The 57,671-nt window shown below is 35.4% G+C and carries 48 protein-coding genes, 1 tRNA gene and 1 pseudogene (2 of these 50 cut by a window edge); 17 read left to right on the top strand and 33 right to left on the bottom strand.

The annotated features are described in order from the left end of the window. Both MG292_RS03950 and MG292_RS03945 read left to right on the top strand, forming a co-directional pair. Positions 1-1,534 carry the 3' portion of a vanadium-dependent haloperoxidase gene (locus MG292_RS03950; RefSeq protein ID WP_264534000.1) on the top strand. The gene continues 2 nt to the left of window position 1, outside the view, so 1,534 of the gene's 1,536 nt are visible here — the last part of the coding sequence; the start codon is cut by the window's left edge — 1 of its three bases falls inside, at position 1; it ends in the stop codon at positions 1,532-1,534. 100 nt (positions 1,535-1,634) lie between these two features. After that, positions 1,635-2,015, top strand: a complete 381-nt coding sequence (locus tag MG292_RS03945) for a DUF417 family protein (protein WP_264534001.1) — start codon at positions 1,635-1,637, stop codon at positions 2,013-2,015. 62 nt (positions 2,016-2,077) lie between these two features. On the opposite strand, the gene MG292_RS03940 is transcribed toward MG292_RS03945, so the two are convergent. The 8 genes from MG292_RS03940 to MG292_RS03905 form a co-directional block, all read right to left on the bottom strand. After that, on the bottom strand, positions 2,078-2,359 hold the full coding sequence (locus MG292_RS03940) for a F0F1 ATP synthase subunit delta/epsilon (protein WP_264534002.1): 282 nt from the start codon (positions 2,357-2,359) through the stop codon (positions 2,078-2,080). Between the two features lie 78 nt (positions 2,360-2,437). Continuing rightward, complete coding sequence (gene atpD, locus MG292_RS03935; protein ID WP_264534003.1) at positions 2,438-3,949, bottom strand: F0F1 ATP synthase subunit beta; 1,512 nt, start codon at positions 3,947-3,949, stop codon at positions 2,438-2,440. 209 nt (positions 3,950-4,158) lie between these two features. Then, a complete protein-coding gene (locus tag MG292_RS03930) occupies positions 4,159-5,715 on the bottom strand; it encodes an SGNH/GDSL hydrolase family protein (protein WP_264534004.1) in 1,557 nt (518 codons plus the stop codon). 32 nt (positions 5,716-5,747) lie between these two features. Beyond that, on the bottom strand, positions 5,748-8,564 hold the full coding sequence (locus MG292_RS03925) for a TonB-dependent receptor domain-containing protein (protein ID WP_264534005.1): 2,817 nt from the start codon (positions 8,562-8,564) through the stop codon (positions 5,748-5,750). Between the two features lie 249 nt (positions 8,565-8,813). Then, positions 8,814-10,661 (bottom strand): glutamine--fructose-6-phosphate transaminase (isomerizing), encoded by a 1,848-nt coding sequence (gene glmS / locus MG292_RS03920; protein WP_264534006.1) that lies wholly within the window; start codon positions 10,659-10,661, stop codon positions 8,814-8,816. 8 nt (positions 10,662-10,669) lie between these two features. Further along, positions 10,670-12,094 carry a BamH family beta-barrel-assembly machinery protein gene (gene bamH / locus MG292_RS03915; RefSeq protein ID WP_280158207.1) on the bottom strand — a complete coding sequence of 475 codons (1,425 nt, stop codon included), beginning with the start codon at positions 12,092-12,094 and terminating at the stop codon, positions 10,670-10,672. Further along, positions 12,094-12,237, bottom strand: coding sequence for a hypothetical protein (locus tag MG292_RS03910; protein ID WP_280158206.1), 144 nt, complete (start codon positions 12,235-12,237; stop codon positions 12,094-12,096). The genes bamH and MG292_RS03910 overlap by 1 nt, the downstream gene beginning before the upstream one ends. A gap of 22 nt (positions 12,238-12,259) precedes the next feature. After that, on the bottom strand, positions 12,260-13,066 hold the full coding sequence (locus MG292_RS03905) for a glycogen/starch synthase (protein ID WP_264534008.1): 807 nt from the start codon (positions 13,064-13,066) through the stop codon (positions 12,260-12,262). Between the two features lie 107 nt (positions 13,067-13,173). On the opposite strand from MG292_RS03905, the gene panC reads away from it, so the two are divergent. Both panC and panD read left to right on the top strand, forming a co-directional pair. Then, complete coding sequence (gene panC, locus MG292_RS03900) at positions 13,174-14,022, top strand: pantoate--beta-alanine ligase (protein WP_264534009.1); 849 nt, start codon at positions 13,174-13,176, stop codon at positions 14,020-14,022. A gap of 14 nt (positions 14,023-14,036) precedes the next feature. Further along, on the top strand, positions 14,037-14,387 hold the full coding sequence (gene panD / locus MG292_RS03895; RefSeq protein WP_264534010.1) for an aspartate 1-decarboxylase: 351 nt from the start codon (positions 14,037-14,039) through the stop codon (positions 14,385-14,387). A gap of 40 nt (positions 14,388-14,427) precedes the next feature. On the opposite strand, the gene mtgA is transcribed toward panD, so the two are convergent. Next, positions 14,428-15,105: a monofunctional biosynthetic peptidoglycan transglycosylase gene (gene mtgA / locus MG292_RS03890; RefSeq protein WP_264534011.1), complete on the bottom strand. Its 678-nt coding sequence runs from the start codon at positions 15,103-15,105 to the stop codon at positions 14,428-14,430. Positions 15,106-15,341: 236 nt separating this feature from the next. Between mtgA and MG292_RS03885 the strand changes: the two genes are divergently transcribed. Then, complete coding sequence (locus tag MG292_RS03885; RefSeq protein ID WP_264534012.1) at positions 15,342-17,237, top strand: S9 family peptidase; 1,896 nt, start codon at positions 15,342-15,344, stop codon at positions 17,235-17,237. Positions 17,238-17,269: 32 nt separating this feature from the next. On the opposite strand, the gene MG292_RS03880 is transcribed toward MG292_RS03885, so the two are convergent. The 7 genes from MG292_RS03880 to pdxA form a co-directional block, all read right to left on the bottom strand. Further along, positions 17,270-17,737 (bottom strand): DUF1569 domain-containing protein, encoded by a 468-nt coding sequence (locus MG292_RS03880; protein ID WP_264534013.1) that lies wholly within the window; start codon positions 17,735-17,737, stop codon positions 17,270-17,272. A 195-nt stretch (positions 17,738-17,932) separates the two neighbouring features. After that, positions 17,933-19,279: an acetyl-CoA carboxylase biotin carboxylase subunit gene (gene accC, locus MG292_RS03875; protein WP_264534014.1), complete on the bottom strand. Its 1,347-nt coding sequence runs from the start codon at positions 19,277-19,279 to the stop codon at positions 17,933-17,935. Between the two features lie 96 nt (positions 19,280-19,375). Continuing rightward, complete coding sequence (gene accB, locus MG292_RS03870) at positions 19,376-19,864, bottom strand: acetyl-CoA carboxylase biotin carboxyl carrier protein (protein WP_264534015.1); 489 nt, start codon at positions 19,862-19,864, stop codon at positions 19,376-19,378. 23 nt (positions 19,865-19,887) lie between these two features. Beyond that, the gene (locus MG292_RS03865) at positions 19,888-20,886 is read right to left on the bottom strand and encodes a beta-ketoacyl-ACP synthase III (RefSeq protein WP_264534016.1); all 999 of its coding nucleotides are present in this window, start codon (positions 20,884-20,886) and stop codon (positions 19,888-19,890) included. Between the two features lie 169 nt (positions 20,887-21,055). Beyond that, on the bottom strand, positions 21,056-21,250 hold the full coding sequence (gene rpmF / locus MG292_RS03860) for a 50S ribosomal protein L32 (RefSeq protein WP_200105737.1): 195 nt from the start codon (positions 21,248-21,250) through the stop codon (positions 21,056-21,058). A 9-nt stretch (positions 21,251-21,259) separates the two neighbouring features. Beyond that, the gene (locus tag MG292_RS03855; RefSeq protein WP_264534017.1) at positions 21,260-21,802 is read right to left on the bottom strand and encodes a YceD family protein; all 543 of its coding nucleotides are present in this window, start codon (positions 21,800-21,802) and stop codon (positions 21,260-21,262) included. A gap of 66 nt (positions 21,803-21,868) precedes the next feature. Then, entirely contained in the window at positions 21,869-22,933 is a 1,065-nt protein-coding gene (gene pdxA, locus MG292_RS03850; protein ID WP_264534018.1) for a 4-hydroxythreonine-4-phosphate dehydrogenase PdxA, read from the bottom strand. 60 nt (positions 22,934-22,993) lie between these two features. Between pdxA and MG292_RS03845 the strand changes: the two genes are divergently transcribed. After that, positions 22,994-23,581: a riboflavin synthase gene (locus tag MG292_RS03845; protein ID WP_264534019.1), complete on the top strand. Its 588-nt coding sequence runs from the start codon at positions 22,994-22,996 to the stop codon at positions 23,579-23,581. Positions 23,582-24,067: 486 nt separating this feature from the next. Here MG292_RS03845 and MG292_RS03840 read toward each other — a convergent pair. Both MG292_RS03840 and mce read right to left on the bottom strand, forming a co-directional pair. Further along, positions 24,068-24,141: transfer RNA gene (locus MG292_RS03840), tRNA-Ile, on the bottom strand. 179 nt (positions 24,142-24,320) lie between these two features. Beyond that, positions 24,321-24,722, bottom strand: coding sequence for a methylmalonyl-CoA epimerase (gene mce / locus MG292_RS03835; RefSeq protein WP_264534563.1), 402 nt, complete (start codon positions 24,720-24,722; stop codon positions 24,321-24,323). Positions 24,723-24,860: 138 nt separating this feature from the next. Between mce and MG292_RS03830 the strand changes: the two genes are divergently transcribed. Further along, the gene (locus MG292_RS03830) at positions 24,861-26,531 is read left to right on the top strand and encodes an Ig-like domain-containing domain (RefSeq protein ID WP_264534020.1); all 1,671 of its coding nucleotides are present in this window, start codon (positions 24,861-24,863) and stop codon (positions 26,529-26,531) included. 21 nt (positions 26,532-26,552) lie between these two features. On the opposite strand, the gene MG292_RS03825 is transcribed toward MG292_RS03830, so the two are convergent. From MG292_RS03825 to MG292_RS03810, 4 genes are all read right to left on the bottom strand, one after another. Next, entirely contained in the window at positions 26,553-27,317 is a 765-nt protein-coding gene (locus MG292_RS03825; RefSeq protein ID WP_264534021.1) for an amidohydrolase, read from the bottom strand. 85 nt (positions 27,318-27,402) lie between these two features. Then, positions 27,403-28,164, bottom strand: coding sequence for a succinate dehydrogenase/fumarate reductase iron-sulfur subunit (locus tag MG292_RS03820; RefSeq protein WP_264534022.1), 762 nt, complete (start codon positions 28,162-28,164; stop codon positions 27,403-27,405). 7 nt (positions 28,165-28,171) lie between these two features. After that, positions 28,172-30,181, bottom strand: a complete 2,010-nt coding sequence (locus tag MG292_RS03815; RefSeq protein WP_264534023.1) for a fumarate reductase/succinate dehydrogenase flavoprotein subunit — start codon at positions 30,179-30,181, stop codon at positions 28,172-28,174. An 18-nt stretch (positions 30,182-30,199) separates the two neighbouring features. Then, positions 30,200-31,027, bottom strand: a complete 828-nt coding sequence (locus MG292_RS03810; protein ID WP_264534024.1) for a succinate dehydrogenase cytochrome b subunit — start codon at positions 31,025-31,027, stop codon at positions 30,200-30,202. Between the two features lie 352 nt (positions 31,028-31,379). Between MG292_RS03810 and MG292_RS03805 the strand changes: the two genes are divergently transcribed. From MG292_RS03805 to MG292_RS03795, 3 genes are all read left to right on the top strand, one after another. Further along, positions 31,380-32,741, top strand: a complete 1,362-nt coding sequence (locus tag MG292_RS03805) for a hydroxymethylglutaryl-CoA synthase family protein (RefSeq protein ID WP_264534564.1) — start codon at positions 31,380-31,382, stop codon at positions 32,739-32,741. Between the two features lie 28 nt (positions 32,742-32,769). Next, positions 32,770-34,062 (top strand): aminopeptidase P family protein, encoded by a 1,293-nt coding sequence (locus MG292_RS03800; RefSeq protein ID WP_264534025.1) that lies wholly within the window; start codon positions 32,770-32,772, stop codon positions 34,060-34,062. Positions 34,063-34,201: 139 nt separating this feature from the next. Then, a complete protein-coding gene (locus MG292_RS03795) occupies positions 34,202-34,993 on the top strand; it encodes an alpha/beta fold hydrolase (RefSeq protein WP_264534026.1) in 792 nt (263 codons plus the stop codon). On the opposite strand, the gene MG292_RS03790 is transcribed toward MG292_RS03795, so the two are convergent. The 4 genes from MG292_RS03790 to MG292_RS03775 form a co-directional block, all read right to left on the bottom strand. Beyond that, positions 34,990-37,755, bottom strand: a complete 2,766-nt coding sequence (locus tag MG292_RS03790; RefSeq protein WP_264534027.1) for a PD-(D/E)XK nuclease family protein — start codon at positions 37,753-37,755, stop codon at positions 34,990-34,992. The two genes, MG292_RS03795 and MG292_RS03790, sit on opposite strands and share 4 nt — an antisense overlap. Before the next feature lie 63 nt (positions 37,756-37,818). Beyond that, positions 37,819-39,249 (bottom strand): OmpA family protein, encoded by a 1,431-nt coding sequence (locus MG292_RS03785; RefSeq protein ID WP_264534028.1) that lies wholly within the window; start codon positions 39,247-39,249, stop codon positions 37,819-37,821. A gap of 202 nt (positions 39,250-39,451) precedes the next feature. Continuing rightward, positions 39,452-40,084 carry a hypothetical protein gene (locus MG292_RS03780; RefSeq protein ID WP_264534029.1) on the bottom strand — a complete coding sequence of 211 codons (633 nt, stop codon included), beginning with the start codon at positions 40,082-40,084 and terminating at the stop codon, positions 39,452-39,454. 196 nt (positions 40,085-40,280) lie between these two features. Next, on the bottom strand, positions 40,281-43,424 hold the full coding sequence (locus MG292_RS03775) for a UvrD-helicase domain-containing protein (RefSeq protein ID WP_264534565.1): 3,144 nt from the start codon (positions 43,422-43,424) through the stop codon (positions 40,281-40,283). Between the two features lie 158 nt (positions 43,425-43,582). On the opposite strand from MG292_RS03775, the gene rbfA reads away from it, so the two are divergent. Together rbfA and MG292_RS03765 are read left to right on the top strand one after the other, a co-directional pair. Then, complete coding sequence (gene rbfA / locus MG292_RS03770; RefSeq protein WP_264534030.1) at positions 43,583-43,975, top strand: 30S ribosome-binding factor RbfA; 393 nt, start codon at positions 43,583-43,585, stop codon at positions 43,973-43,975. A gap of 1 nt (position 43,976) precedes the next feature. Next, positions 43,977-45,176 carry an FtsX-like permease family protein gene (locus tag MG292_RS03765; RefSeq protein ID WP_264534031.1) on the top strand — a complete coding sequence of 400 codons (1,200 nt, stop codon included), beginning with the start codon at positions 43,977-43,979 and terminating at the stop codon, positions 45,174-45,176. Between the two features lie 6 nt (positions 45,177-45,182). On the opposite strand, the gene dusB is transcribed toward MG292_RS03765, so the two are convergent. Continuing rightward, positions 45,183-46,175, bottom strand: a complete 993-nt coding sequence (dusB, locus tag MG292_RS03760; protein ID WP_264534032.1) for a tRNA dihydrouridine synthase DusB — start codon at positions 46,173-46,175, stop codon at positions 45,183-45,185. 176 nt (positions 46,176-46,351) lie between these two features. Here dusB and lepA point away from each other — a divergent pair, with 176 nt between their 5' ends. The 3 genes from lepA (at position 46,352) to MG292_RS03745 (ending at position 49,908) form a co-directional block, all read left to right on the top strand. Then, the gene (lepA, locus tag MG292_RS03755) at positions 46,352-48,148 is read left to right on the top strand and encodes a translation elongation factor 4 (protein WP_264534033.1); all 1,797 of its coding nucleotides are present in this window, start codon (positions 46,352-46,354) and stop codon (positions 48,146-48,148) included. A gap of 116 nt (positions 48,149-48,264) precedes the next feature. After that, positions 48,265-49,311: a thiamine-phosphate kinase gene (gene thiL, locus MG292_RS03750; RefSeq protein WP_264534034.1), complete on the top strand. Its 1,047-nt coding sequence runs from the start codon at positions 48,265-48,267 to the stop codon at positions 49,309-49,311. Between the two features lie 63 nt (positions 49,312-49,374). Beyond that, positions 49,375-49,908, top strand: a complete 534-nt coding sequence (locus MG292_RS03745; protein ID WP_264534035.1) for a DUF3575 domain-containing protein — start codon at positions 49,375-49,377, stop codon at positions 49,906-49,908. Between the two features lie 84 nt (positions 49,909-49,992). On the opposite strand, the pseudogene MG292_RS03740 reads toward MG292_RS03745, so the two are convergent. Beyond that, positions 49,993-51,536 (bottom strand): annotated as a pseudogene (locus MG292_RS03740) (glycine--tRNA ligase). 157 nt (positions 51,537-51,693) lie between these two features. Here MG292_RS03740 and MG292_RS03735 point away from each other — a divergent pair. Then, a complete protein-coding gene (locus MG292_RS03735; RefSeq protein ID WP_425287151.1) occupies positions 51,694-52,353 on the top strand; it encodes a ComF family protein in 660 nt (219 codons plus the stop codon). A gap of 107 nt (positions 52,354-52,460) precedes the next feature. Here MG292_RS03735 and MG292_RS03730 read toward each other — a convergent pair whose 3' ends face one another. From MG292_RS03730 to MG292_RS03715, 4 genes are all read right to left on the bottom strand, one after another. Next, positions 52,461-52,898, bottom strand: coding sequence for a hypothetical protein (locus tag MG292_RS03730; protein WP_280158190.1), 438 nt, complete (start codon positions 52,896-52,898; stop codon positions 52,461-52,463). Positions 52,899-53,010: 112 nt separating this feature from the next. Then, positions 53,011-53,307: a hypothetical protein gene (locus MG292_RS03725; protein ID WP_280158188.1), complete on the bottom strand. Its 297-nt coding sequence runs from the start codon at positions 53,305-53,307 to the stop codon at positions 53,011-53,013. Positions 53,308-53,984: 677 nt separating this feature from the next. Further along, entirely contained in the window at positions 53,985-54,428 is a 444-nt protein-coding gene (locus tag MG292_RS03720) for a hypothetical protein (RefSeq protein ID WP_280158187.1), read from the bottom strand. Beyond that, the gene (locus MG292_RS03715) at positions 54,388-55,392 is read right to left on the bottom strand and encodes a hypothetical protein (protein ID WP_264534039.1); all 1,005 of its coding nucleotides are present in this window, start codon (positions 55,390-55,392) and stop codon (positions 54,388-54,390) included. The genes MG292_RS03720 and MG292_RS03715 overlap by 41 nt, the downstream gene beginning before the upstream one ends. Positions 55,393-55,570: 178 nt before the next feature. Here MG292_RS03715 and MG292_RS03710 point away from each other — a divergent pair, with 178 nt between their 5' ends. Further along, positions 55,571-56,179, top strand: coding sequence for a superoxide dismutase (locus MG292_RS03710; RefSeq protein WP_264534040.1), 609 nt, complete (start codon positions 55,571-55,573; stop codon positions 56,177-56,179). A 360-nt stretch (positions 56,180-56,539) separates the two neighbouring features. On the opposite strand, the gene MG292_RS03705 is transcribed toward MG292_RS03710, so the two are convergent. After that, positions 56,540-57,671: the 3' portion of an amidophosphoribosyltransferase gene (locus MG292_RS03705; RefSeq protein ID WP_264534041.1), read on the bottom strand. 767 nt of this gene lie beyond the right edge of the window; 1,132 of the gene's 1,899 nt are visible here — the last part of the coding sequence; its start codon lies off the right edge, out of view; the stop codon is at positions 56,540-56,542.

The raw sequence follows: 57,671 nt of genomic DNA, 5'->3' as shown, positions 1-57,671 counted from the left end.
GAAAAATATACTATTTTCCCTTATTCTATTAAGCTTACTTACCTCTTGCAGTAATGATATTTACGATCGTTCTGAAAATTATCCTATACTAAGTCCTACAAATAATGATGATTTAGCAGGTACTTGGCGACCAATATTATTAGCTGCTCCAGACGAATTTAGCTTAGACGCTCCAGTAGCCACTACTAATGCTGCCTTTACTAGAGAATTAAACGAGATTAAAAGCTATCAAGCCAATATTACCGACGAACAAAAAGCCATCATTAAATACTGGAGTGCAGGAAGCGTATTGCGCTGGAATGAAATTATGCGTACTTTGGTTGCCAAACACAATCGTCCACCGTATCAAAATGCAGATGGAACCTACCCAACTCCATCTTCTGCCAATCCATTTGCGAATACTCCTTTTCCTTTTTCAAATCCTCCTTATGCAGCACGCGCTTATGCTTACGTAAGTGCCGCTCAATATGATGCTTTAGTGGCTACTTGGTATTACAAAAGGTTGTATAACAGAGTTGCCCCTTACGTTGCTGATACTTCTTTAAATGTATTGGTTCCAAAAAATGGAATGCCTTCTTATCCATCAGAAGACGGAGTATTAGCAGGAGTTACAGTAGAATTATTGAAATTATTATTCCCTACTGAAATTGCTTATATCAATGGAAAAGCAGAAGAAGAAAAGTTATACCGAATTATTAGTGGTGCTAACGTTCGTAGTGATGTGGAAGCAGGAATTACTTTAGGCCGAAAAATAGCCACCAAATATATTACAAGAGCCGCTGGTGACGGAATGGGAGCCGCCGTTGGAAACCAAACCATTTGGACTCAATTACAAACCCAAACCACTGCTACTGGAGAAACTCCTTGGTTATCATTAGACTTACCTGTTAGACCTCCTATGTTACCTTTATTTGGAAATGTTCGTTCATTCTTAATGTCGTCATCTGATGTAGTAGCAAGCCGTCCTGTACCTCCTCCTTCAACAAGATCTGCTCAATTTGCAACTGAATTAGCAGAAGTTAAAAAATTCAGTGAAAATGCAACCAGAAAAGAAATGGAAATTGTAACTTTTTGGGCTGATGGTGTAGGAACCTATACGCCTCCTGGCCACTGGAACGCTATTGCTGCAGATGCTTTTGTAAACCAAAACTATAGCGAAGTGCGATGGGCAAGAAATATGGCGCTATTGAATCTTTCTTTAATGGATGCGGCTATTAGTTGTTGGGATGCTAAATATTTCTATTTTAATCCAAGACCAACACAAATGGATTCTTCTATCAAGACATTGACTGGTATTCCTAATTTCCCTGCTTATGTTTCGGGTCACTCTACCTTTAGTGGTGCCGCTGCGACAGTATTGTCTCATATAATTCCGGCCAAAGCAACTGAATTTAAAGCATTAGCAAAAGATGCCTCTAACTCACGCTTATTTGGTGCTATTCATTATAGAAGTGATTGTGAAAAAGGGTTGCTTTTAGGAGAAACTGTTGGCGGATTTGCAGTTAGAAGAGCACAAATTGACGGTGCTGAATAACCCCAATTTAATAACTATAATTTCATAAACCATGATACATACATTCAACAACTTTTATTTTTCATTTAGCGAAAAAATCGAAAAACATAGCATAATTTTTATGCGAATAGCATTAGCTATTGTTTACATTTGGTTTGGAAGTTTAAAAATAATTGGAATTAGCCCTGCAGGAGATTTAGTAGAACAAACTGTTTTTTGGTTCAAGCCGGAGATTTTCATTCCAGTACTTGGACTGTGTGAAGTACTCATTGGGCTAGGACTATTAATCAAACGATTAGTCCCATTAACAATTATACTATTACTATTACACATGGTTGCTACCTTATTTCCTCTTTTCATACTTACAAACGCTTGTTTTGATACATTCCCTTATCAGCCTACTTTAGTGGGCCAATACATTATCAAAAATGTAGTGTTAGTTGCAGGAGCGTTAGTAATTGCTGGAAAACACAATCGAAGATATTGTACTCAAAAATTATAGTTATCTAAAACCAAAAAACGCCTAACAATGTTAGGCGTTTTTTATGACTTAAATTCTTCTAATTAGTCTGCTAAAAGAATTACTTTATTGTCTTTCATCTCAATTGTTCCTGACTCTATTGCCAATGTGTACAATTGATCATTTACTCTCGTTAATTTAGCTTCGGCCTCCTTTGAAAGTGTAAAGCTTGGCGCGGCAATTTTTACAGTTCCTTTCTTTAATAAAGAAACAATTGGCGCGTGATTATTCAAAATTTGAAAATCTCCATCTACCCCTGGAAGATACAATGAAGTAATTTCTCCTGAAAATAACTTTGCCTCTGGTGATACTATTTCTAAAATCATATTTTTTTAGTTCATAGTTGATAGTTGATAGTCGAAGGTTGCAAATCTAGCATCCAATAACCAACAACAAACAACCAATTATGCTTCTGCCAACATTTTTTCTCCAGCCTCAATTGCTTGTTCAATAGTTCCTTTAAGGTTAAAAGCAGCTTCTGGCAAGTGATCTAATTCACCATCAATAATCATGTTAAATCCTTTGATAGTATCTTTAATGTCAACTAATACCCCTGGAATTCCTGTAAATTGCTCAGCAACATGGAAAGGTTGAGACAAGAAACGTTGTACACGGCGTGCTCTTGCTACAGCTAATTTATCTTCTTCTGACAACTCTTCCATACCAAGAATTGCAATAATATCTTGTAACTGTTTGTATTTTTGAAGAATTTCTTTCACTCTTTGTGCACAATTGTAGTGTTCATCACCTAAAATTTGTGGTGTCAAGATTCTAGAAGTAGAATCTAATGGATCAACCGCTGGATAAATACCTAACTCAGCAATTTTACGAGACAATACTGTTGTTGCATCTAAGTGAGCAAATGTTGTTGCTGGCGCCGGGTCTGTTAAGTCATCCGCAGGAACGTAAACCGCTTGTACAGATGTAATAGATCCTTTATTTGTAGAAGTGATTCGCTCTTGCATAGCCCCCATTTCAGTTGCTAATGTTGGCTGGTATCCTACCGCAGATGGCATACGCCCTAAAAGTGCCGATACCTCAGAACCTGCTTGGGTAAAACGGAAGATATTATCCACAAAGAACAATACGTCTTTACCTTGATCCGATCCAGCTCCATCACGGAAATACTCAGCAATAGATAATCCAGAAAGTGCTACACGAGCACGAGCTCCTGGTGGTTCATTCATTTGTCCGAAAACGAAAGTAGCTTTTGACTCTCTCATTCCTGGCATATCTACTTTAGATAAATCCCATCCTCCATTTTCCATAGAGTGCATGAAATCTTCACCGTATTTAATAATTCCTGACTCTAACATCTCACGAAGTAAGTCATTCCCTTCACGGGTTCTTTCTCCTACTCCTGCGAATACTGAAAGTCCACCATGACCTTTTGCAATATTGTTAATCAACTCTTGAATCAATACTGTTTTACCTACTCCAGCACCACCAAACAATCCAATTTTACCTCCTTTTGCATACGGCTCAATCAAATCAATTACTTTAATTCCTGTAAATAAAACTTCAGAAGAAGTTGATAAATCTTCAAATTTTGGAGCAGCTCTATGAATTGACAATCCATTGTCTCCTGTTTTAGGTAAGTTCCCTAAACCATCAATAGCATCTCCAATTACATTAAATAAACGTCCATAAACATCTGGACCAATAGGCATTTGAATAGGATTCCCTGTACCTACCACTTCATACCCTCTACTCAAACCATCTGTTGAGTCCATCGAAATGGTACGAACAGTATTTTCTCCAATATGGGATTGTACTTCTAGAACTAATACAGTTCCATCTTTTCTAGTGACTTCTAACGAATCATAAATTTTTGGAAGTTCAACATCTTTACCGTTGAAAACAACGTCAACTACTGGGCCAATGATTTGGGCAACTTTTCCTATTACTTTAGACATTACTTATGTATTTATTAAATAGCTATTTAGGTTTATGAAATGCAGTTAACAAGAAGCTCTATATTAAATGCTATTTTCAGAGTGCAAAGATAATTTTTAAAATATAAAATCAATAATTTTTTATTAAAAAAATAAGGATAATTTTAGTTTAAAAAAAACCACCACATGAAAATGTGGTGGCCCTAATTCAAACTCGAGTGTGTGTTTTATTACAAACTTGAAGGAAATAAAATTCTATATTTTCCTAAATCATGTTTTTTAAGAGTCGAAGTATATTTTGAATTAATCGCATCAATAAAAGCATTAGCAATTAAACCGTAGCCTCTTGGACTTGGATGAATTCCATCAAGAGAGAAAGCCCCTCCGGTTACATAAGTAGTGGTCATAGTAAAACTATTACTCACTATTCCTGTAGTTGATAATTGAGTCATTATTGCTTTAGCATCAACAAAAGCTAAACCTTTAGCATCTGCAATAGCTCTTATGCTTGAATTATAAGCATCTGTAGCAACTTTGATAGCGTCGATTTCAACTGGAATTAAAACGTGTGCATCTTGTAATGGAAAGGTAATACCAAACTTATTTAACGGAGACGGTGGCGCTATTCCTAAGCCTGAATTAGAAGCCGTTGGAGCAGTCCCAATTACTGATTGTGTTGGTAGCAATACTAAATCAGTAGCCGTAGCCTGACGCGCTTGCCCATAAATAGCTCCATAAAAAGCAGCAGTTTGAGCTCCTAAGGTAGGTGTAAGAACTGCTGTAAGTTGCGCAGACAAGTTTGTAATAGATTCATCTTTAATCAATAATGGATTAGAAGCTGTAGTAGAAAGCAAATTAATTCGATCTCCAGCTCCTAAATAGGTTAATGCTGATTTTAAAGGCCCATATAATTGAGTGTTCAAAGCTGAAATAGTTGCTTGACCAACTGCTGTATTTCCAGAACCCAATACCGATGTAGTTAATGGGTTGTAAGGAACCGTTGTAAAATAAGGCAAAGTAGAAACGTATGGTAAATTAGCAACCACTCCTTTAGCTCCATTTGCAGTAAGATTAGTAATCAAACTATTATACACATAAGCAAATACACCTGGATCTGTAATATCATTTGCACCGTAAGTAGCTGGATTATTATTTCCTGTTTGATTTACGCCTACTCCTCCAGAAGTAGCATACCCTAAAACATCATTCCCCCCAATCCATAAAGAGAAAAATGTAGGTGATTGAGCCAAAGCATCTGACAAAACTGTCGTTGTAGCCGAAGTAGAAAAACGAGCAAAATAAGGATTAGCTAAACCCCCAGCAACACCAGCAACATTCCCATATCCTGCTGCAACTAGGTGATAACTCTTTGCTCCTGGAACTCCTAAATTATTAAAAGGCCCTGAAACTTTAGTACTTACTTCTGTCGAGGTAGTTCCTGAAACTGTAACTGGAGCAGAACCATTAAAATACATGCGCTTTGCAGCTATTACATTACCTCCCAATAACAAACCTCCAACATTATCTGCCATTAAAGGTGTAGTAAACGTCCCTCCTCCTGCAGCAGCGAACTGTTGAGAAAGTAAATTTGGATAGGCCCCTTTTTGTCCTTCAATAAATAAAGCCCCATCGCTGTATCCTGCCGCAAAGGAATCTCCTAAAGCTACATATTTAGAAAAATTAGCAGTTCCAGCCGAAACTGGTTCTTCAACTACCGCATCATCATTGTTAGTACAAGCTACAAAGGTTAACGAAACCAAAAATAGCCATTTGAAATTTTTTATCATGATTGTTCTATTTAAAAAAATTATGAATTCAATTAAGGATTAATTGTCCAAGAAGCAAAGTATTGTTGTCCTATAGCACCAGCACCTAATACTTGGATATATTCTTTCCCCCCAATATTGGCGGCTCCAATTTTAAGTGTCGATTTTAATTGAGGAATTAAATAGTTTACCTGAGCATCGATTACAGTAGCTGATTTTATAATTCCGTCCACCATAGTAGATTGCCATAAATATTCACTATTCCATCTTCCACTTACATTAAATCCAAAATTTTTGAACAATTTCTCATTTCCAAAAGAGGCTTTAATTCGATGTTTTGGAGTATTAAATCCTGCTTCAAAACTTGCGTCTTTTGACTGATCAAAATTGAATTCTGCATAATTATAATTGATTCCTGCTTCAAAATCTTTGTATACTTTTTTAGCTATACCAAGACCAAAACCAAGTGATTTGATCTCTACATCTGTATTAGTATACAATTGAAACGCTCTGTAATTTCCGTTTTGCAATGCGTGTAATGATTGTGTTCCTAAATCAGTAGCTCCTCCTGCTGGATTTGGAGCGTCTTGAGCTCTTCCGTATAAAGGTGCAACTACATTAATGTTTCCAATAAAATTATTGTATATATTGTAATAACCATTGATATCTATTGACAAGTCCTTGATTACTGAACGATATCCTAGTTCAAATGCTTTAACTTCCTCTGGCTTAACATATGCTAAATTAGTTTTCTTAAGTAATGCTGGATTCCCAGAAGCTGTAAGAGCTGCAACTGAAGCTGCGGTATACGAATTATTATACGCATTTAATCCTGTAATATTAACCGTAGTTCCTCCTGCAAAAAGTTGTCCTACAGTTGTAGCAACTGGTAATGTTTCTTTAAATCTAGGTAAGTTATCTGGAGCAGATCCTAAAAGGATTGCGCTTCCAACGTTAAATCCTATGTACTGATCTTGTGTAGAAGGGTTTCTGAAACCTGTTTGAAAAGAAGCTCTAAAATTATGTTTTCTACTTTCACCACCAGTGTACACTAAAGATACTCTTGGCGAAATATTTCCATCAAAATTTTTCGACTTATCATAACGAATAGATCCCGTAAACTTTAATCTATCATCCATCAATTTTTTAGTCAATTGAGTATACGCTCCGTATTCATTATAATTAATAGGTCCATTAGCATCCGTGTAAATTCTACCATGAGAATTCAATTGATACGCTCTATAGGATCCCCCTACTTGAATTTCAGCAAATTTTATTACATCTTTGAAATTATAATTCGCATCTGAATGATAAATTCTAGAATTATCAACTAGTTTAGAACCTGATAATACACTCGCTTCATTGGTAACTTGATCAAATGCGCTTTTAAAAGCTGCTGTTCCAGGCAATAATCTACCTGTATCGGCCACAGCTCTAGCTGCTTTGTGAGCGTTCTCTGGAGTCATCCCTCCTAAAGTTGCTTGAACATATGCCCCTGCATATTGACCAAACCATTGACTATCTGATTTCCATTTTCTATTGATATTAATTCCTGTAAACAACATATCGTAAGAATTTCCTCCATCTTCAGTAGTTGTATATCCTCTTAAGAAGAAATTCTTACCTTTAAACTCCAATTTGTGTTGTTGCATGAAGAAATTATTCAAATAATATCTATTAGCCCCTTGGTAAACTGCATTACCAAAACCAAACTTACTTTGCCAAATCATTTCTAATTTTTCATTACCAAAAGGTCTGAAGTGCAATGAAAAATCTATCTTAGTATTTGATGCTTTATTGTCTGTTAAATCTACCTCATTATAACCTGTTCTACTAACATTATAACTAGGCAATAAATTAACTGCACTTGCAGGAATTAGGCCCATAGAAGCTAATGAATTTCCTACTCCTTTGATATTGGTCGAAACCTCATCCCCATACACATTAATTCCGTCATAATTTACATGACTTCTGTCTCTTCCTACTACTGTCTTATCATCATAATTAGTTGCAAACCAATCAGTACCTTTCATAAAAGTAAAATTAGCTTTTGCAGCAAAATATGGATTGAAAGCTTTTGCCATTCGGATTCCGTAATCTACATAATCATTAACTCCAGCCGCTTTTTGACTAGTTTGACCATATTTAGCATACGCTCTAATTCCTTGACTTGTAAAAGGGCTTTTACTATTCATAAACAAAATACCATTAAAAGCATTCGCTCCATATAAAGCAGAGGAAGCACCAGGCAGCAATTCAACACTTTGTACATCAATTTCTGAAACACCTATCATATTTCCGATCACAAAGTTTAACAACGGAGAAGAATTATCCATTCCATCAACTAATTGCATAAAACGCACATTTGCTACTGTAGCAAAACCTCTTGTGTTGATTGATTTAAAAGTCAAACTACTTGTATTCATTTGAACCTCTTTCAAATTCTCTAATCCTTCATAAAAAGTTGCCGAGGCAGTTTTCTTAATGTCGGCAATACCCATTCTTTCAATGGTTACAGGAGATTCCAAAACACGTTCTGGTGTTCTTGAAGCAGAAACTACAATCTCATTTAACTTTGTTTCTTCATCAGAAAGTTTTACCACAAGTTTTTGACTATTGGATGAAACCATCACTTTTTTAGCGCCAAAACCTAAAGCGGTAACTTCAATTTGAAATGGTAATTTTTTCTTTGAATTCAAAACGAATTTCCCTTCGTTATCTGTAATTGCTCCATTCGAATCCCCAATAACTTTAATATTAGCTCCTGGGATTGGCTGGTTGTTGTTGTCTGTAACAGAACCTGAAACCGCAGTTTGTGCGAAAGAAATGCTACAAAAAAACAATGATAAAAAAAGCACGTATACTCTCATTGGTTAAAATTTTGTTGGTTTATGCGACCAAAATACAAATATTTTTTGCTATTATTAAAATTTGGGTCATTAAATTTCATATTCAACAACTATTTAGCTCATTTTTAACTAATTCGAATAAATAAATAATAAAGATTTTGTGAACTTATTAAGTAAAATTAGCCATCAAATTACTTACTAATTGAATTATTCTAAAACAAATAAAGCGAGAATGAATCTCGCTTTATTAAAAAAAATTTATCTAAAAAATTACTCTACCGTAACCGATTTTGCTAAGTTTCTTGGTTGATCAACATTACAACCTCTAAACACTGCAATATAATAGGACAATAATTGTAGAGGAATTGTGGTAATTAACGGAGACAATGCATCGGAAGTTTCAGGAACTTCAATAACATAGTCTGCTAACTCTCTTACTTGAGTATCCCCTTTAGTTACAACGGCAATTATCCGCCCACTTCTGGATTTAATTTCTTGTATATTACTTACAATTTTATCATAATGTCCTTGCTTTGGAGCAATAACAATTACAGGCATTTGCTCGTCTATTAACGCAATTGGACCATGCTTCATCTCTGCTGCAGGATATCCTTCAGCGTGTATGTACGAAATCTCTTTTAATTTTAATGCTCCTTCGAGAGCTACTGGAAAATTATACCCCCTACCTAAGTACAAACAATTGTGGGCATCTTTGAAAGTAGTTGCAATTTTCTTAGTGGTAACTGCCGTTTCTAATGCTTCTTTTACTTTTTCAGGAATAATTTCTAACTCTTGTAGGTACATATGAAAATCCGAATTGGACAAAGTACCTTTTGCTTTTGCTAAACGTAACGCAATCATTGTTAAAACTGTGATTTGAGTTGTGAAAGCTTTTGTAGATGCTACCCCAATTTCAGGACCAGCATGAGTATAGGCCCCTGCATGACTTTCTCTAGAAATAGATGATCCCACTACATTACATACACCAAACACAAAAGCGCCATGTTCTTTTGCTAATTTTATCGCTGCCATAGTATCTGCTGTTTCTCCTGATTGAGAAATAGCAATTACTACATCTTTGCTGCTTATAATTGGATTTCTATATCTAAATTCTGAAGCATATTCTACTTCAACTGGGATTCTTGTAAACTCCTCAAAAACATATTCTGCAACCAATCCTGCATGCCACGAAGTTCCACAAGCCACAATAATAATTCGATCTGCATGTAAGAATTTTTCAAGATGATCTTCCACGCCAGCCATTTGAATTATCCCTTCATTAGAATGCAATCTACCTCTATAAGTGTCTTTAATTACATTAGGCTGTTCATAAATTTCTTTTAGCATGAAATGATCATAGCCACCCTTTTCAATTTGTTCCAAATTCATTTGAAGCTCTTGAATATAAGGATCTACCAATGTATCATCTTTAATTTTTCTTATCTTCATTGGTTTGTGTAACCTAATATTGGCTATTTCACCATCTTCTAAATAAATTGCGTTTGAAGTATACTCTATAAATGGAGAAGCATCTGAAGCAATAAAATATTCACCCTCTCCCACCCCAATAGCTAAAGGGCTTCCTAGTCTTGCTGCTACAATTTCTTCTGGATTATTTCTATCAAATACAGCGATTGCATAGGCCCCTACCACTTGGTTCAATGCCACTTGAATCGCTTTTCCTAGTTTTAACTTTTCTTTGATTTGAATATCTTCAATTAAATTAACTAAAACCTCAGAATCAGTATCTGAATGAAATACGTATCCTCTTTTGATTAACTCTTCTTTCAGAGGCGCATAATTTTCTATTATTCCATTATGAATAATTGCCAAATTTCCTGAATTAGAAAGATGAGGATGTGAATTAACATCATTTGGCACACCGTGAGTTGCCCATCTTGTATGACCAATCCCGATAGATCCGCTAGTGGTAATCTCCTTAACGGCTTTTGCCTCAAGATCAGATACTTTTCCTTTTGTTTTACAAAGTTTTAGATTTTCTCCATCATATAACATGACACCTGCACTATCATAACCCCTGTATTCTAGTCTTTTCAAACCTTTAATAACAATAGGGTAAGCCTCTCTGTAACCAATATAACCAACTATTCCACACATAACGCAATCTAATTAGGTTTTGTATAATAAATTTGAAGTTTTAATCTTTTATCTTCCGGAATGGAAGGATGAGTCCCATAAAGAATAGTTCCCAGAGGATTCATAACCGAAGCCTTAACGATTTTGGCAGAAAAAGAATTTGCATTTCTTAATTTGACAAAACTAGACTCCGAAATATTTTCTGTAACTACAAGACCTAGTTTTACGTTAGTAGAATCTGCATGCTTAACTAAATTACGTATCTGATTCGTAATCCTAATTTTATACGTTTGTCCTCTACCATTAGTAACTGCTTCTTTATTGATTAAACCACTAAAGACATATTTAGATTTTTTAGCATCTGAAGAATTTGTAGCGTCTAAATAATAATCAACTACTGGTTTATTATGTGTGAGATCATAAAGGTAGACTCGGTTTGGCTCTGTACTTGAGGCCATTTTGGTTGCATCAATATGAAAAATCAGGTTCGCTTCATTAATTAACCAACCTCTACTTCTAATCAAATCTAACTCTCCTGGTGTTTTAAATAAATCAATTACAGCCATCGATCCCTCTCCTCCTTTCAAATACAAATTAGCATCTCCTAAACTTGAATTGGGATTAGTAACTGCATTTATATACGACGCATTCAAATTACTTTGATCTAAAAGGCTTACTGAATTTCCTGTCAAATTAAGCTCAATAGTTTTAGGAACCCTAGTAGTAACATTATTACTCACTTGGTCCTCTGTGTAACTTATTATTATTTTTCCGGATTTGAAATTCATCATTGCCATACTGCCTGCACTCCCAGAAACAGTCTCAACCTTAAAATAAAGACCTCTAAAATAGTTTTTAAATGCTTCATTGCTTACCAATTTATCAGAGGATGCATTTAGAATTTTATCCCTAAAAAAACTATCGCTCAGTTTTAATCGCATTGCTGGAACAGAGCGAGTTGTAGTAACTTTACCGTCTGTAGCTGTTGTTTTCTGAACAATTTCTTTCGAATCAAAAAAGAACAAATCGTTTTGAGATGGATTTGAGGAATTATTGAGGCGCGTACCCAATTTAGCATTATCAAATACAACATTTTGATCTGTAAAGTACTTTTGACTTTCTTGAAATGAAGTTGCAGGATCTAAGTCACGCATATAATATCCCGACTCATATATGCTTAATTTGATAGGAGATTGACCACCATAAATCGAATCTAATTCATAGACATGACTCCCATCAGAATTAGTAGTTTTTAAAGTACTAAAGTAAGGCACAGATAAATATACACTATCAATCACAGCATTAGCTCCTATAGTTGGAGCTATTGAAGACAAACTCAATTGAGTAGCAAAATGAGCTGTTGTTTTACCAAATGCTGGGTCATCATAAATACCAAGGGCATTTATTGGTAAATTATTACTGTCAACAGGCCCTATCTTTTGATTATGAGCCACTACATCAGAAGTGTATTGTAAAAAGTCAAAGTGATTTTCTCTAATAAATCAGCCCCAATAGCATTATAATCTTTATCACAAGAATACAAAATGAGAGCTACTAAGATTAAAATTAATTTCTTAAAAAAAGAAGTATTGTACATGTTTTACGCTAAAGTTTAATTTTTAAAGAACCTCGTTTTTATAGAAATTAGTATACGCTTCTGCAAATACTTCTTTCGATTGGAAAGGTAAAAAAGGTTTTCCTGAAGTTTCTATAAATTTTGTTAAACTTGGTGATAGATTTTCAGAACCAATAATAACAGCGTCAGAATGTTTAATTGTGGCTTTGATAATGTTTTCATAATTAGGCACTTCAAGATCCAAAATAGACTCCAAAGGCACATTATCAAATTTCACTTTATTAATCATTTCCGAATCTAATGTCCCTTCAAATGATTCACTGTATACAGAAGTAACTATTTTAGTTTCAGAAAACAAGGCCTCATTCTTATAAAAATGCTTCATGTAAATGGGTAACATTGCTGCCATCCAACCGTGAACATGAATAATATCTGGAACCCAATTTAATTTTTTTACTGTCTCTACTACTCCTTTAGCAAAGAAAATAGCACGCTCATCATTATCTGGGTACAATTTTCCTGATTCATCAAAAAAAGTATATTTACGCTTAAAATACTCCTCGTTATCAATAAAATAAACCTGAATTCTTTCCTTAGGAATAGATGCCACTTTAATGATTAATGGCATGTCCAAATCATTTACTACCAAATTCATCCCTGAAAGCCGAATTACCTCATGTAATTGATGTCTCCTCTCATTGATATTTCCATATCTTGGCATAAAAATTCTTATCTGTCCACCTTGATCATTAATCATTTTAGGCGCATCATAGGACATCAAAGAAACCTCATTTTCAGCAAGATAAGGAACTACTTCAGATGATACATATAATATCTTCTTGTCTTTCATATTACAATTTACTTAATTTTTTGGCAATAAAAACCGAGCAAAATTACAAAAATTTATGCACTTTATAACAAATATGTTAAGTTTGCACTCCATTTAAAACATCCATTATGTACATTTTCTACGGAAAAGCTCCATTAATAGCCCATTTAAAACCTATTATATCAGCCAATTCCACTATCGGATTTGTCCCAACCATGGGTGCTTTACACGCGGGTCACCTAGCTTTAATCAAACAATCTTTAAACGAAAATAAAGTAACTGTAGTTAGTATTTTTGTAAACCCAACCCAGTTTAATAACCCTGAAGATTTAGCAAAATACCCCCGAACGCTTGATGCGGATATTAAAAAAATATCCGATTTAAGTTCTGAAATTATCCTATACGCTCCTTCTGTTGAAGATGTTTATGGTAAAAATCCTAAGTCAGAAACTTTTGATTTTGATGGATTAGAGAATGTAATGGAAGGAAAATTTAGACCCGGTCATTTCAACGGAGTAGGCACTATTGTGAAATGTTTATTCGAAATAATACAGCCAACCAATGCGTATTTTGGAGAAAAAGATTTTCAACAACTACAAATTGTGAAAAAATTGGTTGCTAAAAATCAAATCCCTGTAACTATCATTGGATGTCCTATTGCTCGCGAACATAATCAACTTGCTATGAGCTCCAGAAACGAAAGACTCTCTGTACAAGAGCGAGAAAAAGCAAGTATTATTTACCAAACATTACTTGAGGCTAAAGAAAAATTTGGAAAAGAAGACCTTGAAACCATTTATCAGTCTGTTCAACAAACCTTTGAAAACAATCCAATATTTAATTTGGAATACTTTACCATAGCCGACGAAGAAACGCTATTGCCTTGCTTAAAAAAAGAAAAAAATAAAAATTATCGGGCTTTTATTGCTGTTTTTGTAAACAATATTCGATTGATTGACACCATTTCACTAAATTAAATTACTTTTGCATCATGCAAATTCAAGTTGTAAAATCAAAAATACACCGAGTTAAGGTAACTGGAGCCGATTTAAATTACATCGGAAGCATTACTATTGACGAAGCTTTACTAGAAGCTTCCAATATCATTGAAGGTGAAAAAGTAGCCATTGTTAACGTAAACAATGGAGAACGTTTTGAAACTTATGCCATCAAAGGAGAAAAAAACTCAGGTACAATTACCCTAAATGGCCCTGCAGCTCGAAAAGTACAGAAAGATGATATTATAATCATTATATCCTATGCAACCCTAGATTTTGAAGAAGCCAAAACGTTCAAACCTTGGATCATCTTCCCGAATGAAGCAAATAATTCACTTACCTAAATTGAAAATAATTGATTAAAAAGCCTCTTAAGAGGCTTTTTTAATACTTAATCTTTCCAATATGTCGCATTACACGGACAATTCTCTCTTTTCTCCTGTTTATAAACGCAGAAGAATTAGATGCTTTATATTTTCTTGGATTAGGTAAAATAGCAGCTATTCCTGCCGCCTCCATTTTAGTTAAACTAGAAGCATCTTTACCATACCAGTAACGAGTAGCAGCATGGGCTCCATAAATACCGTCTCCCATTTCAATACTGTTCAAATACACCTCCATAATACGTTCTTTACCCCAAATCAATTCGATTAAAACCGTAAAATAGGCTTCCAAAGCTTTTCTAAAATAACTTCTGCCCTGCCATAAAAATACATTTTTGGCCGTTTGCTGCGAAATGGTACTTCCTCCTTTTATCTTTTTGCCATTCGCATTATTTTGAAACGCTTTTTGCATAGCGCTAAAATCAAACCCGTGATGTCGTAAAAAAGTCCCATCTTCACTAGCAATTACTGCTTTTTGCAAATTCATTGAGATCTTTTCAATGGGCTCCCAATCATGTTCAAAATAAATAGGCTTTTTATCCCACTTATTTTCAATAATTCGAATCCCCATTAAAGGAGTAAATGGCACAGGCACAAATTTGAAAAAGACTACTGAGAATACCGAAAGCCCCAAAAACCACACTACAACTTTATATAAAATACGTTTTAATTTAACCATAAGTAAGAATCTAAAAATGCTTCTAAAAAAGCCTGATTTGAATTGGTATAAAAATACTACTTTTTTGGAGCTATCTCCAGCTGTCCACTATATCTTTTTCTTTTTTTTATCCCAAATCCTCCCCTCATCCAAAAAAAGAAAAAGGATGCCGTTCCCATCTGGGCTAAAATTTCGCATTAAAATCGCGTTTCTCATTAGAATTAATTATTTTTATGAACCGAAAATCAATAAATGTTATGAAAAAAATAATTCTTTTCACTCTAATCAGTTTACATGCCATGGCGCAAAACACAATGACTCCTGAACTACTTTGGAAATTAGGCAGAATAAGTCCTTTAGGTATTTCTAAAGACGGCAAAAATATTGTCTACAAAGTAAGTACGCCCTCTGTAGCAGAAAACAAATCCAATTCAAAAACCTACGTTTTACCGATTACTGGAGGCGTGGCAACAGAAATTAAAGACAGTAAAATTATCTTAACAGACAAAAACGTCTCGCCTGACGGGAAATACATCGTGTACAACGAAGAGGTAAAAATTGACAAAGTACATGGAAAAGATTTTTATCCGGAACTACAAAAATCAGACGTACAAATCTACAATGGATTAGACTATCGCCATTGGGATACTTGGAACGAAGGGAAATTCAACCACGTTTTTTACAAAGAAAACAAAGAAGGAGCTATTGGGATTGACCTCTTAAAAGGAGAAAACTTTGATAGTCCTCAAAAACCTTTTGGCGGAGACGAAGATTATATTTGGTCGCCAGACAGCAAAAGTATTTTGTATGTATGCAAGAAAAAAGCAGGCACACAATATGCCATTTCGACCAATACTAATATTTATCAATATGACTTAGCTACAGGAAACACAACTAATTTAACCGAAGGTAATGACGGGTATGATATGGCACCTCAATTTTCATCGACTGGGAATTTAGCTTGGTTACAAATGAAACGCGATGGGTATGAGGCTGACAAAAACGACATTATTGTTTCTTTTAAAGGAATGAAATTGAACTTAACGGCAAATTGGGACGGAAGTGTGGATCATTTTTTATGGAGTAAAGACGGCAAAAGCATCTACTTTATTGCTGCTGTTGACGGAACCAAACAACTTTTTGAAGTGAACTTCCCAGGTACGACAAAAATAGCGGTTCAGGTGCGCCAAATTACCAATGGTGATTTTGATGTGAATGACATTATTGGTTTCTCTGGAGATACCGTTTTTTTAACTCGTGCCGACATGAATCATGCCGCTGAAATTTACTCGTTTCATCTAAAGAAAAAAAGCTGGACTCAATTGTCTAATGTGAACACAGCAACTTACAACACTTTGGCGCTAAGCAAAACAGAAAGACGTTATGTAACCACTACCGATGGAAAGAAAATGCTAGTTTGGGTCATTTTACCTCCTAATTTTGATGCTACAAAAAAATATCCAACCTTATTGTATTGCCAAGGTGGACCTCAAAGTGCTTTGACACAATTTTATTCGTACCGTTGGAATTTCCAATTAATGGCGGCTAACGGTTATATTGTAGTCGCTCCTAACCGTCGCGGAATGCAAGGTCATGGTGTAGCATGGAATGAGCAAATCAGTAAAGATTGGGGCGGACAAGTAATGGACGATTACCTGTCAGCAATTGATGACGTGGCCAAAGAATCGTATGTAGATAAAACACGTTTAGGATGTGTGGGGGCTAGTTATGGGGGCTATTCTGTATTTTATTTAGCCGGTATTCACAACAACCGTTTCAAAACGTTCATTGCTCACGATGGTGTTTTTAATACCCAAAGTATGTTTGGTACCACCGAAGAAGTCTTCTTTAATAATTGGGATTTTGGAGGTGCCTATTGGGAAAAAGACAATGCCGCCGCACAAAAAAGTTATACTACATTCAATCCAATGAATTTGGTAGACAAATGGAACAAACCTATCTTAATCATTCAAGGTGGAAAAGATTTCCGTGTGCCAATTGGACAAAGTCAAGAAGCATTCCAAGCTGCACAACTTCGTGGTATAAAAAGTAGGTTTTTGTATTTCCCAGAAGAAAATCATTGGGTATTGAAGCCTCAAAATGCGCAAGTTTGGCAAAAAGAATTTTTCAAATGGCTGAAAGAAACTTTATAATGTAAAAGAAAACCTCGTCAATGACGAGGTTTTTAGTATTTATTAGTGACAATATCTTCAATGATATTTAAATGATGATCTGTGTGAATTTCAAGGAAACGGATTGTTTCCTTTAGTTTCAATTTTCCAAAGTAAGGATGTTCAAAAAACTGATCTTTGGAAACCATCTCCAACGCTTTAATCGCGTCTCTTGTTTTAGACAAATGTTCTTGTAAATCATCATTGTTTATGAGTGCTTTTGGAACCACAACTTTGGGTGCTTTTGCTTTTCCTCTAGGTATTTTTTTCGTTGCCAAAATAATCAACTTCATCAAACTAAACTTCCAGTTATAATCTTTCGGATTGGACTTTTGTACAGCGCTAACAATCCCATTTATAGTTAAAAGCGAATGTTCAATTTGCCATCCAACAGTAGATTGAGATACTTGTGAATTAATCAATTCACTACTTGGAATATGGTGTTCTAATTGGTTTAATAAAGAATCTAATTTATTTTTCATTTTATGATTTTCGTTTTTTTGGCTCTAAGCAAATCAAAAATACATAATCTTTAATCGTGAATGAAAATTTAGTAAAAAATCTGCGAATCTGCGGTGAATAGACCCAAAAAACTAATCGTATTCCCTCTCAAAACAATACATTAAACAAAAAACCTTGCAATGATGCAAGGTTTTCTATGAAATGTGTTTCATTTTTTATTCCGGATCATTCATTTTGAATGTGTCCATGAAAGCTGTTGTATAATCTCCTGCAATATAACGAGGATCGTCCATCAACTGTCTGTGGAACGGAATCGTAGTTTTAACTCCTTCAATTACGAATTCGTCCAAAGCTCTTCTCATTTTACTGATAGCTTCTTCACGTGTTTGCGCTGTGGTAATCAACTTAGCAATCATAGAATCGTAGTTTGGCGGAATAGAATACCCTGAATATACGTGAGTATCTAAACGTACACCGTGCCCCCCTGGCATGTGCAAGGTGGTGATTTTCCCCGGTGACGGACGGAAATCATTATAAGGATCTTCGGCATTGATACGGCATTCAATTGCATGTAATTGTGGTAAATAGTTTTTACCGGAAATTGGCACACCAGCTGCCACTAAAATTTGCTCACGAATCAAGTCGTAATCAATTACTTGTTCTGTAATTGGATGTTCTACTTGAATACGCGTATTCATTTCCATAAAATAGAAATTACGGTGTTTGTCTACCAAGAATTCTACTGTTCCAGCTCCTTCATATTTAATATATTCAGCAGCTTTTACAGCAGCTTCTCCCATTTTTTGACGTAATTCATCGGTCATAAATGGCGAAGGTGTTTCTTCGGTTAATTTTTGGTGACGACGTTGTACAGAACAATCTCTTTCAGAAAGGTGACAGGCTTTACCATAAGAATCCCCCACCACTTGAATTTCAATATGACGAGGCTCTTCAATTAATTTTTCCATATACATCCCGTCATTTCCAAAAGCCGCAGCTGCTTCCTGACGTGCACTTTCCCATGCTTTATGGAGTTCTTCTTCTTTCCAAATGGCACGCATCCCTTTTCCTCCTCCACCTGCAGTAGCTTTCATCATTACAGGATACCCTATTTCTTTAGCAACTTTTTGTGCTTGTTCAAAAGATTCTAAGATCCCTTCTGATCCTGGAACACAAGGCACTCCTGCTTCAATCATGGTTGATTTAGCCGAAGCTTTATCACCCATTCTGTCAATCATTTCTGGAGCTGCACCAATAAATTTAATACCGTGTTCTTGACAGATTTTTGAAAATTTTGAATTTTCAGAAAGGAAACCGTATCCTGGGTGAATGGCATCAGCATTGGTAATTTCTGCTGCCGCAATAATATTGGACATTTTCAAATAGGACAAATTACTTGGCGCAGGACCAATACACACTGCTTCATCTGCAAACTTTACGTGTAAACTTTCCGCATCAGCAGTAGAATAAACAGCAACTGTTTTGATTCCCATCTCTTTGCAAGTACGAATTACACGAAGTGCAATTTCTCCTCTATTTGCAATTAATATTTTTTTAAACATACTTTTTAGTTTAGAAGTTTATGGGCTTAGGGGTTTAGTAGAAAGAGGTTAAAAAACACTTAAACTTCTAAACGCCTAAACTTTTAAACTATTAAATTATGATGGATCTACTAAGAATAATGGTTGGTCAAATTCTACTGGAGACATATCATCCACTAAAATTTTAACAATTTTACCTGAAACTTCTGATTCGATTTCGTTGAATAATTTCATTGCTTCAATGACACACAAAACATCTCCTTTTCCAACACTACTTCCTACCTCAACAAAAACGGGTTTGTCTGGTGATGGTTTTCTATAGAAAGTTCCAATAATTGGCGATTTAATAGTAATGTATTTAGACTCTTCTGCAGCTGGTGCGGCTGGCGTAGCCGGTGTGGCTGGTACTGGAGCTGCTATTTGAGGGGCTACTGCCTGTTGTACTATTGGCTGTGCTGGAATTTGCTGAACATAAGTGGTTTCTGTGGCAGTTCCTTCTAGAGTTGTTTTGATGGTTACTTTCACATCATCCATCTCTAATTTAACTTCTGCAACTCCTGAGTTTGCAACAAATTTGATTAGGTTTTGAATTTCTTTTAAATCCATAATGATTTGTTTTTAGTTTACATTTATTTTTTATCGTAGGCCCATTTCAAGTAAATAGAACCCCAAGTAAATCCACCACCAAAAGCAGCAAATATTATTGTATCTCCTTTTTTGAATTGTTTTTCAAAATCGTTCAAGACTAATGGTAACGTAGCCGAGGTAGTATTTCCATATCTTTGAATATTCATCAATACTTTCTCTTCTTCTAAATTCATTCGGTTAGCCGTAGCATCAATGATGCGTTTGTTTGCTTGGTGTGGCACCAACCAATCTACATCTTCATTAGTCAAATTATTTCTTTTCAAAATTTGCTCACTAGCATCTGCCATATTAGTTACCGCATATTTAAAAACGGTTTGGCCATCTTGAATAATGTTATGTTTGTTTTCTTTTACGGTATCAATTGTGGTAGGAATTAATGAACCCCCTGCTGGAATTTTTAAGAAATCACGTCCAATTCCGTCTGAACGTAAATATTCATCTAATAGTCCTAAACCTTCATAGTTAGGCTCAAACAAAGCAGCACCAGCACCATCTCCAAAAATGATACAAGTAGCGCGATCCGTATAATCTACAATAGATGACATCTTATCAGCTCCAATAAGCAATACTTTTTTATATCTTCCTGATTGAATGTAGGCTGCAGCAGTTGACATTCCGAACAAGAAACTAGAACAAGCGGCTTGTAAATCGTAGCCAAAGGCATTAGTTGCACCTATTTCTGTTGCCACGTATGCCGCAGTAGCTGCAACAGGCATATCAGCAGTAGCAGTCGCTACAATTACTAAATCAATTTCTAGGGGATTTAAATTGGCCTTAGCCATTAGATCTTTGGCTGCCATAATAGCAAGGTAAGATGTGCCTTTGCTATCGTCTTTCAGAATACGTCTTTCTTTAATTCCTGTACGAGCGGTAATCCATTCGTCATTTGTATCGACCATAGTTTCAAGGATTTCATTTGTCAAAACAAAATCTGGAACATAGGCTCCAACAGCGGTAATTGCGGCTGTAATTGTACTCATTATATTCATTTATTGTTACCAACTACTATGCAGTTGATTTTTTCTAAAAGACTTGAAAATTACAAAAAAATTTTGAATTCAAATCTTTAGCGCTTCAATTTATTAAAAATTATAGATAACAAAAAAAACTCTCACATCGTGAGAGTTCTATTTTAGCTACAAAAATGTATTAAGCAACAGCTTCTGATTTATCGATAACCACCTGTCCTCTGTAGTACATTTTACCTTCGTGCCAGTATGCTCTGTGGTATAAGTGTGCTTCCCCTGTAACAGGACATGTAGCGATTTGAGCTACAGTTGCTTTATAATGTGTTCTTCTCTTATCTCTTCTTGTTTTCGAGACTTTTCTCTTAGGATGTGCCATTTTACTATATTATTTATCCGTTAATAGTTGCTTTAATTTGTCCCATCGAGGGTCAATATCTTCTTCTTTTTTATTCTCTTTTTTGGTTTCTTTGACTGCTAATTCATTCAGTTTTTTTAAAGCTTCTGACTCTAAAGTCCCATCTTTAACTCCTGGATGAACTCGTTTTAGAGGTACTGAAAGTACAATCATTTCATAAATATACTGTGCAACATCTACTTCAAATTCGCCAAAAGGCAAAATCAATAACTCTTCGTTATCATTATTGAATTCTTCGCCGAAACGAACAATCAATTTCATTTTGCTTTTGATTGGCAAATCAAAATCTTCTCCTGTTACATCACAGGGTACATTTACTATTCCTTCATGCTTGAAACTGATTTCCAGCATATTGGACTTTTTCTCTAAAACTACATTTACTTTGATATCCGAATTTTGAAATTCGTCATAATCAAAGAGATCAAAGAACGCATTGTCTATTTGATATTCAAAATGATGTTTTCCTAGCTTTAATCCTACAAACGGAATTAAATATTCTTTCGTCTTCTTCATTTCAACAACATTTTACCCTCAACTACGGGAGCGCAAAGATATAAAATTATTATAAATCCAATAGCCTTATTCTCCTTTTTTTGAAAACTCTTGTTTTGGTCTTATTTTCAAAGGATTCTGACTGATTTCATGGTATTGATTTCTCGAATGAAAAATGTCAATTGCCAAATAAACTGCTTCTTTGAACGAATTGTAATCTGCAATTCCTTTTCCGGCAATATCATAAGCCGTTCCATGATCTGGAGACGTTCTAATTTTATTCAAGCCTGCGGTATAATTCACCCCGTTACCAAAAGACAAGGTCTTGAACGGAATCAAACCTTGATCGTGATAAGTAGCAATAACCGCATCATATTTTTCATATTGGTTGCTTCCAAAGAAACCATCAGCTGGAAAAGGCCCAAAAACCAAAGTCCCTTTTTCAAAAATCTTTTTCAAAGTAGGTTTTAAAATCGCATCATCTTCGTTGCCAATAACCCCACCATCGCCACAATGTGGATTGACTCCCAAAACTGCAATTCGCGGTTTGTTAATGCTAAAATCCTGAATCAACGATTGTTTTATCGTTTCAATTTTTTTCACAATTAACTCTTCTGTCAAATGCTTAGCCACCTCACTCACCGGAATATGATCGGTCAATAATCCTACACGCAAATTATCTTGCACCATGAACATTAACGCATCGCCTTCTAATTCTTGTGCTAAATAATCCGTATGACCTGGAAATTTAAACGTATCCGATTGTATGTTGTATTTATTGATTGGCGCTGTTACCAAAACATCTACCTTTCCTTCTTTCAACGCTTGTGTAGCCGTTACAAATGATTTGATAGCGTACTCACCTACTTTATCGTCATTGGTACCCAAATTCAAATCAAATCCTTCTCTCCAAACATTCAAGACATTCACTTTTCCCAAAACCAATTGGTCTAAACGGTCAATGCCTTGTAAATTGATTTCTAAATTTAAGTTGCGTTTGATGAAAGAAAGCTGTTTTACATTAGCAAAAATAACAGGCGTACACAATTCCAACATTCTCGTATCTTCGAATGTTTTTAGAACGACTTCGCTTCCAATACCGTTTAAATCTCCAATTGAAATTCCAACAATTATATTTTCTGCTTTTTTCATACTCCTTGAGATTATTTATTACTAATTTTGAAGTGCAAATTTAGCAAAATAAAACAAGAAATGTTTACAGGGATTATAGAAACACTCGGAAGAGTTCAAGAAATACAAAAAGACCAAGACAATGTTCATATTACCGTGGCATCAAGCATCACTGGCGAGTTGAAAATTGATCAAAGCATAGCGCATAACGGTGTGTGCTTGACGGTAGTTGCGATTAAAGACAACACCTATACCGTAACTGCCATTGTCGAAACCATCAATAAAACCAATTTATCGCACTGGAAAGTGGGCGATACTGTCAATTTAGAACGCGCCATGAAACTGGGAGATCGTTTGGACGGCCACATTGTTCAGGGTCATGTGGATCAAACGGGGACTTGTATTGCTATTGAAGAAGCAGGCGGAAGTTGGCACTACACCTTTGAATACGACTCCAACCTCAACAATATTACTATCGAGAAAGGTTCTATTACCGTAAATGGTGTTAGTTTGACCGTAGTCAATTCGAAACAAAATCAATTTAGCGTGGCGATTATTCCGTACACCTACGAACACACTAATTTCAATGCCTTTCAAATTGGCACTATTGTCAATTTAGAATTTGATGTGATTGGTAAATATGTGAGTCGATTGTATGGGAATCGATAGGATCTACTTTAAAATCCCGTTTTGTCTGTCATGCTTTCCGTTTGTCAACCTGAACTCGTTTCAGGTTCTAAATAAAAACAGTAAACGAGATTCCGAAACAAGTTCGGAATGAAAAAGTATCTAGGGCCTGTACCCACCGGACTGAAGTCCAGCCTTAAAAAATAAATCGAGCCTATAGCTCTCGTGTGTAACGTACAAGTCCCGTAGGTACGACCGATATCCTAAAAACGGATTTTAATCCGTTGGTAACCGAATGATGCAGAGATGCTGGCTCGAGCGTAGCGAAGAGGAGAAGCAAACGAGTTCAGCATGACAAAAGTTATGTGTATCGACTGGCCTGAAGTCCATCCTTTAAAAATAAATCGAGCCAATGGCTCTCGTGCGTTGCCTGAGGCTCTCGAAGGCAACGACCCATTCCTAACAACGGATTTCAATACGTTGGTGAAATAAAAAAAGCCTCTCAATTACTTGAAAGGCTTATTGTTGTGGTCCCACCTGGGCTCGAACCAGGGACCACCTGATTATGAGTCAGGTGCTCTAACCAACTGAGCTATAGGACCGGTTTGCTTCACAACATTTTTATTACTTGATGTGTTCAGCGAATAAAGCCAAGGCTTTATTTAGAGGTGCAATATTACTACTATTTTTAATTTGCCGCAACTATTTTTAGAGCAGTTTTAAAAAAACTCGTTATTTCTAAAATCCAAAAAAAAGAAACTCTTTGATTGTGAGGATCCTATTAGTGAAACTCTTGGCACAATTCAATCAAAACACCATTAGTACTTTTAGGATGCAAGAAGGCAACCAGTTTGTTGTCAGCGCCCTTTTTAGGTGTTTCGTTCAGCACTACAAACCCTTCTTGTTGAAGTCGGGCAATCTCAGACACAATATCCTCCACATCGAACGCAATATGATGAATCCCTTCGCCTTTTTTTTCGATAAACTTCGCAATCGGACTATCCGGATTAGTCGCTGCCAACAATTCAATTTTATTGGGACCGTTCATAAAAAACGAAGTGGTTACTCCTTCACTTTCCACTACTTCGGCTTTGTAAGCAGGTGCGCCAAACAATTTCTCAAAAAGCGCGTTAGAAACGTCTAAATCTTTTACTGCTATTCCAATATGTTCAATTTTTCTCATCATTTAAAGTTAAATTATGGTTTAAAAATACACTATTTTTATAGGAATTCCGAATACAAACAGCATAATATTTCAACAAAAAGTTTCCATTCCATTAAATATAGTTGTTATTTTGTGACATCAAATTTTCAATTCGTTATGGGGAAGACCTTATTAAAATACAGTGCTGCTTTATTGCTGGTTATTTTGGCTAGTTGCGCCAAAAGAGGCAACATTACAGGCGGAGCAAAAGACACCATTGCACCAGTCTTAAACGCAAGTTTTCCGAAAAACTTTAGCACTGAATTTAAAGGCAATACTATCAAATTAACTTTTGACGAGTTCATCAAGCTAAAAGATTTAAAAAAACAACTGATTATTTCTCCTCCACTTAAAAACGACCCTTTAATTAGTCCGCAAACTCCAACAAAAACAATCACTATTAAAATTAACGATACACTGCAAAACAATACAACATACAGTTTTAATTTTGGACAAAGTATTGCAGACAACAATGAGGGCAATCCCTACAATCAATTCAAATACGTTTTTTCTACAGGAAAACATATTGACTCATTAGCTATTAGTGGCAAAGTAAAAGATGCTTATTTCAAAGATGTAGAATCATTTGTCTCAGTAATGTTATACGACGTCAACAAAAACTTTAACGACTCTATTGTGTACAAGCAAATGCCTCGCTATATTACCAATACGTTAGATAGTTTGAAAACATTTCGCCTAGAAAATCTGCAAGCCGGAAAGTATCTTTTAGTAGCGATGAAAGATTACAATTCCAACAATAAGTTTGATCCTAAAAAAGATAAAATTGGCTTTTACAAACAATTCATTTCTGTTCCTAATGACACCGTGTATGAATTGGAATTATTCAAAGAAAATCTGCCTTTCAAAGCATTTAAACCCACTCAAGCTTCTGGAAACCGATTGCTTTTAGGCTACGAAGGAAATATCAAACTAAAAGAAAACAGACCTAAAATTGTATTAAAAAATAAAGAACAACTTATCCCTTCCATCCTGACTCAATTGCCTAAAAAAGATTCGCTACAGGTTTGGTACAAACCTATTAAAACCGATTCTCTATCTATAGAAGTTACACAAAACGATTACAAAAAGAGTTTCACTTTTAAAGTAAAAGATCAAAAAAAAGACACTTTAAATATCAAAATTGCGCAACAAGGAACACTTAGCGCAAAAAATCGTTTTACTCTAGAAAGTGCTACGCCACTAGTGAAATTCGATAGTACAAAGATGAGCCTAGTAGATCAAGATGTAAAGCAGGTTCCCTTTACTACTGAATACGATGAGTTTGAACAACTCCTATATCTAAATTTTCAAAAAGAAGCCGATAAAGAATACCTGTTCAAATTAGCGGCCGGTTCAGTTACAGATTTGTTTGAGAAGTCAAATACTAATCTTGAATTCAAAATAAATGCTAATGCCTTAGAGAACTTCGGAAACTTAATAGTGAACTTACAAAATGTAAAGCGGTTTCCTGTAATTGTAGAATTAACTAATAGTAAGGGAGATGCTATTGCTACAACTTACACGGACAAAAATACCAGCTTGAATTTTAACTTATTAGATCCTGCTAAATATACGTTGCGCGCAATTTATGATGATAACAAAAACACCATCTATGACCCTGGAAATTTCTTGGCAAAACAATATGCCGAAGAGGTGATTTATTTTTCGAAGGAAATCGATGTGCGTGCTAACTGGGATGTGGTTCAAGCCTTTGATTTAAGTATTCCGTACACTCCTGAGCCAAAAAAGAAAAAGGTAAAAAAGAAAGTAGAAAACAAAAGAAAATAAACCAAAACTAAATTGGTTAATCTATTTCCATTCAAAAGTATCTTGATCATTCAAAAATCCTAATTTTGTACGGGTTTGTAGCAAGGCTTCTTTATCCAATTGAGCATAAAAAACACCTTCTGTTTCTTGTGGTACAATCGCATAATTACCTAAAAAATCCACTACTTGAGAATGCCCAGAATAATCATAGTCTTTTTCGTCTTTCCCAACTCTGTTGACACCAATGGTATAACTCATATTTTCAACCGCGCGCGCTTTGAGTAACGTATCCCAAGCTTGTATTCGAATAGTAGGCCAATTCGCAACATATAAAAGCAGATCGTATTGCTCCACATTTCGGGCAAATACTGGGAAACGCAAATCATAGCAAATAAGTGGACATATTTTCCACCCTTTGTATTCAATAATTAATTTCTGAATTCCTTTAGTATAGCTTTTATCTTCTCCTGCAAGAGTGAACAAATGGTATTTGTTGTAATAGTGTATTGCTCCCGAAGGGAAAACAAATAGCAATCTATTATAATAGTTTTCTTCCTCAATGATTACCAAGCTCCCTGTGATAGCACAATTTTTGGCTTTCGCCAAAGCTTGCATCCATACAACCGTTTCGCCATGCATGGTCTCGGCAATACGTTCCGGCTGCATAGTAAACCCCGTTGTAAACATTTCGGGAAGTACAACCAAATCAGTATCGACTTCGAGTGTGTTGATTTTTTGTTCGATATAGGCCCGATTCGATTTTGGGTCTTCCCAGACTAAAGGAATTTGGATTAAAGCTGTCTTCATTGGATAAAAATACAAATTTTAATAGTGCTATATAAAAAAACGCATTCCGTAATTGGAATGCGTTTTTTAATAAGAGGATAGTAGATTACTTCACGCTTGCTACTAAATATTCTCTATTCAAACGAGCGATGTTCTCTAAAGAAATTCCTTTTGGACATTCAATTTCACAAGCCCCTGTATTGGTACAGTTACCAAATCCTTCTTCGTCCATTTGACGAACCATGTTCAATACACGGTTAGTCGCTTCAACCTTACCTTGTGGTAATAATGCATATTGAGATACTTTTGCTCCAACGAAAAGCATTGCTGAACCATTTTTACAAGTAGCTACACACGCACCACAACCAATACAAGCTGCAGCTTCAAATGCTTTGTCAGCATCATCTTTTGCAATTGGTGTAGCATTAGCATCAATCGTATTTCCTGAAGTATTTACAGATACGAAACCTCCTGCTTGTTGGATTCTATCGAAAGAACTTCTGTCTACCACTAAATCTTTGATTACAGGGAACGCTCTACTTCTCCATGGTTCTACAAAGATAGTATCGCCATCTTTGAACATACGCATGTGCAATTGACAAGTAGTCACTCCTGAATCTGGTCCGTGAGCGCGTCCGTTAATGAATAACGAACACATTCCGCAAATTCCTTCACGACAGTCGTGATCAAATGCGATAGGTTCTTTTCTTTCGTTAATTAATTGCTCGTTCAATTGGTCTAACATTTCCAAAAACGAACTCGCTGTAGAAACTTCATTCAAAGTATAAGTCTCTAATTGTCCTTTTGCTTTAGAGTCTTTTTGACGCCAAATTTTAAGGGTTATATTGATATTTTTTGCTGAAGACATAATTCTATTATTTATAATTTCTAGCTGCAATTTTGATAAACTCGTATTTCAATTCTTCTTTGTGAAGCACTGATTGGGTGATGTCATCACCTTTATATTCCCAAGCACCCACAAATGAGAAGTTTTCATCATCACGCAGTGTTTCTCCTTCTGCATCTTGATATTCTTCACGGAAGTGACCTCCACAAGATTCTTTACGTTGTAATGCATCCATTGCCATTAACTGCCCCAAGTCAATAAAGTCAGCCACACGAAGTGCTTTCTCTAATTCTGGGTTCAATTCGTCAGCGTTTCCTGGCACATATACATCTCTATAGAATTCTTCTTTCAAAGCTGCAATTTCTTCGATAGCTGCTTTTAATCCAGCCTCATTTCTACCCATTCCTACTTTATTCCACATAATCAATCCTAATCGTTTGTGGAAATGATCTACCGATTTAGAACCATTATTAGACAAGAACTTGTTGATAGATTCTTTCACTCTGTTTTCTGCTTCTTCGAATTCTGGTAAATCTGTTGAAATTTTACCCGTACGGATATCGTCTGCTAAATAGTTTGATATAGTATATGGTAATACAAAATATCCGTCTGCCAAACCTTGCATTAAAGCCGAAGCTCCTAAACGATTCGCTCCGTGATCAGAGAAGTTAGCCTCTCCCGCTACGAAACAACCAGGAATAGTCGATTGCAAGTTGTAATCTACCCAAACACCACCCATCGTATAGTGTACCGCTGGATAAATTTTCATTGGGGTTTCATACGGATTCTCATCGGTAATTTTTTGGTACATCGTAAATAAGTTTCCGTACTTTTCTTCTAACCATTGTTTTCCTAAAGCAGTAATTTCTTCTGGTGTTGGGTTGTGATTCCCTTTGGCGTAAGCCGCTTGTTTTCCTTTGGTTTGAATCTCAGTAGAGAAATCCAAATATACTCCTTCGTTGGTATCATTAGCTTCAATACCTCTACCTTCATCACACACCTCTTTTGCAGCTCTTGAAGCCACATCACGAGGTACTAAGTTACCAAATGCAGGATATTTACGCTCTAGGTAATAATCTCTATCTTCTTCGGCAATTTGTGTTGGTTTTAGTTTACCAGCACGAATCGCTTCTGCATCTTCTTTTTTCTTCGGAACCCAAATACGTCCAGAGTTTCTTAATGACTCTGACATCAATGTTAATTTTGATTGATTTGTTCCATGAACAGGAATACAGGTTGGGTGAATTTGTACATAACATGGATTAGCAAAAGCAGCTCCTTGTTTGTGTACTTTCCATCCTGCACTCACGTTACTACCCATAGCATTTGTAGAAAGGAAATACACGTTTCCATATCCTCCTGAAGCAATAACAACAGCGTGAGCTGAATGTCTTTCGATAGCTCCAGTTACTAAGTTACGTGCAATAATTCCACGCGCTTTTCCGTCTACTTTAACCAAGTCTAACATTTCGTGACGGTTGAACATTTCAACACGACCCAAACCAATTTGTCTTGACAAAGCCGAATAAGCTCCTAATAATAATTGTTGTCCTGTTTGTCCCGCAGCATAAAAAGTACGTTGTACTTGTGTTCCTCCAAAAGAACGGTTGTCTAACAAACCACCGTAGTCTCTTGCAAAAGGAACTCCTTGTGCCACACATTGGTCAATAATATTTCCAGAAACTTCAGCTAAACGGTGAACGTTAGCCTCACGAGCTCTGTAATCTCCACCTTTAATGGTATCGTAAAATAATCGGTAAATACTATCCCCATCATTCTGATAGTTTTTAGCCGCATTGATTCCCCCTTGTGCTGCAATAGAGTGCGCACGACGCGGTGAATCTTGGAAACAAAATGCTTTTACATTGTATCCCATTTCTCCAAGAGAAGCGGCTGCAGAGGCTCCTGCTAAACCAGTCCCAACAACAATAATGTCAATTTTTGGTCTATTGTTTGGAGCAACTAATTTTAAATGGTCTTTGTAATCAGTCCATTTCTGAGAAATGTGACCTTCTGGTATTTTAGAATCTAACTTCATAATATCTTCTGATGTTGATTATTTTAAGAAAAAGTGAATGTAAATTGGAATAATTGCAAACAAAATAGGCACAATAATCGCAAAGGCTGCCCCGATTTTTTTGATTGCTGGAGTGTATTTTGGATTATTCAATCCTAAGGATTGGAATGCACTTTGAAATCCGTGTAATAAGTGGAATGCCAAAGTAATCATTGCAATTACATACAAAATAGTAGCAATCAATCCTGTTTTAGGATCTTTAAAGAATGCTACGGTAATCTTGTGTAAATCTTTATATCCTTCTTTAACTTTAACATTGGCTGCGGCATCAAAGAACTCCGTTCTGTTTTCAATCTTAATCATGTTTTGATCTACTTGAGCTTTTGGAAGGTACCCTCCATCTGTAGTTAAGTAGTACTCTTGCTCTTGACCTTGCATTCCAATGGTTACTGTTTGCAACGGCATGTTTTTGTCAAAATGCATTACAGCCCAAAAATTAACCATGTGGGTAACAATAAAAACCAGAATGATAGTTCCTAAAACCGCCATATTTCTTGAAGAAAATGAGCTGGAAGAACCATCTGTTTTTGCATAACCAATTGGTCTTGCTTTTCTGTTTTGAACAGTTAATACAATTCCGTCTACCGCATGGAACAGAATAGAAATGTAAGTAAGATACGATAGGATTTTTACGGCTGGGTTAGTCGTCATAAACAACGCATACTGATTAAAATGTAAGGCATCGCTAAAAATTAATTGAAGATTCCCCGCTAAATGTCCTGCTAAGAACAAACATAAAAATAAACCTGTAAGAGCCATCCAATATTTTTTTGCAAGAGATGACTTTAAAATTGCAGATTTTGCCATAATAATTTGAATAAATTTTTATTAAATAGTGAGACAAAAATAGCAGAAATACAATTCAACTACAACCTTTTCGTTGTTATTTATAATGATTTTAAAGTGTTTTAGCAAAAGCCCTACCAAATTAACAATAATCAAGCTTTAAAACCGTATTTACTTAAACAATTCCTAAAACTATCTAAATCACAAATCTCTATTTATCAATAGTTAAAAACCCATATAATTATTGATTTCTTATTATTTATCTAGATCCATTCTAAAATTCACAAAAATCACAAGACACACTTCTTTATCTTCCTAAATTAATTGTTATTCGAAAGGCTAATTTTAATTTTGCGAATCCAAACTAAAAATGATGAAAACAGGAATTGACGCTATTGCTTTTGACGTTGCTCAACTACATTTACCAATACAAACTTTGGCAATTGCCCGAAATATCGAACCTGAAAAACTAGAAAAAGGGTTGGGTTTAATTAAAATGACCTTGCCAGATGTTCACCAAGATACGGTTGTTTTTGGCGCCAATGCCTTGACCAAATTAGTTCTAGAAAACCATATTAACCTGAACGAAATTTCTAGAATTTATGTAGGTACCGAAAGTGCTATTGACAGCTCAAAACCAATTAGCTCGTTTTTAATTGCTTTAATGGAACAAAAATTTGGAGACAATATTCTAGCCAACTGCGATGTGGTCGATTTTACTTTTGCTTGTATTGGCGGAGTAGACGCGCTACAAAACTGCTTGGATTTTGTACGACTCAATCCTACCAAAAAAGCTATTGTGGTCACTACTGATTTTGCTAAATATGATTTAAATTCAACAGGCGAATATACTCAAGGAGCAGGGGCCTTGGCGATGTTAGTTACTGCCAATCCTAAAATAATTGCATTTGAAAACGAATGGGCAACGAGTACCAAAGGAGTTTTTGACTTCTTCAAACCATACAGAACTCTTTCTAAAGAAACCATAACGGGTAATGATACCAACGATGCTTGGTTTGATAATTTAGAAGCTGAAATTGAAATTCACAAAGACCAACCTGTTTTTGACGGACAATATTCCAACCAATGCTATATGGATCGTACGCGCAACGCTTACTTTTCGTTCAAAAAAATCAAAAACACAACCGAAACTCTTTACAATACTTGGGAAAGCATCATCATGCACTTACCGTATTCGTTTCAAGGTCGCCGAATGCTTTCTGAAATTTATGCACTAGACGCCGCTACCTCTATTCTTTCTGGAAATGAATCTTCGGCTGATTACCAAAACAAATTAAAAGAAGTGAGCAAATCCGACGAATACCGTGCTTTTGTAACGCAAAAATTACAGCCTGCAGAAATCGCTTCTTCATTGATTGGGAATTTATACACGGGTTCTATTTTTATGGGATTCCTTTCTACTTTAGCACATTTTGCCAAAACTAATGCAACTATTTCAGGAAAGAAATTTGGTTTCTTAGCCTATGGAAGTGGTTCTAAATCCAAAGTTTTTGAAGGTATTATTCAGCCCGAATGGCAATTGGCTGTAGCCAAAACCAAGTTGTTTGAAACATTGGAAGAAAGCCATGAAATCGACTTTGCTACTTACGAAAAACTCCATAAAAAAGAACAAAAACAAAGTGTCAAGGCTCCCAGAAACGAATGGATTTTAGATCGCATAGAAAATGAAAATCCAAATCTAATTGGTGCGCGTTATTACAAATGGATTGATTAGATTTGTAATCTAATTAATTTCAAATAGTATGAAATACCATCCAATAGACCGCAATTTATTTATAAAAAACCGCGCTAAATTCACGGCTCAAATGAAGCCAAAAAGTGTAGCGGTTTTCAATTCGAACGATATTTACCCTATTAGCGCCGATAGTACCATGCCCTTTGCACAGCACCGCGACATATTCTATTTGAGTGGTATTGATCAAGAAGAAAGTATCTTATTACTTTTCCCAGATGCCCCTTACGAGCATCAAAGAGAAATGCTTTTTTTGAGAGAAACCAACGAACATATTGCCGTTTGGGAAGGCGAAAAGCTAACCAAAGAACGTGCTTTTGAGGTATCTGGAATTAAAACCGTGTATTGGTTAACCGAATTTGAAAAGGTGTTGTTTGAATTGATGACACATTCTGAAACCATCTACATTAATACTAATGAACACTATCGTGCCACAGTAGAAACCGAAACTCGCGAAGCCCGTTTTGTAAAATGGTGGAAAGAGAAATATCCTGCACACAACGTAGCCAAAAGCAATCCTATATTACAACGCCTTCGTTCTGTAAAAGAAAATGTAGAATTGGAGTTAATCCAAAAAGCCTGCGATATTACCGAAAAAGGATTTAGAAGAGTATTAAATTTTGTACAACCTGAGGTAACCGAATATGAAATTGAGGCCGAATTTGCTCACGAATTCCTTCGCAATCGTTCCAAAGGTTTTGCTTATACTCCCATCATTGCTTCAGGAAATAATGCCAATGTGTTGCATTATATTGAGAACAATCAAGTGTGTAAAGCTGGCGATTTAATTTTGCTAGACGTGGCAGCAGAATACGCTAATTATTCGAGTGATATGACCAGAACGATTCCGGTTTCGGGTCGTTTTACTGAAAGACAAAAAGCCGTTTACAATGCGGTTTTGCGTGTAAAAAACGAAGCTACTCAAATGCTAACGCCAGGTACTTTATGGAAACAATACCATATTGAAGTGGGCAAGGTAATGACATCTGAACTATTAGGTTTAGGTTTAATTGACAAAGCCGATGTACAAAACGAAAACCCAGATTGGCCAGCCTATAAAAAATATTTTATGCACGGTACCTCTCACCACATGGGATTAGACACTCATGATTACGGCATTTTGACCGAACCTATGCAAGCCAATATGGTCTTTACTGTTGAGCCAGGGATTTACATTCCAGCAGAAGGTTTTGGTATTCGTTTAGAAGATAATGTGGTGATCCAAGAAAAGGGTTCGCCTTTCAACTTGATGCGCAACATTCCTATCGAAGTGGAGGAAATTGAGAATTTGATGAATGCGTAATCCGTTGCTATTTATTCTCATAAACAACTAGTCTATTTATTACACAGATTAAAGAAATTTATAAAATTTTAATAATTTCTTCAATCTGTGTTGCAACAACTTTAGCGCTTAAGACTAACTTTGTACTTCTTTAAAAAGCATGACTAAAACACTTCATTTCAAAAACACCACCATTAGCTACACCGACCAAGGTAAAGGAACGGCAGTAGTTTTATTGCATGGTTTTTTGGAAAATAAAAGAATGTGGGACGCTTTTATCCCAGAGTGGAGCAAAAAATTCCGAATCATCACCATTGATTTGTTGGGTCATGGCGAAACGGAATGTATGGGCTACGTGCATTCTATGGAAAATAATGCCGATGTAGTTCACGAAGTACTTTCTGATTTACGTCTTCGAAAAGCAATTCTCGTAGGGCATTCTATGGGAGGGTATGTGGCTTTGGCTTTCGCCGAATTATACCCAGATGTAGTCAAAGGATTAGTGCTATTAAACTCAACTTCCAGAGCTGATAGTGACGAACGAAAAACCAATCGCGATCGCGCTATAAAAGCTGTAAAACAATCGTTTCAAAATTTCATTTCGTTGTCTATTTCAAATTTATTTAGCGAAGAAAACAGAGAACGTCTTTCTGATGCTATAGAAAATGTAAAAAAAGAAGCTTTAAAAACACCTCTTCAGGGCATTGTAGCCTCTTTAGAAGGAATGAAAATTCGCATGGACCGAGAAGTATTATTGCACTTAACCCCCTATCCCAAATTACTAGTTTTAGGCAAAAAAGATCCTGTTTTAAATTACGAAGAAACAAAAGAACAAATTGAAGATACCCAAGTTCAATTACTTAGTTTCCCGGACGGACACATGTCCCACATTGAAAACCAAGAAGCTGTACAATCAGCATTATTGCAATTTTTTAAATCAATAAAATCTTAATTTGTTTTTTCAATAAACGGAATCGTTTCGTCAAAAATTTCAGTAAGAAGCACCACTATTTGTTCTAAATAACTGTTCAGAATATCTTCATTGATTTGAGTAATTTCTTCTTTCCCTGATTTAAAATTGAAAGGTAAAAATCCTGCTTTTAAATTTTTAAAAGATATGATTCCAGCTTCTATTGGCAATCCTTTTGCTTCTTTTTCAAACATAAAAACATACGCTAAAACCTGAATGATTTTCTCGTTTTTAATGTCCAATGTTAAATCTTCCCAAGTCCTTAGAGTGACTGTTGCTTTTTCGACTTTTCCTGTTTTATAATCAATAATTCGGATAGTTCCGTTACGATTTTCGATTCGGTCCACATTCCCTTTGATCAAAACTGGAAAAGGCAATTTAGGATGCTCCAACAAACGCTCAAAAGTTTGCTCCAAAGCAATAATTTGGATTTCATCTCCTGCTTTAATAGTTTCCAATTCGACTTTCAGGAAGTTCAACACATTCCGTTTAGCCACTTCAAAAGCCAACAAATTGCGCCCTTTTTTTATCTCGCCTTCTTTGTACACCAATTTGAATTGTTTCAAAACTTCGGCATCAATTTGCTTGAAGCATTGTTGTATATCAAATTCAGAAATCAACCGACCAATAAATGGTTCGTAAAGCGTTTTTAAAGTTTCGTGAATAATTGTTCCTAAGGTATTCAAGGCAATACTTTCTTCTACTTCCTCCACTTCTCGTATACGGAGGATTCTTTGGAAATAAAAATCAATTGGATTTCGAATGTATTTGGTCAATGCCGAAGGAGAAAATCCTTGTTCTGCAATTTCTTTTAAGCGCGACATAACCGCTTCTGATTTTGGCACTTCCATCGGCAGATAAGCTGTTTCGGGCAAAACCGCATTATAAATTTCTTGAGTCAGAGTATGATTGGGTTGTTTTTCAACCTCTAATTGGGTAATAAAACGACTTTTTTCGCCTGCATCCAAACCTTCACTTTCGGTATTGTACAATAAATAAATGTTGGTTGCTCGTTGTAATAAATGGTAGAAATGATAGGTGTAAATCGCATCTTTTTCTTTGAAAGTAGGCAAACCTAATTCGCGTTTCACATCATACGGAATAAACGAATTCGAGGATTTTCCCGCAGGAAATTTCCCTTCGTTCATAGAAGTGACAATCACCGTGTCAAAATCCAAAACCCTACTTTCTAAAACACCCATAATTTGCAATCCGTTCAAAGGCTCCCCTTCAAACGAAACTTCGGCAACATCAATCACCTGTTTATAAATAGCATACAAGGTTTCAATTTTGTCAATGTGTTGGTGTTTGGAATAATACGTAATCAATTTATTAATCACTTTGAAAATCGCAAAAACAAAGACTTTTGTTATTTTTTCTTCTTCATTCTCATTACTCAAATTATTTTTCAAAGTCTGTAACAAACTAATAATGGTTTCCAAAACTGGCACCGCCCCTGTTTCCCATTTTTTGAATAGTAACAAAAATAATTCGCTCGGATTTGGGTTTAAATCCAATAATTTTTGGTGCGTAATGAACGTATAATTGTTCTCATTGATGAGTTTAACTAATTCACGTGTTTGTGCATGCGGTTCCACCAACGGATGTGTCAAAATATCCAAAACCTCCTTGTAATACAACACATATCCCTTGTTGTTTCTCGACAACGAATTAGTGTGCATCTTGAATAATTTGGCTACCAAAATTTGGGCAGGATTATTCTTTGCCGAATACCCCATGGTAATATTCAAAGCGCCCCCAGAAGCTGGTAACGAATATAGCAAAGGGACCAACAAACTTTCCTCTCCTAAAACTACAGCTACTTTATCTAAGGCTTTTCCGGGGTGTTCCAAAATGGTTTGTTCCAAAATACTTCCTGCAATTTTGGCTTGACCTACTGACTTTGGAGTTCCAATAACTTGAATGTTTTTGGTGGCAGAAAAATCATCTACAATCCATTCAAATGGATGTGATTTATAATGCTTCCAATTTTCTTTGAATCGGCGTAAAAACAGTCCCGCATCGTGATAGGGATCATTGAGAAATGTTTGGTCAGCATCCCAATAAATTTTGGCCTGACCTACAGCTAAGAGTTCTTGAACTATTTTTTCTTCGGCAGCATTTAAAGCATTGAAACCCGCAAAAACAAAGTGTTTGTTTTGAACGGTATTTAAAAAATGAATTAAATTTTTGACCGCCTCTCTATAAATCAATCCTTGATATCCGATGCCTTTTGCCAGCAAGTGATCGTATAGCGATTGATAATATTGGGGCAATAACTTCCAAAAATCAATATAGTTTTCGAGTAATTGTGTTTTCTCCTCCACCTCAATTCCCCACTTTTTAATGTCTTCAATATCCTTTATATAAGACAATACATGAGAGGGTTCTAACAAATAACGATCAATCTCATTAAAATCCTGCAAAAGTGTCTTGGCCCAATTGGCAAATAATTCAAAAGACTGTTGCTGAGTACTTGGCGTAATAGACAAATACACTTCGTAAAATTCAAATAGTTGTTCGATTGCGTCTATAGAGCGGATTCCTGCAATGTTTTGAACAAAATCTTCAATACTAATTATTTCAGGCGAAAGCACCGTTTGACTCACTTGATTTTTAATTGCTTCAACCAAAAAAACTTTAGCTCTTTTATTGGGCAAAACAACAACGGTATCCGATAATTTATCAGAATAGTTATTTATTAGCCCCGCAGCAATCTTATCTAAAAAAGAAGTATTTGTCATTTTATAAAAATAAAAAAACGCCCTGACAAATCAGGGCGTTTTTAAAGAAATTTTGAAAGTAAATTATTTTTGTAATACTACTTCAGTTCTTCTGTTTTTAGCTTTTCCAGCAGCTGTTTTATTAGTAGCAACTGGCTTGCTCTCTCCATAACCAACTGCAGTTAAATTAGCTGGTTTTAATCCTCTTTCGATTAAAGCATTTCTAACTACATCTGCTCTTTCTTGAGATAATTTTTGGTTGAATGCATCTGAACCATCGCTATCTGTATGTCCTTCGATGCTGAATTTAGCATTTGGATATTGTTTCAACAAAGAAGAGATTGATTCTATTTTTACTGGAACATCTTCTGATTTAAAAGTAGCTTTACCAGAGTTAAAATAAATTGATTTAGCCTCAACTTTAACACTTTCTAAAACTGCTGCGGTTACCTCAGGACATCCTTTGTTACTAGCAGGACCCGCTACTTCAGGACATTCGTCATCTTTATCAGCAACTCCGTCTTTGTCAGTATCTGCCCAAGGACAACCTGCATTTTCTTTAGGCCCTGCAACTGTTGGACATTTGTCATCTTTATCAGCAACACCATCTTTATCAGCGTCTGGACAACCTTTCAAAGAAGCTAAACCTGCTACTTGAGGACAAGCATCATTAGCGTCTGTAATTCCATCTCCATCAGCATCTGGACAACCATTTAAAGCCGCTAAACCTGCCACTTCTGGACAAGCATCGCTCCCGTCAATAATTCCGTCTCCATCTGTATCAGGGCAACCATTAAATTGTTTTAAACCAGCTACTTGTGGACAAGCATCTTCTTTGTCATAAATTCCATCTTTGTCAGTATCTGTTCCTCCAAATTTAAACACAAGACCTGCAGAATGTTGAAAAAATGAAGGCGAATCTACAGCTGTGGCTGTTCCTCTTTCTCCATACGATTTCTTATATTTAGTGGTTAATTCTAAACCTATATTTTCTGTAAACCACAATGTTAAACCTGCCCCTGTGTTGATAGTTCCATAGCTATTATCTCCTAAGAAAGAATACCCCCCTCCAAGAGAAAGAGAAGGATCAATCACTTTAGATTTAATTACAGTCATTAAACTATATTTAACAGTAGCATCAATTCCATAGTACATTAAGTCTCCTGGATTAGAAACTACATACCCGCGAGAATCGTGGCCAACTGCAGATGGATTAAAACTAACTAATTTTCCTATTTTATTTACAGAACCAGAAACTCCAAATGAGAAATTATCTCCTACATATTTAGACACTCCTAAATAAGTTATAGAAGGTACTATATTCCAATTGTCTTTAACTGCAAATGGCTGAGAAAAATGACGATCAAGCCAGTTATGACCTCCTCCTGCGCTAGTTTTTGTGTCGATAGCATTAACTCCAAAAGAGAATGCCCATGGGTTGTTGTTATCTTGTGCAAATGAGTTTAAACCCATCATCACTATTATAGCAACTAAAATTTTGTTAAGATGTTTCATACTTAAATTTTTAAATTACATTCAGTTATTTAATACAAAAGTAGTATCTAAATATCTAATAACAAAATTATTAATTCAAAAATATGTCAATATGTTTGAAAAATAGATTTTTAGACATTGTAGATTTATTAATACAATGTTAACAACAAAAAACACCCTAATTTCTTAGGGTGTTTTTTATTCTAATCGATCTTTTACAATCTTATTTTTCTCCGAATTTAAATTTAATTCCTAAAGAATGTTGCAACATTGAAGGAGCATTAACTACTTTATTGATTTCTCTATTCTCAAAAGATTTCACATATTTAGTAGCAAATTCTAAACCAACTGAATCAGAGAACCAATACACAAGGTCTGCTCCTGGACTAACAGTTTGATATGAATTTTCACCTAAAACAGAATATCCTAACCCTAAAGAAACCGAAGGTTCAAATGAGCTTGATTTCACCAAAGATTTCAAACTGTATTTAACAAATGCATCTATTCCATAATATTTTAAGTCTCCTGGATTAGAAACTGTATATTTAGAATTAGTGTAAGAAACGTATTTTTCTACTTTATTCATAGAACCTGAAACCCCTACAGAAAAATTATCTCCCACATATTTAGAAACACTTACATATGAAATTGAAGGTAATATGTTCCAATTGTCTTTAACTGAAAAAGCTTTTGAAAAGTGACCATCAAGCCAATTGTTTCCTCCTCCTGCACTTGTTTTAGTATCAAGAGCATTTACTCCAAAAGAAACTGCCCATGGGTTTTTACTGTCTTGAGCATGAGTATTTAATCCCATAATCATTACTACAGCAATAAGAATTTTGTTAAGATGTTTCATAGTTATTTTTAATTAATAATTTTTAACAAATGATTTTAAATTTCTTAACAAAAATAGAATCAAATTTTAGAAATACAAAACAAATGACAATAAATATTGTTTTTTAGAGCCTAAAAGTATGTTTTTTATATCTTTAACAAATTAAAAGGTACTCTTTTATGATTCTTATATGACCACCATCAACACCTAACTATATCTAAAAAATTACAAGATTCGGTCCAATATAAACTAACTTTTTATCAATAACAGAATACCCCATTTCTTCTATCGCTTTTTGATAACCCTCTAATTGTTGTTCATGTTTTGAATTTGGAGCACCTGTTTTATAATCTAAAAGATAAACACTATTATCTGGAGTGACCACCATTCGGTCGGGTTTAATAATTCGCCCTTCTTTTTGAATAATGGTTTGCTCGTTTAAAACCTGATTCCCTTCAGCATAATGATTCTTTAACGAGTCATGTTCTATAATTTCACGTATTGTATGACGTACGACTCCTTGTTGGGCTGGAACTATGAGTCCGTTTTCAATTGCTTTAGTAATAGCTATATCTACATCGTTTTTAGTTTTCACGAATGATAAAATTTCGTGAATCATATTCCCATACTCAATAGCTTCTTGTTGGTGCGTTCCCCACATTACTGCTTCTCGTTGCGCAATTTTGATGTTTTTTGGATTTAAACCTTCAAACACAAAAGGGATGGTTTTAGACGTATCTTCATGTTTTTCTTCCGAAGATAATTTTGCTGAATTCCCCAGCTCATATTCTAAAAGATCTTCTTTATATATTCCTTGAGCTATTAAATAATTGATAAAAAAAGCACACATGTTATTCTTTGGGACTTCGCCTTTACTCGACAGATTTTTACTGGAAATAACATACAATTGTTCTTCGGCTCGTGTTAAGGCAACATATAGCACGTTAATATTATCCAACAATTCTTCTTGTTTTTTAATCGTGTACAATTCCCGAGCATTGTCGCCAAATCCTTCTACTGCGCTACTATTGTCTATTAATACTTTTGGCAAACCAACCGATGCTTCCTCGGCATTCAACCATAATTTATCTTTGGGTTTTCGGCTATAATCTTCTTCTGCAAAAGGCATAATGACTACTGGAAATTCCAATCCTTTGGACTTGTGAATGGTCATAATTCGGACTGCATTAGTTCCTTCAGGAGATGGAATGCTGAATTTCTCGGCACTTTTGTCCCAAAAATCCAAAAAATCAGTCACTCCCGCCTGATTGCGAATGTCTCTTTCTAATACTATGTCTAGAAAATATTGCACATAACTAGAGGAACGAAGTGCTGGGTCGAGAAACTTACTCACAATAATCTCTACCACTTCATACAAGGATTTTTTTCGGAGATTTTGAAATGATAAATCCAAATTAAATTGCAACAACCAATTTTCAAATTCGGTTTCTTGAATCAATTCTTTGCCTTTGGCAATAAAATCATGCACTGGCAGTTGGTCTTGAGCGTGTAAAGCCAAATAATGTAAAAAATGCGCTTTGGCATCAATATCGGAGCTATTTTTTAGGTATTTCAACAAATGAATAATAAAACGGACTTCGGTCGCATTTTGAATCATCAAGGTTTCAGACGACAAAAGTGGAACACCTTGCCCCGTCAAATAATTGGCTACCGCAATTCCTTGTCCGCGTTTGCGAGTCAAGATGACAATATCTTTGTATTCAAAGCCTTTTTCGAGCACCGTTTTGATGGTGTCTAAAGTAGCTTGTACATACATTTCCGTTTTGTCCAAAGCTTCTTCCTCCGATTTGGCCGTTTCAGGAAGAAATGAAATATTGACATAGCCTCCCGTTTTAGAATTTACTTTTTGGTGACTGTGATTTTCATACAAGTCTTTATAATCCGGGTGTTGAAATTCGTTAGCTAATAATTTAAAAAAACTGTTGTTGAATTCAATAATTTGGGAATACGAACGGTAATTGTACTCCAGTTGGGTCAATTTCTTATCTGGATTATTGAACGGATTTTGATCTTTACTCAACTCAATAAATTGTTCGGCTTTTCCACCGCGCCAACGGTAAATAGATTGTTTGGGGTCGCCCACAATCATCAAAGTCCCTTTTACTCCGAATTCGTCTTGACCCGAGAGTGCATTATCAATAAGTGGAATCAAATTTTGCCATTGCATCTCGGAAGTATCCTGAAACTCGTCAATAAAAAAATGACGGTAGCGTTCTCCCAAACGCTCATAAATAAAAGGAGCGGGTTGATTTTGAATTTCGCGGTGAATCAATGCATTGAATTCGGTAATGGATAAGATATTTTGTTCTTGTTGGATTTTAGCCAATTCATTACTAACTGTATTCAACAACGACAAAGGCGTAATATTTTTTAAGAACGCTTTATAAAAATAAATCTTTTCAAATAAGGCGTACACTTTTGACAAAACGGCTAACAAATCAGGGATAGTGGCTTCGATAATCGCGCGGTCAGTTGCTGTTTTATTGATGGCAATATCCTCTATTTCGCGAAACATTTTGTTTTTGGGATTGAATTTCCCCGCTTGAATGCTTGCAATGTGATTTGGAAAAGTGCCTCTTGAAAAGGACTTTACGTCAATGCCGTTTTGCTCAATTAAAGCAGCCGCTTCATTTCCTAAAAGAATTGTTTCCTTTTCTAATTCGGCACAAAGAGCTACCAATTTTTTCTTGATTTCGAGAAATTCAGTAATGGATTTATCTTGAAAATGAGTGATTTCATTTCGGTTGTTTTCATTTAGAACTAATTTGCCTGTTTCTAGCATTTCGCGCGAAATGTCCCAAGATTTATCATCATCTGTTTTTTCCATGGTAAAATCGACCAATAAATTAGTCAAGATTTCATCTTCACCAGCCTGAGCAATAATCGCATCAACGGCTTCAATCAATAGATTTTCGGTATCCAAAGACACTTCAAATGTCATGGGTAAATTTAAATCATGAGCAAAAGCACGAATCACTTTGTGTGTAAATTTATCGATGGTCGAAATGTCAAAAGCCGCATAATTATGAATAATGTGCTTGATGATTTGTTGCGACTTGGTTTTAATTTGGATGATGGAAAGTCCTGTATCCACTGACAAATCTTGCATTAAATCTTGCGCTTTCGGCGACGGATTTTCTTTAGCAAATTCAGACAGGCTGCCTACAATACGGCTTTTCATTTCGTGTACCGCCTTGTTGGTAAACGTAATGGCTAAAATATTTCGATACGCATCATTTTTAGGCGAGGTCAAGATGATTTTTAAATATTCTTTGACCAAGGCGTAGGTTTTTCCAGAGCCGGCTGAGGCGTCGTAAATCGAAAAAGAGTGTCTTTGCATCATTTGGGTTTATAATTCTATCGGGTACTGAAAACGAATTCTACTAAAGCTTCCAGCCTTTTGAAGGCTGGAAGCTTTAAAAGCAGGAATAGCTTCTCGAAATTTTGGTTCAATTTAAAATTTGTTCGAATAAAGTTTAAAAGTAGTATTTTTGCAACATGGAAACAAATAGACAGAAAAAAATTGGTGGGGTAATCCAAAAAGATTTGGTAGATATCCTGCAAGGTGAAGTGAGAAAAAATGGAATAACTAATTTGATTATTTCCGTATCTAAAGTAGCGGTAACATCTGATTTATCTATTGCTACAGTGTATTTAAGCATTTTCCCTCAGGAAAAAGCGCAAGAAACCCTGGTGGCCATCAAATCCAATTCTACTTTGATTAAACATGATTTATCGCAACGCGTGCGTTTGCAATTGCGCAAAGTACCTAATTTAGTTTTCTTTATGGACGATTCTTTGGACTACATCGAAAAAATTGACAAAGCGTTGACTAACCCAGAAAACCCAATTGAAAATCGAGATCTTTTAGACAAACGAAGACAATTTTAAATTGAATTTCCCTTTTTATATAGCCAAACGATACAGCATTAGCGCTAGCAAAAACAATGCTATTAACATCATTAATCGTATTGCTAGTATGGGAATTATTATTGGCGCACTGGCACTTTTTGTGGTGTTATCCGTTTTTAGTGGATTGAAAGAATTTAGTCTTTCGTTTACCAATGCGATAGACCCCGATTTAAAACTCAACTCAACTTTAGGGAAATCGCTTGTGATTACGCCCGAACAAGAGCGCCAAATCAAACAAATTGACGGACTCGTTTCCTATTCCAAAATTATTGAAGAGCGGGTACTTTTTACCTTTGATGGCAAACAAGAAGTGACTTATTTAAAAGGAATTGACTCTTTGTTTACGAAAGTCAACCCGATTGAAAAAAATCTTTTTAACGGACAATGGCTTGCTCCAAATACTAATCAAGTGGTGGTGGGTTACGGCATTGCTCAAAAATTCTCGATGGGATTGTTGGACTTCAACAGACCGTTACAAGTTTTTGTTCCAAAACCTGGCAAAGGTGCTATAGAAAATCCCGAACAAGCCTTCAATCAATCCGATTTATTGCCCATTGGAATTTATACCATCAACGAAGATTTGGATTCCAAATATGTTTTTGCTGATTTGGGTCTTGCCCAAGAATTGTTAGAATTTCAACCCAATCAAGTGTCGGGATTGGAAATCAAAATTCAGAAAGGAGCCAACGAAAAAGCCATTATCGAACAATTGCAAACGATTTTCAAAAATACGATCACGGTAAAAAACAGAGCGCAACTGAACGAATCGCTTTATAAAATGTTGAATACCGAAAACATCGCAGTCTACTTAATTTTTACTTTGGTCATTGTGGTGGCACTTTTCAATTTAATTGGTGCACTCATCATGATGATTTTGGACAAAAAAGGCAATTTGAAAACCCTATTCAACTTGGGTGTCGAAATCAAAGATTTACGCAAAATATTCTTGCTTCAAGGTACTTTGTTAAGTGTTTTTGGTGGAGGAATTGGGTTGATTTTAGGAATTGGAATTGTGGTTTTGCAACAACAATTTCAGTTAATTATGATTACACCTACACTGGCCTATCCAGTAGTTTTTACCCTAGAAAATGTTTTGATTGTGTTGGGAACAATTATTTCGCTTGGTTTTATCGCTTCGTTAATTGCGAGTAGCCGGGTGAGTAAGAAGTTGTTGGGATAAAATTATTTACACAAACTCATAACCCGCATACACTTCTTCAATCTCTTTCATCACGCCAAACAAATCGTCTATATCATCAGTTGTAACTAATTTTTGTTTATAGTCTTTGAACGAATGAATACCTTTGAAATAATTCGTATAATGACGTCGCATTTCTACAATTCCCAAACGTTCACCTTTCCATTCCATGGACCAAATTAAGTGGTTTCGAGCCGCTTCTACTCGGTCAATAACAGTTGGTGTTGGCAAATGTTCGCCGGTTTTAAAGTAATGTTTGATTTCGTTGAAAATCCAAGGATACCCAATAGCAGCGCGACCAATCATAATACCATCAATACCGTATTCATTTTTATAATGTAAGGCTTTTTCAGGCGAATCGATATCGCCGTTTCCAAAAATCGGCATTGTAATTCGAGGATTATTTTTCACACGAGCAATGTGAGTCCAATCGGAATGACCCTTATACATTTGCGCACGGGTTCGTGCATGAATTGACAAAGCTTGCACCCCAATATCTTGCAAACGCTCTGCTACCTCATCAATATTGATCGAACTTTCGTCCCAGCCCAAACGGGTTTTTACCGTTACAGGTAAATTGGTACTATCAATAACCGCTTTGGTCAAACGCACCATTAAATCGACGTCTTTCAACACACCTGCTCCAGCACCTTTGCTCACTACTTTTTTTACAGGACAGCCAAAATTAATGTCAATCAAATCGGGATTTACGGTCGAAACAATTTTAGATGACAAAGCCATTGCTTCTTCATCGCCACCAAAAATTTGGATCCCAACAGGGCGTTCGTAATCGAAAATATCCAATTTTTGACGACTCTTGATGGCATCACGAATTAACCCTTCTGAAGAAATAAATTCCGAATACATCATATCGGCTCCGTGTGTTTTACACAGTCTACGGAACGGCGGATCGCTCACGTCTTCCATAGGAGCGAGTAGTAAAGGAAAATCAGGTAATTCTATGTTGCCAATCTTAATCAAGGTGCTATTTTTTGGCAAAGATAAAATAAGATTTTAGATTCAAGATTAACGATTTTAGATTTTTGAACTTTTCTATTCTTATCAGATCGAATCTACTAACAAGAATAAAAAACTTTAGTTTATATTTGCAAATTAAACAAGGATTTGACTCTTGTATATGAACTTTAGATTGAATAATGAAACACATTAGAAATTTTTGCATAATTGCCCATATTGACCACGGAAAAAGTACACTTGCTGACCGATTACTTGGCGCAACCCAAACCGTAACCGCTCGTGAAGAAAAAGCGCAATTGTTAGACAATATGGACTTGGAGCGCGAACGTGGAATTACCATTAAAAGTCACGCTATTCAGATGGAATACACCTACAAAGGCGAAGAGTACATCTTGAACTTGATTGACACTCCGGGACACGTAGATTTTTCGTATGAGGTTTCAAGAAGTATTGCTGCTTGTGAAGGCGCTTTGTTGATTGTTGATGCCGCACAAAGTATTCAGGCACAAACCATTTCTAATTTGTATTTGGCTTTGGAAAACGACTTGGAAATTATTCCAGTCTTAAATAAAGTAGATTTACCTAGCGCTAACCCAGAAGAGGTAAGCGACGATATTATTGATTTATTGGGTTGTAAACTAGAAGATATTATTCACGCTTCAGGAAAAACAGGTTTTGGTGTAGAAAATATTCTAGCTGCCATTATTGAAAAAATTCCTGCTCCAAAGGGAAACAAAGACGAACCTTTACAGGCATTAATCTTTGACTCAGTATACAATCCTTTCCGCGGAATTGAAGTTATTTTTCGTGTGATTAATGGCGAAATTAAAAAAGGGCAAAAAATCAAGTTCATGGCTACGGGTAGTGAATATTTTGCAGATGAAATTGGTACGCTAAAATTAAATCAAGTTCCAAAACAAGTAATTTCGGCAGGAGATGTTGGCTATTTAATTTCTGGGATTAAAGAAGCAAAAGAAGTAAAAGTAGGAGATACTATCACTGATGCTAAAGAACCAACCCAAAATGCCATTCATGGTTTTGAAGATGTAAAACCAATGGTTTTTGCTGGTATTTATCCCGTTGATACCGAAGATTATGAAGACTTGCGTGCTTCTATGGAAAAACTACAATTGAACGATGCTTCTTTAGTTTTTCAGGCAGAAAGTTCGGCTGCTTTAGGATTTGGTTTCCGTTGTGGATTCCTAGGTATGTTGCACATGGAGATCATCCAAGAACGTTTGGAACGCGAATTTGACATGACTGTAATTACAACGGTACCTAACGTTTCTTATTTGGCTTACACCAAAAAAGATCCAGAAACACCGCTTATTGTTAACAATCCATCAGACTTACCTGAACCTTCCAAATTAGACCGAGTAGAAGAACCTTTTATCAAAGCAACTATTATTACCAAAGCTGATTTCGTAGGAAACGTAATGAGTTTGTGTATTGAAAAACGAGGGTTAATCACCAATCAAACTTACTTAACTCCTGAAAGGGTCGAATTGAACTTTGACATGCCTTTGGCTGAAATTGTATTTGATTTTTATGACCGTTTGAAAACCGTTTCTAAAGGATATGCGTCTTTTGATTATTCACCTATTGGAATGCGTACTTCTAAATTGGTAAAATTAGATGTACTTCTGAATGCACAAACGGTAGATGCGCTTTCTGCTTTGATTCATGAAGATAACGCGTACAATATTGGTAAAAAAATGACCGAAAAATTACGCGAATTGATTCCGAGACAGCAGTTTGACATTCCAATTCAAGCAGCAATTGGAGCCAAAATCATTGCGCGTGAAACCATCAAAGCCTTACGTAAAGACGTTACGGCTAAATGTTACGGAGGGGATATTTCGCGTAAGCGTAAATTATTGGAAAAACAGAAAAAAGGGAAGAAACGTATGCGTCAAGTAGGAAATGTAGAGATTCCTCAAGAAGCATTTATGGCGGTATTAAAATTGAACGATTAGAATATACAAAGTATAAATTTAAATCCTAATGACGAAAGTTGTTGGGATTTGTTTTTTCTACAGATGTATGCCTAAAAAACTTTGTACCTTTGTTGCTTTAAATTTGTTATCCTACCATGATTGAAGATAAAAACCCACAACGCACCAGCATTTCGCAATTAGGCGAATTCGGATTGATTGATCACTTGACCAAAAACTTTGCAATTACACAACCTTCTACACTAAAAGGAATTGGAGACGACGCGGCTGTCTTAGATTTTAAAGACAAAAAAGTAGTGGTTTCAACCGATATGTTGGTGGAAGGAGTTCATTTTGATTTGGCCTATATGCCTTTGAAACATTTGGGCTACAAAGCAGTCGTGACTAATGTATCTGACATCTGTGCCATGAATGCCAAAGCCACACAAATCACAGTTTCGATTGCGGTTTCCAATCGTTTCCCTTTGGAAGCCTTAGAAGAATTATTTGAAGGTATCACTTTGGCTACTAATGAATATAAAGTGGATGTAATTGGTGGAGACACCACCTCATCACAAAAGGGATTGATTATTTCTATTACCGCTATTGGAGAAGCTGATGCCACCGAATTAACCTATAGAAACGGAGCCCAATCGACCGATTTATTAGTAGTAACAGGCGACATTGGCGCAGCATATATGGGATTACAAGTCTTGGAAAGAGAAAAACAAGTGTTTTTAGTAAACCCTAATTCACAACCTGATTTGGATGCTTATACCTACTTAATTGAACGCCAATTAAAACCAGAGGCTCGGAAAGACGTCCGTACTTTATTGCATGCACTTGAAATCAAACCTACTTCCATGATTGATATTTCGGATGGATTGTCGTCTGAGATTATCCATTTGTGCAAACAATCAAAAGTTGGATGTAATTTATATGAAGACAAATTGCCTTTAGACCCTCAATTTATTAACGTGTGTGAAGAATTTAATATTGATAGTACTACCGTTGCTTTAAGTGGCGGCGAAGATTATGAATTATTGTTTACTATAAAAATGGATGACTTTGACAAAATAAAAGGGAATCCAAACTTTTCTGTCATTGGACACATGACACAAGAAAGCGAAGGCATACATTTGGTTACCCGTGCCAATACTAAAATCCCATTGAAAGCCAGAGGATGGAATGCCATTACAGAATAATTGTTTTATTCAAATATTTCTCTATTTTAGCTGTATTATTTAACACTCAAATCTCACCAAATTATGAAAAAACTAATCACTACAATTTGCCTGTTTTCTTTCCTTCTTAGTTTTAGCCAAGACCAAAAAATCGCAACTTCTAAAAAATACGAAATAAAGGGAAATGCTTTTTTACTTCTTGCAGGAGCTTTGGATAGTAGCTATGAAAGATACCTAAATGACAATAGTAGTTATGGTGCCAGTATATTCATCGCTTATGACAAAGATTTAGATAAAAAATTCAGTTTGACTCCTTACTATCGCGTCTATTTTGGAAACAAAAAAGTGTCTGGTTTTTTTGTAGAGGGTTTTGGGATGATTAACAATTACAAAACAAAAGCCTATACGTTAGAGAACATGAACTATGTAGCTTTAAGAAATGCCACAGTTAATGATTTTGCGTTAGGATTTACTCTTGGAGGTAAATGGATTACTAAATCTGGCGTTATATTTGAACTCAACGCTGGTCTTGGTAGAAATCTTTTTTACAAAGAAGATAACGTAGACCGCATGGAATTTATAGGCCGTGGCGGAATTGGTATCGGTTATCAATTTTAAAAAATAGGAACAAAAAAAGTCCCAAACTGAATTAAATTTGGGACTTCTTGATATTTCGTACATCTAATATCGTACTTCAAACATTTACTGGTTCATCTTCATTAACCAATTTTTCATTGAAACTTCGTTCTCAATAATAGCTTTCAAGTCGGTAATTTTAACACGGTCTTGTTTCATAGTATCTCTATGACGTATAGTAATCGTTTGGTCTTCGGCAGTTTGATGGTCCACAGTGACACAGAAAGGGGTTCCTAAGGCATCTTGTCTTCTGTAGCGTCTTCCTACCGCATCTTTCTCATCATAAGTCACATTGAAATCCCATTTCAAATCAGCAATAATTTGTTGGGCTATTTCTGGTAATCCATCTTTTTTTACCAATGGTAAAATCGCTGCTTTTGTTGGCGCCAATACCGCTGGCAAGCTTAAAACAGTTCGTGTTGAACCATCTTCTAAAGTTTCTTCTTTTAATGAAGTAGCAAAAACAGCTAAGAACATTCTGTCTAATCCTACGGAAGTTTCTACTACATACGGCACATAATTTTGGTTCAGTTCCGCATCAAAATATTGTAATTTTCTACCCGAGTATTGTTCGTGTGCTTTCAAATCAAAATCAGTACGCGAGTGAATTCCTTCTAATTCTTTGAATCCAAAAGGAAAATCAAATTCAATATCAGCAGCCGCATTAGCATAATGTGCTAATTTTTCGTGATCGTGAAAACGGTATCTTTTCCTAATCCCAAAGATAAATGCCATTTTAAACGGGTAGCTTTCCAATGTTCGTACCATTGCATTTCTTCGCCTGGACGTACAAAAAATTGCATTTCCATTTGTTCAAACTCACGCATACGAAAGATGAATTGTCTTGCTACAATTTCGTTTCTAAAGGCTTTACCTGTCTGAGCAATCCCGAAAGGTACTTTCATTCGCCCTGATTTTTGAACGTTCAAGAAATTGACAAAAATTCCTTGAGCAGTTTCTGGGCGCAGGTATAAATCCATAGCATTTTCTGCTGACGCTCCGAGTTTTGTTCCAAACATTAAGTTAAATTGCTTTACATCTGTCCAATTTTTTGAACCTGACTCAGGACAAGCAATTTCTAACTCTTCAATTAATGCTTTTACATCGGCTAAATTTTCGGTCTCTAAAGAACGCGCCATTCTCTCTAGAATAGCTGTTTTTTTTGACAAATACTCTATCACACGTGGATTAGTTGTTTTGTACTGCTCTTCATCAAAGGCAGCACCAAAACGCTCCTTAGCTTTGTCTATTTCTTTTTGGGCTTTTTGATTTAATTTTTCTGCATACTCCTCAATCAAAACATCAGCACGATATCTTTTCTTTGAATCTTTGTTGTCAATCAATGGGTCGTTAAAAGCGTCAACGTGACCTGATGCTTTCCAAGTCGTTGGATGCATCAAAATTGCTGCGTCCAATCCAACAATATTCTCGTTCATCTGAACCATTGATTTCCACCAATATTCACGAATATTTTTCTTTAACTCTACTCCGTTTTGTGCATAATCATATACTGCACTCAAACCATCGTATATTTCGCTTGACGGAAAAATAAATCCGTACTCTTTTGCATGCGAAACGACATTCTTAAATAAATCTTCTTGTTTTGCCATAGTGATGCAAAAATATAAAAAGTGTCCTTAAAAAAAGAAAATACTTAAAGTTTGAATGCTTGATTTTCTTAATTTTATGTTTCCTAACCCAAATCGTATGTTCAAAAGCCTCCTACATTTATTTTTCCCGCCTATTTGCGCGGGTTGCAAAACCGTTTTGATTACTAACGAAAACGTAATTTGCACCAATTGCCGACACGAAATTCCGCTTACCCAACACCATTTGAATCCTGAAAATGAAGCTTTCAAGAAATTTTATGGTCGAATCCCTGTCGAACACGTTTCGGCTTTATTGTATTTTCATAAAAAAGGAATTGTACAAGAATTAATTCATAGTTTGAAATACCGAGGCCAAGAGGATATTGGCACCTTTTTAGGCGAATGGTATGCCGAAGAATTAAAAAATCACCAATTGCTCCAAACCGTTGACTTCATTATTCCCGTGCCTTTACATCCAAAAAAGTTACGTGAAAGAGGTTACAATCAAGTAACTGAATTTGGAAATGCATTAGCGAAATCACTACATATTCCAGTAAATAATACAATTTTATTTCGGCAAGTGTATTCCAAAACCCAATCCCAAAAAAATCGTTTGGGCAGAACCGAAGGAATTGATTCCGTTTTTGATGTTTCGTTCTCTGAAAAGGACCACAACCAACATTTTCTTTTGATTGATGATGTTATTACCACTGGGGCTACCTTAGAAGTTTGTGCCAAAGCGTTGTTAAAAATTCCTGGAGCGAAAATTAGTATTGTTTGTGTATGGCAATGGCAGATTCGTAATAACCCTTCTGCTTATTTTGAATTATTTACATAGGTTTTAAAATACCCACACTCATTGATCACTTCTTGATATTGTTTTTTTGTATTTATTTTTTAAATTTTTAAACCCATCCCAAGCCAAAAAATTAATTTTTTATATCACTATTTTTTGGTATATGCTTTTTCATATTTTTTAGCATAAAATTCGTTACGCTCACATTTGGCTAATAAATAGTAACATTTTGCTTTTTGCTCGTCTGTTATGGCAGCTGCCAACGCTTTTTTATAATAGTATGTAGCCCAATAACAATCTGTTCTAGAATAAGTATCTAATCCATACCCATTTATTTTTCCTTCATAAAAAATGCGTGCATTACCAAAATAAGTGATGTTATAAAAGGTATTTCCTAATAAAAGAGCATTGGAAAAAACCTCTTTATTTTGTGCAATATTATCCTGCATCTTTTTCATAATCTGAAGCAATGCTAACCTTGAATATTTTACTTTCTGATATTCGGCATGCTCACAATCATGACAATCTTGTATTCTACCATTGAATGGATTACCATAAAAATGACCATAAGTAGTAGATTGCTCCATAAAACGGATTGCTTCTGAAATTTTATTTTAAAAGTTGCTTCCACTGCTTGAAAATCATTAATATCAGATAAGCCAAAAGTATATATCTTGGTTGCCAACGTCAAATGGTGTTTTATTTGGTTTGGACAGAAACGATTTCATCTAGCTGAGAAGGCACTTGGTAAAATCCTGATTTTGGCTGGAATAATTCTGCCATTACTATATTAATTTTTGCTGTTGATATAAATTTGCAAACTGCTCTCATAAAACGAAAATCCTTTGGAGCATTTTTAGTACACTCTAAATATAACCATTGTAAATCTGGCAAAAGAGCTAACTCATCTTCGACGGTTATGTTTTGCAAAGCAAACCATTGATTCATAAATCGTAATAATCGTAGTTGATTCTTAGCTAAAAGGGTAGAAGGCATTTGTTTCTGTTTTTTTATAACTATTCTTAGCTAATTCAAAATCGCCTTTCAATGTTTGAAGGTAACCCACTGCTAAATGCTATAAATACGGTTTAGATGTTTTCTCTGCCAGTGCAATCGTGTTGATTAATTGATAGGCATCTTCTTCAATTGCTGTTTTACAATTATTTTTAATTTCAAAAATGCTTTTCCTATTTAAATCAAAATCCAATTTACGTTCTTGAATATTGATTAATCGAGTTAATAAATAATGTAAATGCTCGCTCTTTGGATTTAAATGGTAGATTTTTTTCTAAGCTAGCTTTTCATGCCAAAGCATGCAAAAGCTTGTCCAATCGGATTGTTCTTGTGGATGAAAACAAGTAGCAGCAACTACTCGTAAAGGTGGGCATTTATCAAAAACTTGACTGAATAAATAATGGATTGTGCATACTGTTTTTGTTTGTTTTGATTGGTATTCCAACTCTGTAATACAATTTTTTTGGTGTTTTCCCTTTGTTTTTTCAAAAAAAGCCTTCGCTTTTTCTAGATTTTGACTATAATAATACCCTTTTATTGTCTGAAACCAATACCTATTTCTCATAAAAGAATCAGTCGCTGTTTCGTATTTATTTTGAATATTTTTTTCATTTTTATTGTATAATAGAATTTCGAACGCTTTTGAAGCACTTTTATTTCTAGCTAATATAAAACTGTATAAAACTTTTAGTTTTTGGATCGTTTAATTTTACTTTTCTCTCCCATTGGTTAACTAAGGTTGTTTTTTTATTGGTAGCATAATAGACACGGAGTTCTTTAACCGTTTTTGAACTGGATTCTAAAAGAAAATAACGTACCCATTTAGGATGACAGCTTCCTTTTAAAAACGTAGTCCATTCAGCTAAAACCTCATTATTAAAGCGGGTAACATGCTCCGTATCAAATCCAATTCCATAAAAATATTCATAATTAGAAAAAAATAATGGCGAATACGATTTATCCACAAAAGTTTCTGGAGTAAAACTTGAATTTCCATCGTAGTCCCAATCCCAATAATCTGCACAAGCATATACAATTCCGTAAAAAAACAATCCACAAAGGCTAAAAACAAGTACACAGTTTCTCAAAAATGTTGTCTTCATAATGGTTCAAATTAAATTCGTCTAAATCGTAAACAATAATTTCCGTTGGCTTTACTCTCAGGTTTTCATTTAGTTCTTGAGCCATTTGCAAAAGAATCCCATCTGAAACCGATTCGGGCTTCAATTTATCGCCCTTTCTATAAAAAACTCCATGTTTAAAATTGGAAGAAACTACCTCCAACCAATTGTTTTTTAAAGAAATAAAATGCTTGTCTTTTTCAAAATCGTACCAGTTAATTTTATTTCTCAGCCCTATAACTTTCTCGTTTCGAATATGAATTGCCCAAGAAAAAATAGGCAAAGCCACATTCAATCTCAAAGGATACTTTTTCAAACTCGACAAGTAGCGTTGGGCGATTTCTGAATCGTAAATAGAATTTTTGGGATTCGGAGCAATTGCTCCCATATTGTAAAACATCAACACACCATAATCAACAGTTGGAATGCCTGTTTTCTTAAAATATTTAACTTGATGTAATCGAATAGTAGCTGATAATTTTTTCTTGGACACCTCTTTCAATTCCTTCAAAAAGCTTAGGTACCTTTCCTTTGTCGATTCTGTCCAATCACAATCAATTTGGATTTCAGTAGTTGAAATTTGATTTTTTCGATTAATTTGACCAATAAAATCAACTATTTTTTGGGCTAAATCTCGTGTATTGATTTCCAAAGATTTAAAAACCTTATTTTTAATATAAACTACAGGAATAACCTGAAAAGAATTGATTTTCTGCTCAAAATGGATAGGGCTTACTGGATACGGAAAACCAGTGTCGGGGTGCAAATCAACATCAAAATAACGAATGTAAATTTTTGTTACTTTATTTGCTGAAAGAGTTTGATTTTCTTTTTCGGAAAGCTGAAAATTAGTTTTCCAATAATAAAATGAAAGTCGTGGTTTATCTTTGTTTTGACAAGAAAACAGAAATACACAAAAAAAAATAAGGGGCAATATTTTTTTCAAAAACAAATCTTTTAGAATTCAAATTTACATTTTCTTTTACAAATAGAATTATTAATCTCTTTAATAAATAAGAGAAAGATTTTTTTATAAAAATTATAACACAATTACATTTCTTATTTAAAAGTTAAATCCCTAATTTTGAATTCACTTTTTTTGTTTCACTTAAAAAAATTATATCATGGCTTTTGAATTAGCACCATTACCTTACGCATACGATGCGTTAGAACCGCATATTGACGCACGCACTATGGAAATTCACCATACAAAACACCACAATGCGTATACTACTAACTTGAATGCAGCAATTGCAGGAACTGATTTAGAAGGAAAGACAATCGAAAATATTTTGATTAATTTAGACAAAACCAACGCAGCAGTTCGCAATAACGGTGGTGGTTTTTACAATCACAATTTATTTTGGTCAGTAATGTCTCCAAATGGTGGTGGTTTACCAACAGGCGAATTATTAGAGGCAATCGAAACTTCTTTCGGTTCTTTTGAAGAGTTTAAAGCTAAATTTGCTAAAGCGGGCGCTACACAATTCGGTTCAGGATGGGCTTGGTTGTGTGTACACAAAGGGGGTAAATTAGACATTTGTGGCACTCCAAATCAAGATAACCCTTTAATGCCAGGTGTAGGATGTGGCGGAACGCCAATCCTTGGAATGGATGTGTGGGAACACGCTTACTATTTGCACTACCAAAACAGAAGACCAGATTATATCGAAGCTTTCTTTAATGTAATCAATTGGACGGAAGTAAATAGACGTTTTGCTCTAGACAAATAATCTTTCGAATAAAAATTAAAAATCCGCGGATGACCTCAGCGGGTTTTTTTTATGCCTCCCATTGCGAGGAGGAACGAAAAGGCAATCTTATTTTGTACCTCTTACAGCAGATTCTTAGATTGATCTTTTCCTAAAACTGATTAAAGGATTTTTGGATTCGTATTCGAGTTCAAAAACAGCTTATTTGAAAGGGTAAAAAAATAAAAGAGGAGGAATTGCTTCCTCCTCTTTTGCCCCAAATCTACCATAAACTCAACCTACTAATGTAAATGGTAGTGTAAAGGTATGTCTGTAATTCCCATAAATCAATTTATTTAGACAAACAACCTAAATACTCGACAAAAGGACTTTCTATCTATTTTAATACGCCCTAGCGTCTTTCCCTTCGTAGAAATTCATAAAAGCACGATTCACTACTCTATTTCCACCTGGAGTTGGATAATCTCCTGTAAAATACCAATCTCCTAAATTTTTAGGGCATGCTGTATGTAAATCTTCTACCGTTTGGAAAATAATTTTTACCTCTGCATTAATTTCTGGAGAACTCAGCATCTCTGCAATTTTATCTGAGATTTCTTCTGGAGTAAAAGGTGCATAAATAGCCGTAACATAATTAACCACCTCAGCATCTTTGAAGTTTTCTTGTGCTTTACACTTGGTATACACTTCGTCAACAATATGGTATAAATTACGTTCTTTCAGTAATTCCAAAGCAGCTCTAAAGGCAACTAAACCTTCTAGTTTTGCCATATCAATTCCGTAACAATCTGGATAACGAATTTGTGGTGCCGAAGATACAATCACAATACGTTTTGGTTTCAAACGATCCATCATTTTGATTATACTCATTTTCAGAGTGGTTCCTCGAACAATACTATCATCAATAATAACCAAATTATCTGTTGGTTTTATCACTCCGTACGTCACATCATACACGTGAGCCACTAAATCGTCACGACTACTATCTTCGGTAATAAACGTTCTTAGTTTTGCATCTTTAATAGCTACTTTCTCTGTACGAATTTTGACTTTTAAAAGCTCTTGTAAGGTTTGCGCGGTTAAAGTATTTCGGTTTTTGAGTATATAATCATTTTTTCTTTGGTTCAAGAAATCCTGAGCTGCCTCAACCAATCCGTAGAATGAGGTTTCGGCTGTATTTGGAATATACGAAAACACCGTGTTATCTGTATCTTGATCAATGGCTTTTAAAACCGATGGCAAAATTAATTTCCCTAATTTTTTTCTTTCTTGATAAATCTCTGCATCACTTCCTCTTGAAAAATAAATACGTTCAAAGGAACAGGCTTTTTTTACAGTAGGTTCTAAAATTTGATCAATAGAAGTACTTCCGTTTTTCTTAATAATTAAAGCATTCCCTGGCTCAATCTCTTGGACACTTTCAAAAGGCACATTAAAAACGGTTTGGATAACAGGTCGTTCAGAAGCTACTACCACTACCTCATCATCTTGGTAATAATAGGCTGGGCGAATT

This window comes from Flavobacterium keumense (assembly GCF_029866485.1).
In the GTDB taxonomy this organism is placed as follows: domain Bacteria; phylum Bacteroidota; class Bacteroidia; order Flavobacteriales; family Flavobacteriaceae; genus Flavobacterium; species Flavobacterium keumense.
This window is presented reverse-complemented; position numbering and strand designations above follow the sequence as displayed.

Bases quoted from the DNA above. Each gene is read 5' to 3' on its own strand.
- MG292_RS03945 (WP_264534001.1), top strand. From the start codon at position 1,635: ATGCGAATAGCATTAGCTATTGTTTACATTTGGTTTGGAAGTTTAAAA.
- MG292_RS03940 (WP_264534002.1), bottom strand. From the start codon at position 2,359: ATGATTTTAGAAATAGTATCACCAGAGGCAAAGTTATTTTCAGGAGAA.
- atpD (WP_264534003.1), bottom strand. From the start codon at position 3,949: ATGTCTAAAGTAATAGGAAAAGTTGCCCAAATCATTGGCCCAGTAGTT.
- MG292_RS03930 (WP_264534004.1), bottom strand. From the start codon at position 5,715: ATGATAAAAAATTTCAAATGGCTATTTTTGGTTTCGTTAACCTTTGTA.
- MG292_RS03925 (WP_264534005.1), bottom strand. From the start codon at position 8,564: ATGAGAGTATACGTGCTTTTTTTATCATTGTTTTTTTGTAGCATTTCT.
- glmS (WP_264534006.1), bottom strand. From the start codon at position 10,661: ATGTGTGGAATAGTTGGTTATATTGGTTACAGAGAGGCTTACCCTATT.
- MG292_RS03910 (WP_280158206.1), bottom strand. From the start codon at position 12,237: ATGTACAATACTTCTTTTTTTAAGAAATTAATTTTAATCTTAGTAGCT.
- MG292_RS03905 (WP_264534008.1), bottom strand. From the start codon at position 13,066: ATGAAAGACAAGAAGATATTATATGTATCATCTGAAGTAGTTCCTTAT.
- panC (WP_264534009.1), top strand. From the start codon at position 13,174: ATGTACATTTTCTACGGAAAAGCTCCATTAATAGCCCATTTAAAACCT.
- panD (WP_264534010.1), top strand. From the start codon at position 14,037: ATGCAAATTCAAGTTGTAAAATCAAAAATACACCGAGTTAAGGTAACT.
- mtgA (WP_264534011.1), bottom strand. From the start codon at position 15,105: ATGGTTAAATTAAAACGTATTTTATATAAAGTTGTAGTGTGGTTTTTG.
- MG292_RS03885 (WP_264534012.1), top strand. From the start codon at position 15,342: ATGAAAAAAATAATTCTTTTCACTCTAATCAGTTTACATGCCATGGCG.
- MG292_RS03880 (WP_264534013.1), bottom strand. From the start codon at position 17,737: ATGAAAAATAAATTAGATTCTTTATTAAACCAATTAGAACACCATATT.
- accC (WP_264534014.1), bottom strand. From the start codon at position 19,279: ATGTTTAAAAAAATATTAATTGCAAATAGAGGAGAAATTGCACTTCGT.
- accB (WP_264534015.1), bottom strand. From the start codon at position 19,864: ATGGATTTAAAAGAAATTCAAAACCTAATCAAATTTGTTGCAAACTCA.
- MG292_RS03865 (WP_264534016.1), bottom strand. From the start codon at position 20,886: ATGAGTACAATTACAGCCGCAATTACCGCTGTTGGAGCCTATGTTCCA.
- rpmF (WP_200105737.1), bottom strand. From the start codon at position 21,250: ATGGCACATCCTAAGAGAAAAGTCTCGAAAACAAGAAGAGATAAGAGA.
- MG292_RS03855 (WP_264534017.1), bottom strand. From the start codon at position 21,802: ATGAAGAAGACGAAAGAATATTTAATTCCGTTTGTAGGATTAAAGCTA.
- pdxA (WP_264534018.1), bottom strand. From the start codon at position 22,933: ATGAAAAAAGCAGAAAATATAATTGTTGGAATTTCAATTGGAGATTTA.
- MG292_RS03845 (WP_264534019.1), top strand. From the start codon at position 22,994: ATGTTTACAGGGATTATAGAAACACTCGGAAGAGTTCAAGAAATACAA.
- mce (WP_264534563.1), bottom strand. From the start codon at position 24,722: ATGAGAAAAATTGAACATATTGGAATAGCAGTAAAAGATTTAGACGTT.
- MG292_RS03830 (WP_264534020.1), top strand. From the start codon at position 24,861: ATGGGGAAGACCTTATTAAAATACAGTGCTGCTTTATTGCTGGTTATT.
- MG292_RS03825 (WP_264534021.1), bottom strand. From the start codon at position 27,317: ATGAAGACAGCTTTAATCCAAATTCCTTTAGTCTGGGAAGACCCAAAA.
- MG292_RS03820 (WP_264534022.1), bottom strand. From the start codon at position 28,164: ATGTCTTCAGCAAAAAATATCAATATAACCCTTAAAATTTGGCGTCAA.
- MG292_RS03815 (WP_264534023.1), bottom strand. From the start codon at position 30,181: ATGAAGTTAGATTCTAAAATACCAGAAGGTCACATTTCTCAGAAATGG.
- MG292_RS03810 (WP_264534024.1), bottom strand. From the start codon at position 31,027: ATGGCAAAATCTGCAATTTTAAAGTCATCTCTTGCAAAAAAATATTGG.
- MG292_RS03805 (WP_264534564.1), top strand. From the start codon at position 31,380: ATGAAAACAGGAATTGACGCTATTGCTTTTGACGTTGCTCAACTACAT.
- MG292_RS03800 (WP_264534025.1), top strand. From the start codon at position 32,770: ATGAAATACCATCCAATAGACCGCAATTTATTTATAAAAAACCGCGCT.
- MG292_RS03795 (WP_264534026.1), top strand. From the start codon at position 34,202: ATGACTAAAACACTTCATTTCAAAAACACCACCATTAGCTACACCGAC.
- MG292_RS03790 (WP_264534027.1), bottom strand. From the start codon at position 37,755: ATGACAAATACTTCTTTTTTAGATAAGATTGCTGCGGGGCTAATAAAT.
- MG292_RS03785 (WP_264534028.1), bottom strand. From the start codon at position 39,249: ATGAAACATCTTAACAAAATTTTAGTTGCTATAATAGTGATGATGGGT.
- MG292_RS03780 (WP_264534029.1), bottom strand. From the start codon at position 40,084: ATGAAACATCTTAACAAAATTCTTATTGCTGTAGTAATGATTATGGGA.
- MG292_RS03775 (WP_264534565.1), bottom strand. From the start codon at position 43,424: ATGCAAAGACACTCTTTTTCGATTTACGACGCCTCAGCCGGCTCTGGA.
- rbfA (WP_264534030.1), top strand. From the start codon at position 43,583: ATGGAAACAAATAGACAGAAAAAAATTGGTGGGGTAATCCAAAAAGAT.
- lepA (WP_264534033.1), top strand. From the start codon at position 46,352: ATGAAACACATTAGAAATTTTTGCATAATTGCCCATATTGACCACGGA.
- thiL (WP_264534034.1), top strand. From the start codon at position 48,265: ATGATTGAAGATAAAAACCCACAACGCACCAGCATTTCGCAATTAGGC.
- MG292_RS03745 (WP_264534035.1), top strand. From the start codon at position 49,375: ATGAAAAAACTAATCACTACAATTTGCCTGTTTTCTTTCCTTCTTAGT.
- MG292_RS03730 (WP_280158190.1), bottom strand. From the start codon at position 52,898: ATGGAGCAATCTACTACTTATGGTCATTTTTATGGTAATCCATTCAAT.
- MG292_RS03725 (WP_280158188.1), bottom strand. From the start codon at position 53,307: ATGCCTTCTACCCTTTTAGCTAAGAATCAACTACGATTATTACGATTT.
- MG292_RS03720 (WP_280158187.1), bottom strand. From the start codon at position 54,428: ATGAAGACAACATTTTTGAGAAACTGTGTACTTGTTTTTAGCCTTTGT.
- MG292_RS03710 (WP_264534040.1), top strand. From the start codon at position 55,571: ATGGCTTTTGAATTAGCACCATTACCTTACGCATACGATGCGTTAGAA.